This is a genomic window from Streptomyces sp. DSM 42067, from assembly GCF_055792885.1.
Map to the genome: position 1 here is coordinate 277,376 of NZ_CM147706.1, position 55,134 is coordinate 332,509.

At 67.8% G+C, this 55,134-nt stretch carries 56 protein-coding genes and 8 pseudogenes (2 of these 64 only partly in view); 38 read left to right on the forward strand and 26 right to left on the reverse strand.

The window, feature by feature from the left end:
* Positions 1-85, forward strand: a pseudogene (locus tag ACSMXV_RS01500) (2Fe-2S iron-sulfur cluster-binding protein); its annotated part reaches 24 nt to the left of the window's first position; the annotation flags it as partial.
* Between the two features lie 272 nt (positions 86-357).
* On the forward strand, positions 358-1,371 hold the full coding sequence (locus ACSMXV_RS01505) for a BtrH N-terminal domain-containing protein (protein ID WP_473175879.1): 1,014 nt from the start codon (positions 358-360) through the stop codon (positions 1,369-1,371).
* Between the two features lie 286 nt (positions 1,372-1,657).
* Here ACSMXV_RS01505 and ACSMXV_RS01510 read toward each other — a convergent pair whose 3' ends face one another.
* Positions 1,658-2,131 (reverse strand): AAA family ATPase, encoded by a 474-nt coding sequence (locus tag ACSMXV_RS01510; protein WP_473175880.1) that lies wholly within the window; start codon positions 2,129-2,131, stop codon positions 1,658-1,660.
* Positions 2,132-2,451: 320 nt separating this feature from the next.
* Here ACSMXV_RS01510 and ACSMXV_RS01515 point away from each other — a divergent pair.
* A pseudogene (locus ACSMXV_RS01515) lies at positions 2,452-2,574 on the forward strand (IS982 family transposase); the annotation flags it as partial.
* A 132-nt stretch (positions 2,575-2,706) separates the two neighbouring features.
* Here ACSMXV_RS01515 and ACSMXV_RS01520 read toward each other — a convergent pair.
* A complete protein-coding gene (locus tag ACSMXV_RS01520; protein ID WP_473175881.1) occupies positions 2,707-3,603 on the reverse strand; it encodes an RNA polymerase sigma-70 factor in 897 nt (298 codons plus the stop codon).
* 250 nt (positions 3,604-3,853) lie between these two features.
* A complete protein-coding gene (locus ACSMXV_RS01525; protein WP_473179207.1) occupies positions 3,854-5,053 on the reverse strand; it encodes an NAD(P)/FAD-dependent oxidoreductase in 1,200 nt (399 codons plus the stop codon).
* 419 nt (positions 5,054-5,472) lie between these two features.
* Between ACSMXV_RS01525 and ACSMXV_RS01530 the strand changes: the two are divergent.
* Positions 5,473-5,658: pseudogene (locus tag ACSMXV_RS01530) on the forward strand (ATP-binding protein); the annotation flags it as partial.
* A gap of 138 nt (positions 5,659-5,796) precedes the next feature.
* Entirely contained in the window at positions 5,797-6,357 is a 561-nt protein-coding gene (locus tag ACSMXV_RS01535; protein ID WP_473175882.1) for a DM13 domain-containing protein, read from the forward strand.
* On the opposite strand, the gene ACSMXV_RS01540 is transcribed toward ACSMXV_RS01535, so the two are convergent.
* Positions 6,285-6,638 carry an alpha/beta fold hydrolase gene (locus tag ACSMXV_RS01540; protein ID WP_473175883.1) on the reverse strand — a complete coding sequence of 118 codons (354 nt, stop codon included), beginning with the start codon at positions 6,636-6,638 and terminating at the stop codon, positions 6,285-6,287. The two genes, ACSMXV_RS01535 and ACSMXV_RS01540, sit on opposite strands and share 73 nt — an antisense overlap.
* 79 nt (positions 6,639-6,717) lie before the next feature.
* On the reverse strand, positions 6,718-7,149 hold the full coding sequence (locus tag ACSMXV_RS01545) for a helix-turn-helix domain-containing protein (protein ID WP_473175884.1): 432 nt from the start codon (positions 7,147-7,149) through the stop codon (positions 6,718-6,720).
* A gap of 107 nt (positions 7,150-7,256) precedes the next feature.
* Here ACSMXV_RS01545 and ACSMXV_RS01550 point away from each other — a divergent pair, with 107 nt between their 5' ends.
* A complete protein-coding gene (locus ACSMXV_RS01550; RefSeq protein ID WP_181867887.1) occupies positions 7,257-7,619 on the forward strand; it encodes a DUF4180 domain-containing protein in 363 nt (120 codons plus the stop codon).
* 561 nt (positions 7,620-8,180) lie between these two features.
* Positions 8,181-8,669, forward strand: coding sequence for a hypothetical protein (locus ACSMXV_RS01555; RefSeq protein WP_473175885.1), 489 nt, complete (start codon positions 8,181-8,183; stop codon positions 8,667-8,669).
* 70 nt (positions 8,670-8,739) lie between these two features.
* Here the strand turns inward: ACSMXV_RS01555 and ACSMXV_RS01560 are convergent.
* Positions 8,740-9,007, reverse strand: a pseudogene (locus tag ACSMXV_RS01560) (transposase); the annotation flags it as partial.
* A 342-nt stretch (positions 9,008-9,349) separates the two neighbouring features.
* On the opposite strand from ACSMXV_RS01560, the gene ACSMXV_RS01565 reads away from it, so the two are divergent.
* A complete protein-coding gene (locus ACSMXV_RS01565; RefSeq protein ID WP_473175886.1) occupies positions 9,350-9,493 on the forward strand; it encodes a hypothetical protein in 144 nt (47 codons plus the stop codon).
* A gap of 4 nt (positions 9,494-9,497) precedes the next feature.
* Complete coding sequence (gene helR / locus ACSMXV_RS01570; protein ID WP_473175887.1) at positions 9,498-11,645, forward strand: RNA polymerase recycling motor ATPase HelR; 2,148 nt, start codon at positions 9,498-9,500, stop codon at positions 11,643-11,645.
* Positions 11,646-12,260: 615 nt separating this feature from the next.
* On the opposite strand, the gene ACSMXV_RS01575 is transcribed toward helR, so the two are convergent.
* The 4 genes from ACSMXV_RS01575 to ACSMXV_RS01590 form a co-directional block, all read right to left on the reverse strand.
* A complete protein-coding gene (locus tag ACSMXV_RS01575; protein ID WP_473175888.1) occupies positions 12,261-13,211 on the reverse strand; it encodes a phosphotransferase in 951 nt (316 codons plus the stop codon).
* A 503-nt stretch (positions 13,212-13,714) separates the two neighbouring features.
* The gene (locus ACSMXV_RS01580) at positions 13,715-14,668 is read right to left on the reverse strand and encodes an alpha/beta hydrolase (RefSeq protein WP_473175889.1); all 954 of its coding nucleotides are present in this window, start codon (positions 14,666-14,668) and stop codon (positions 13,715-13,717) included.
* Positions 14,669-15,094: 426 nt separating this feature from the next.
* A complete protein-coding gene (locus tag ACSMXV_RS01585) occupies positions 15,095-15,748 on the reverse strand; it encodes a maleylpyruvate isomerase N-terminal domain-containing protein (protein WP_473175890.1) in 654 nt (217 codons plus the stop codon).
* Between the two features lie 362 nt (positions 15,749-16,110).
* Positions 16,111-16,557: a cupin domain-containing protein gene (locus ACSMXV_RS01590; RefSeq protein ID WP_473175891.1), complete on the reverse strand. Its 447-nt coding sequence runs from the start codon at positions 16,555-16,557 to the stop codon at positions 16,111-16,113.
* 714 nt (positions 16,558-17,271) lie between these two features.
* Between ACSMXV_RS01590 and ACSMXV_RS01595 the strand changes: the two genes are divergently transcribed.
* From ACSMXV_RS01595 to ACSMXV_RS01605, 3 genes are all read left to right on the forward strand, one after another.
* On the forward strand, positions 17,272-17,745 hold the full coding sequence (locus ACSMXV_RS01595; RefSeq protein ID WP_473175892.1) for a carboxymuconolactone decarboxylase family protein: 474 nt from the start codon (positions 17,272-17,274) through the stop codon (positions 17,743-17,745).
* 500 nt (positions 17,746-18,245) lie between these two features.
* Positions 18,246-18,566, forward strand: coding sequence for an aldehyde dehydrogenase family protein (locus ACSMXV_RS01600; protein WP_473175893.1), 321 nt, complete (start codon positions 18,246-18,248; stop codon positions 18,564-18,566).
* Positions 18,567-19,120: 554 nt separating this feature from the next.
* Positions 19,121-19,606, forward strand: coding sequence for a MarR family winged helix-turn-helix transcriptional regulator (locus ACSMXV_RS01605; RefSeq protein WP_473175894.1), 486 nt, complete (start codon positions 19,121-19,123; stop codon positions 19,604-19,606).
* 268 nt (positions 19,607-19,874) lie between these two features.
* On the opposite strand, the gene ACSMXV_RS01610 is transcribed toward ACSMXV_RS01605, so the two are convergent.
* The gene (locus ACSMXV_RS01610) at positions 19,875-20,525 is read right to left on the reverse strand and encodes an FMN-dependent NADH-azoreductase (RefSeq protein WP_473175895.1); all 651 of its coding nucleotides are present in this window, start codon (positions 20,523-20,525) and stop codon (positions 19,875-19,877) included.
* 149 nt (positions 20,526-20,674) lie between these two features.
* On the opposite strand from ACSMXV_RS01610, the gene ACSMXV_RS01615 reads away from it, so the two are divergent.
* From ACSMXV_RS01615 to ACSMXV_RS01670, 12 genes and pseudogenes are all read left to right on the forward strand, one after another.
* On the forward strand, positions 20,675-21,343 hold the full coding sequence (locus ACSMXV_RS01615) for a nitroreductase (RefSeq protein WP_473175896.1): 669 nt from the start codon (positions 20,675-20,677) through the stop codon (positions 21,341-21,343).
* A gap of 98 nt (positions 21,344-21,441) precedes the next feature.
* Positions 21,442-22,170 carry an SDR family oxidoreductase gene (locus tag ACSMXV_RS01620; RefSeq protein WP_473175897.1) on the forward strand — a complete coding sequence of 243 codons (729 nt, stop codon included), beginning with the start codon at positions 21,442-21,444 and terminating at the stop codon, positions 22,168-22,170.
* A gap of 279 nt (positions 22,171-22,449) precedes the next feature.
* Positions 22,450-22,551, forward strand: a pseudogene (locus tag ACSMXV_RS01625) (transposase); the annotation flags it as partial.
* Positions 22,552-23,064: 513 nt separating this feature from the next.
* Complete coding sequence (locus tag ACSMXV_RS01630) at positions 23,065-23,943, forward strand: patatin-like phospholipase family protein (protein WP_473175898.1); 879 nt, start codon at positions 23,065-23,067, stop codon at positions 23,941-23,943.
* Complete coding sequence (locus tag ACSMXV_RS01635; RefSeq protein ID WP_473175899.1) at positions 23,940-25,163, forward strand: macrolide family glycosyltransferase; 1,224 nt, start codon at positions 23,940-23,942, stop codon at positions 25,161-25,163. The genes ACSMXV_RS01630 and ACSMXV_RS01635 overlap by 4 nt, the downstream gene beginning before the upstream one ends.
* Before the next feature lie 3 nt (positions 25,164-25,166).
* Positions 25,167-25,652, forward strand: coding sequence for a hypothetical protein (locus ACSMXV_RS01640; protein WP_473175900.1), 486 nt, complete (start codon positions 25,167-25,169; stop codon positions 25,650-25,652).
* Positions 25,649-26,587, forward strand: a complete 939-nt coding sequence (locus ACSMXV_RS01645) for a hypothetical protein (RefSeq protein WP_473175901.1) — start codon at positions 25,649-25,651, stop codon at positions 26,585-26,587. Before ACSMXV_RS01640 ends, ACSMXV_RS01645 begins: the two co-directional genes overlap by 4 nt.
* A gap of 109 nt (positions 26,588-26,696) precedes the next feature.
* Positions 26,697-27,383, forward strand: coding sequence for a TetR/AcrR family transcriptional regulator (locus ACSMXV_RS01650; protein ID WP_473175902.1), 687 nt, complete (start codon positions 26,697-26,699; stop codon positions 27,381-27,383).
* A 282-nt stretch (positions 27,384-27,665) separates the two neighbouring features.
* Complete coding sequence (locus tag ACSMXV_RS01655) at positions 27,666-28,562, forward strand: RNA polymerase sigma-70 factor (protein ID WP_473175903.1); 897 nt, start codon at positions 27,666-27,668, stop codon at positions 28,560-28,562.
* A pseudogene (locus ACSMXV_RS01660) lies at positions 28,561-28,968 on the forward strand (succinate dehydrogenase); the annotation flags it as partial. The gene ACSMXV_RS01655 and the pseudogene ACSMXV_RS01660, both read left to right, overlap by 2 nt.
* A gap of 288 nt (positions 28,969-29,256) precedes the next feature.
* Positions 29,257-30,009, forward strand: a complete 753-nt coding sequence (locus ACSMXV_RS01665) for an SDR family oxidoreductase (RefSeq protein ID WP_473175904.1) — start codon at positions 29,257-29,259, stop codon at positions 30,007-30,009.
* Positions 30,010-30,302: 293 nt separating this feature from the next.
* Positions 30,303-30,806 (forward strand): NUDIX hydrolase, encoded by a 504-nt coding sequence (locus ACSMXV_RS01670; protein WP_473175905.1) that lies wholly within the window; start codon positions 30,303-30,305, stop codon positions 30,804-30,806.
* Positions 30,807-30,925: 119 nt separating this feature from the next.
* On the opposite strand, the gene ACSMXV_RS01675 is transcribed toward ACSMXV_RS01670, so the two are convergent.
* Entirely contained in the window at positions 30,926-31,087 is a 162-nt protein-coding gene (locus tag ACSMXV_RS01675) for an alpha/beta hydrolase fold domain-containing protein (RefSeq protein WP_473175906.1), read from the reverse strand.
* A gap of 347 nt (positions 31,088-31,434) precedes the next feature.
* Here ACSMXV_RS01675 and ACSMXV_RS01680 point away from each other — a divergent pair, with 347 nt between their 5' ends.
* On the forward strand, positions 31,435-32,613 hold the full coding sequence (locus ACSMXV_RS01680; RefSeq protein ID WP_473175907.1) for a low temperature requirement protein A: 1,179 nt from the start codon (positions 31,435-31,437) through the stop codon (positions 32,611-32,613).
* A 182-nt stretch (positions 32,614-32,795) separates the two neighbouring features.
* Here the strand turns inward: ACSMXV_RS01680 and ACSMXV_RS01685 are convergent, their stop codons facing one another.
* Positions 32,796-33,737: an NADP-dependent oxidoreductase gene (locus ACSMXV_RS01685; RefSeq protein ID WP_473179208.1), complete on the reverse strand. Its 942-nt coding sequence runs from the start codon at positions 33,735-33,737 to the stop codon at positions 32,796-32,798.
* An 89-nt stretch (positions 33,738-33,826) separates the two neighbouring features.
* Between ACSMXV_RS01685 and ACSMXV_RS01690 the strand changes: the two genes are divergently transcribed.
* The 4 genes and pseudogenes from ACSMXV_RS01690 (at position 33,827) to ACSMXV_RS01705 (ending at position 36,058) form a co-directional block, all read left to right on the forward strand.
* On the forward strand, positions 33,827-34,807 hold the full coding sequence (locus ACSMXV_RS01690) for a GlxA family transcriptional regulator (protein ID WP_473175908.1): 981 nt from the start codon (positions 33,827-33,829) through the stop codon (positions 34,805-34,807).
* A gap of 33 nt (positions 34,808-34,840) precedes the next feature.
* A pseudogene (locus tag ACSMXV_RS01695) lies at positions 34,841-34,946 on the forward strand (IS630 family transposase); the annotation flags it as partial.
* Between the two features lie 303 nt (positions 34,947-35,249).
* Positions 35,250-35,462, forward strand: coding sequence for a hypothetical protein (locus tag ACSMXV_RS01700; RefSeq protein ID WP_473175909.1), 213 nt, complete (start codon positions 35,250-35,252; stop codon positions 35,460-35,462).
* Between the two features lie 62 nt (positions 35,463-35,524).
* A complete protein-coding gene (locus ACSMXV_RS01705) occupies positions 35,525-36,058 on the forward strand; it encodes a sigma-70 family RNA polymerase sigma factor family protein (RefSeq protein WP_473175910.1) in 534 nt (177 codons plus the stop codon).
* A 187-nt stretch (positions 36,059-36,245) separates the two neighbouring features.
* Here the strand turns inward: ACSMXV_RS01705 and ACSMXV_RS01710 are convergent.
* Positions 36,246-36,458 (reverse strand): annotated as a pseudogene (locus ACSMXV_RS01710) (sigma factor-like helix-turn-helix DNA-binding protein); the annotation flags it as partial.
* Positions 36,459-36,734: 276 nt separating this feature from the next.
* Between ACSMXV_RS01710 and ACSMXV_RS01715 the strand changes: the two are divergent.
* Positions 36,735-37,325, forward strand: coding sequence for a hypothetical protein (locus ACSMXV_RS01715; RefSeq protein ID WP_473175911.1), 591 nt, complete (start codon positions 36,735-36,737; stop codon positions 37,323-37,325).
* 472 nt (positions 37,326-37,797) lie between these two features.
* On the opposite strand, the gene ACSMXV_RS01720 is transcribed toward ACSMXV_RS01715, so the two are convergent.
* On the reverse strand, positions 37,798-38,127 hold the full coding sequence (locus tag ACSMXV_RS01720) for an antibiotic biosynthesis monooxygenase family protein (protein ID WP_181658887.1): 330 nt from the start codon (positions 38,125-38,127) through the stop codon (positions 37,798-37,800).
* 587 nt (positions 38,128-38,714) lie between these two features.
* On the opposite strand from ACSMXV_RS01720, the gene ACSMXV_RS01725 reads away from it, so the two are divergent.
* Positions 38,715-39,895, forward strand: a protein-coding gene (locus tag ACSMXV_RS01725) for an IS3 family transposase (protein ID WP_473173730.1) whose coding sequence is annotated in 2 segments (ribosomal slippage) — positions 38,715-38,999 and positions 39,002-39,895 — 1,179 coding nt in all. Because the reading frame shifts where the segments join, the coding sequence is not laid out codon by codon here.
* A gap of 171 nt (positions 39,896-40,066) precedes the next feature.
* Here ACSMXV_RS01725 and ACSMXV_RS01730 read toward each other — a convergent pair.
* Genes ACSMXV_RS01730 through ACSMXV_RS01740 form a run of 3 tightly spaced genes read right to left on the reverse strand, consistent with a single transcriptional unit; the run spans position 40,067 to position 43,172 of the window.
* The gene (locus ACSMXV_RS01730; protein ID WP_473175912.1) at positions 40,067-40,903 is read right to left on the reverse strand and encodes a carbohydrate ABC transporter permease; all 837 of its coding nucleotides are present in this window, start codon (positions 40,901-40,903) and stop codon (positions 40,067-40,069) included.
* Complete coding sequence (locus ACSMXV_RS01735) at positions 40,893-41,885, reverse strand: carbohydrate ABC transporter permease (RefSeq protein WP_473175913.1); 993 nt, start codon at positions 41,883-41,885, stop codon at positions 40,893-40,895. The genes ACSMXV_RS01730 and ACSMXV_RS01735 overlap by 11 nt, the downstream gene beginning before the upstream one ends.
* Positions 41,886-43,172, reverse strand: a complete 1,287-nt coding sequence (locus ACSMXV_RS01740) for an ABC transporter substrate-binding protein (RefSeq protein WP_473175914.1) — start codon at positions 43,170-43,172, stop codon at positions 41,886-41,888.
* A gap of 334 nt (positions 43,173-43,506) precedes the next feature.
* On the opposite strand from ACSMXV_RS01740, the gene ACSMXV_RS01745 reads away from it, so the two are divergent.
* Positions 43,507-44,547 carry a LacI family DNA-binding transcriptional regulator gene (locus ACSMXV_RS01745; RefSeq protein WP_473175915.1) on the forward strand — a complete coding sequence of 347 codons (1,041 nt, stop codon included), beginning with the start codon at positions 43,507-43,509 and terminating at the stop codon, positions 44,545-44,547.
* A 142-nt stretch (positions 44,548-44,689) separates the two neighbouring features.
* On the opposite strand, the gene ACSMXV_RS01750 is transcribed toward ACSMXV_RS01745, so the two are convergent.
* The 4 genes from ACSMXV_RS01750 to ACSMXV_RS01765 all read right to left on the reverse strand — a co-directional run bounded on the left by ACSMXV_RS01750 (position 44,690) and on the right by ACSMXV_RS01765 (position 48,090).
* Positions 44,690-44,905: a hypothetical protein gene (locus ACSMXV_RS01750; protein ID WP_473175916.1), complete on the reverse strand. Its 216-nt coding sequence runs from the start codon at positions 44,903-44,905 to the stop codon at positions 44,690-44,692.
* A 730-nt stretch (positions 44,906-45,635) separates the two neighbouring features.
* Complete coding sequence (locus tag ACSMXV_RS01755; protein WP_473175917.1) at positions 45,636-46,208, reverse strand: transcriptional regulator; 573 nt, start codon at positions 46,206-46,208, stop codon at positions 45,636-45,638.
* A 59-nt stretch (positions 46,209-46,267) separates the two neighbouring features.
* Complete coding sequence (locus tag ACSMXV_RS01760; protein ID WP_473175918.1) at positions 46,268-47,779, reverse strand: helix-turn-helix domain-containing protein; 1,512 nt, start codon at positions 47,777-47,779, stop codon at positions 46,268-46,270.
* The gene (locus ACSMXV_RS01765) at positions 47,776-48,090 is read right to left on the reverse strand and encodes a helix-turn-helix domain-containing protein (protein ID WP_473175919.1); all 315 of its coding nucleotides are present in this window, start codon (positions 48,088-48,090) and stop codon (positions 47,776-47,778) included. Before ACSMXV_RS01765 ends, ACSMXV_RS01760 begins: the two co-directional genes overlap by 4 nt.
* Positions 48,091-48,365: 275 nt before the next feature.
* Between ACSMXV_RS01765 and ACSMXV_RS01770 the strand changes: the two genes are divergently transcribed.
* The 3 genes from ACSMXV_RS01770 (at position 48,366) to ACSMXV_RS01780 (ending at position 50,256) form a co-directional block, all read left to right on the forward strand.
* Positions 48,366-48,950 (forward strand): TerD family protein, encoded by a 585-nt coding sequence (locus ACSMXV_RS01770; protein ID WP_473175920.1) that lies wholly within the window; start codon positions 48,366-48,368, stop codon positions 48,948-48,950.
* Positions 48,951-49,107: 157 nt separating this feature from the next.
* Entirely contained in the window at positions 49,108-49,242 is a 135-nt protein-coding gene (locus tag ACSMXV_RS01775) for a hypothetical protein (RefSeq protein ID WP_473175921.1), read from the forward strand.
* 129 nt (positions 49,243-49,371) lie between these two features.
* Positions 49,372-50,256 (forward strand): fructosamine kinase family protein, encoded by an 885-nt coding sequence (locus ACSMXV_RS01780; RefSeq protein ID WP_473175922.1) that lies wholly within the window; start codon positions 49,372-49,374, stop codon positions 50,254-50,256.
* Positions 50,257-50,648: 392 nt separating this feature from the next.
* On the opposite strand, the gene ACSMXV_RS01785 is transcribed toward ACSMXV_RS01780, so the two are convergent.
* Positions 50,649-50,942 (reverse strand): hypothetical protein, encoded by a 294-nt coding sequence (locus ACSMXV_RS01785; protein WP_473175923.1) that lies wholly within the window; start codon positions 50,940-50,942, stop codon positions 50,649-50,651.
* A gap of 40 nt (positions 50,943-50,982) precedes the next feature.
* Here ACSMXV_RS01785 and ACSMXV_RS01790 point away from each other — a divergent pair, with 40 nt between their 5' ends.
* Positions 50,983-51,207: a hypothetical protein gene (locus ACSMXV_RS01790; RefSeq protein WP_473175924.1), complete on the forward strand. Its 225-nt coding sequence runs from the start codon at positions 50,983-50,985 to the stop codon at positions 51,205-51,207.
* A gap of 469 nt (positions 51,208-51,676) precedes the next feature.
* Here ACSMXV_RS01790 and ACSMXV_RS01795 read toward each other — a convergent pair whose 3' ends face one another.
* Both ACSMXV_RS01795 and ACSMXV_RS01800 read right to left on the reverse strand, forming a co-directional pair.
* Positions 51,677-51,829, reverse strand: a complete 153-nt coding sequence (locus tag ACSMXV_RS01795) for a hypothetical protein (protein ID WP_473175925.1) — start codon at positions 51,827-51,829, stop codon at positions 51,677-51,679.
* 398 nt (positions 51,830-52,227) lie between these two features.
* The gene (locus tag ACSMXV_RS01800) at positions 52,228-53,121 is read right to left on the reverse strand and encodes a PhzF family phenazine biosynthesis isomerase (protein ID WP_473175926.1); all 894 of its coding nucleotides are present in this window, start codon (positions 53,119-53,121) and stop codon (positions 52,228-52,230) included.
* A gap of 83 nt (positions 53,122-53,204) precedes the next feature.
* Here ACSMXV_RS01800 and ACSMXV_RS01805 point away from each other — a divergent pair, with 83 nt between their 5' ends.
* Complete coding sequence (locus ACSMXV_RS01805; RefSeq protein WP_473175927.1) at positions 53,205-54,092, forward strand: LysR family transcriptional regulator; 888 nt, start codon at positions 53,205-53,207, stop codon at positions 54,090-54,092.
* Between the two features lie 150 nt (positions 54,093-54,242).
* On the opposite strand, the gene ACSMXV_RS01810 is transcribed toward ACSMXV_RS01805, so the two are convergent.
* Complete coding sequence (locus ACSMXV_RS01810) at positions 54,243-54,908, reverse strand: maleylpyruvate isomerase family mycothiol-dependent enzyme (protein ID WP_473175928.1); 666 nt, start codon at positions 54,906-54,908, stop codon at positions 54,243-54,245.
* Between the two features lie 186 nt (positions 54,909-55,094).
* Here ACSMXV_RS01810 and ACSMXV_RS01815 point away from each other — a divergent pair, with 186 nt between their 5' ends.
* Positions 55,095-55,134, forward strand: partial view of a flavin reductase family protein gene (locus ACSMXV_RS01815; protein WP_473175929.1) — the start only. 575 nt of this gene lie beyond the right edge of the window; only the first 40 of its 615 coding nucleotides appear in the window; it begins with the start codon at positions 55,095-55,097; its stop codon lies off the right edge, out of view.

A 55,134-nucleotide genomic window follows, 5' to 3' on the forward strand; every position in this document is an offset into this window, starting at 1 on the left:
ACCTCGCTGCTGGACCTGCTGCGCGAGCACCTCGGCCTGACCGGCTCGGAGAAGGGCTGCAAACGCCGGTGCCTGCGGGGCCTGCCATGGCACCCGCCGGCCGGTGAGCTGATTTCATGCGCCTGCGGCACTGACCTTGGATCCGCCATGCTGGACGACGATTCAGCACTCTGATGCGAGGGAGGCGGCCAATGCCGTGGGACGACCTCAAGCTGACCGGTCGGAACCTCGCCGCCCCCACGAGCGCGGGCTGCGCCCGCAAGCGCCCGTGCGTGAGGCCAATCTCGTCGGGCCGGCAGAGGCACCGCAAGAGGAACCGATGACCCGGCTGATCATCCCCGTCCAGGAGAGCATGGCATGACCACGGTAATAGACATCGATGCCCGCGGTACGCAGCACTGCGAGACGACAGCCCTCGGGGTGCTGCTGCGGCACCAAGGGCTCGATCTGTCCGAGCCCATGCTCTTCGGCCTCGGCTCCGGGCTGTCCTTCGTCTACTGGGACAGCAAGAACATGGGCTTCCCCTTCCTCGGGGGACGGGTCAAGCCTTTCGACCTCACCAGAAACCTGGCCACCAGACTCGGGCTGGAGCTCCTGGTCCAGGAGACCACCTCGCCCCGCAGAGCTTGGGAGAACCTGGTGGCCCCCATCGGCGCCGGCCATCCCGTCGGACTGCAGCTCGACAGCTACTACCTGGACTACTTCGCCTCCAAGGTGCACTTCGGCGGTCACGTCGTCGCCATGTACGGCTACGACGATCACGACGCCTACCTGGTGGACACCGACCAACAAGGCGGGGCGGTATCCACCAGCCTGACCAGCCTCGCCCAGGCCAGGGCCGCGCGCGGTCCGATGACCGCCAAGCACCGCTCCTTCACCCTCACCGCTCCGAGGAACTCGCCCTCCCCACTGAGCCAGATCATTCCCGCCATCACCGCCTGCGCCGACGCCTTCCTCAACCCGCCCATCGCCAACCTCGGCCACCGAGGCATCGAGAAGGCCGGCAAGCTGGTACGCACATGGCTCCAGCGCACTGACAACCCACACCGAGACCTGCCGCAGGCCGCCCTCTTGATGGAGAAGGCCGGCACCGGCGGCGCCCTGTTCCGTAACCTCTACCGCGACTTCCTCGCCGAATGCACCCAACTGCTCGACAGCAGCCACCTGCGCACCGGCCACGGGCTGTACACCGAGGCAGCCACCCTGTGGACGGAAGCCGCAGCAATGATCAAAAAAGCCGGGGAATCAGGCGATGCGCAGTGCCTCGTACAGGCAGGCACCATCCTCTGCGATCTTTCACGCATAGAGCGCGAGGCCATGCAGACGCTGAGCTGCATGGGGAGTGAAGCCCCCAACGCGATCCAGCCTTGACAGGCTCACCACTTCGATTAGCTTTCCATAGTGATCCTGTGACAGTTTGTGCGTACACGCCCGGCGCCCAGACGACGTCGGGCACCCTCCTCGGCTCTATAGCTGTGCAGACTGGGCCAACCAGCGTCCGGAGGGACGCACCGTCAAACCCTGTGCTCTTTGCGGACCCGCTGTCGACGGTGGCGTAATTCCCCAGGGGCTGTGGTCATGTAATTCCCCAGTGCTGAGAATGGCAACGGTTTGTGTTTGCTCTGCTCGTGGCCCAGCGCGATCGGCTGCCGCAGGATCAGTGCCGTGTGAGTTCTTCCAGCTGTTGAACGACGCGTTCGATGGGTGCGGTGGCGTCGATCTCAACGGTGGCGGTCGCTCGCAGCAGCGGCTCGACGGTGTTCAGGTGATGCATGACGGCGTCTCGTTCTTCGGGTCGCTTGCCGTAGGGGTTGCTGGTCCGCGCCGCGATCCGGGCCAGCAGCACCTCGGCGGGTGCACTCAGCAGCACGATGTGGTCGAACAGCGGATAGAACCGGCCCTGGTTGGTTTTGCAGCCGGCCACGAAGAGGTTGCCGTCGTCGTGGCCGCTGAGCAGGTCGGTGATGGCCTGCTCGCGCCAGATCCAGTCGGCGGAACCATCCGGCAGGGTCATCCAGTGGCTCCAGGCGTCGGTATCGGTGTCGACTGTGCTGTGCCCTCGCAGGCGCAGGAAGTCGAGTGCCGTCGACTTGCCGGTGCCGGACATTCCCGTGATCAAGACCTTCGCCACGGAGCGAGCCTATGAGAGCCAGCACGCGGCCGGGGCGGGCGGACAGGAGCGAGACCTTTCCGCCCGCACACGCGGGACGATCACGTGATTCTGCGGGGCCGGGAGCTACTTGGTCCGGGGTTCGGGCTTGTCGGCGGGATTCTTGAGTCGCTTGTTGGGCCGGTGGCTGGGCCGTTCATGATGACCTGTGGCTGGCGTTGGTGAGCCGGTCCAGGAGGGACTCGGCAACGACGGGGTTAGGGAAGAGCGGATACCAGTCGCTGGGCGCGCGGTTGCTGGTGATGATCAGGGACCGTCCCTGCCGTTCGGAGACGAGTTCGGACCTCGAGCAGCACGGGGAACGGAGCTTCGAGGGCGTCGCCGTCCGCGTCGCCCAGCGGATCCTGGCGATGTCGGCAGCCATCTGGCATAACCGCACCACCGGCGCACCCATCACCAGGTCTCGGCGAAGCCGTGCTCGTTCGCCGCGCGTCCGGCTGACCAGCCGGTTCGCTTGCTTCTCGGCGGCGGTCAGCGGCTTGTTCCCCGACGCCTACGCCACCGCGCACCTCGGTCGGCCGTGTCGCCGGGGACGGTCAGCGTGACGTGAGGGGGGTCTCGGACTCAACGCGGGTGAGCTTTTCGGGGTTGCGGACGTAATAGAGGCTCGTGACGCGGGCGTTCTCCACGCGGAAGGCCAGCACGCCGTCGATCACGCCGTCCACGCGCAGGATGAGTCCGGGGTTGCCGTTGACCGTCGTGGGCTCACTGGTGAAGGTGCCGCCGGCCTTGTCGACACTGCCGGCCATGTAACGGAGCACCTTGTCGGCACCGACGACCGGCCGCAGGGCCGCCAGCCTGAGGCCGCCGCCGTCGCTGACGAAAACAACGTCCGGGGCGAGTACGTCGAGCAGCCCCTGCAGGTCCCCGGTCTCGAGCGCGACCTGGAACGAATTCAACGCTGCCCGGGTTTCTTCCGGGGAAACCGATGTGCGCGACCGGCGGGCGTCGACGTGCCGGCGTGCGCGGTAGGAGATCTGGCGTGCGGCGGCGGGGCTCTTGTCGATCACGGCCGCGATGTCGTCGTACCCGAAGTCGAAGACCTCGCGCAGCACGAAGACGGCGCGCTCGGTCGGTGAGAGGGTTTCGAGGATGAACATGAGTGCCAGCGACAGGTTCTCGGACAGTTCGACGTCCTCGGCCACGTCCGGCGCGGTGAGCAGGGGCTCGGGCAGCCAGGGGCCGACGTAGGCCTCCTTGCGCCGTTTGAGGGCGCGTAGCCGGTTGAGTGCTTGCCGGGTCGTGATCCGTACCAGGTAGGCGCGCTGGTCCCGCACCTGCGCCAGGTCGACCTTGACCCACCGCAGCCAGGCGTCCTGGAGGACGTCCTCGGCGTCCGCCGCCGATCCGAGCATCTCGTAGGCGACGGTGAACAGCAGGTCACGGTGGGCGACGAAGGCCTCGGTCGCGGGGTCGGTGACGTGGTCGTTCATGTCGTGCGCTTCACTCTCTCGCGGTCGGCCCCACAACCGGACGCAGGCCGTGGAACGTGTACCCGGTCAGCAGACGGGGTTGTCGGCAGCAGCCTCCCCATTGATCGGGCCACGTGGGGTGGGCGGGCTGGTGGACATGGCGCCCCGGCGCCGGGTCACGGCATACGAGGCTGCGGCGTTGTGCGCTTGTCACTCCGCCTCGGTTCCTGGGCCGGACCGGTCGGTCCGGCCGAAGGAGGGGACTTGGTGGCTAGGCTGCGCCTCGAGTGTTGGACGGCGTCGTGGGGTGTTCCGACTGAGGCGTTTCCAGGCGGTCAGTGTTGTCGCCGTGGGATCCGCGGGAACTGGCCTTGCGGGCCCCGGACACCAACTTGTTGAGGGTGAACCGGCAGGCGATCTCCTTGACGCCGGCACCGGTCCGCCCGCTGATGCGGAGCGCGTTCACCTTGTCGTTCGGGTAGGAGAACTGGGTGACGCCCTCGTTTCGGCCGAGGCTGAGGCACTGCCCGGCGAAGAACATCCGGACAGGAGAGGGTGTTTTCCCCGCGATCCGGCGCAGGATCGTGTCGGCGGCTGCCGGGCCCAGCTGCACGGCGGCCTGGCAGCTCATCCGGAACGGGTGGTCCGGCATCACCCCCGCGTCCCCGGCAGCGACGATGCGCTCGTCGTCCACACTGGTCAGCGTCGTGTCGGTGACCAGGCGGCCTTCGGTGTCGGTGCGCAGCCCGCTGCGGGCGGCCAGGTCCGGGACACGGAATCCCGCGGTCCAGATCGTCACCGCGCTGGGCAGCTCGCGGCCGTCGTCGAGCTGTACGGCGTCCTGTGTCACTTCCGTCACCCGCGCGCGGGGACCTTCGAGGACGGTCACACCCAGCTTGGCGAGCCGACGGGCGACCGGGCGGCGGACCTGGGCGTGCAGGGAGGGGCCGAGCACGTCGCCGCACACCAGGGTGACCTTGCGACCCGCTTCCGCCAGCTCGGCGGCGGTCTCCAGGCCGGTCGGGCCGGCCCCGACCACGGTCACCGGAGCCGTCGCGGGCGTCGCATCCAGCGCCGACCGCAGTCCTTCCGCCCCCTCCAGGTCCGACACCCAATGAGCGAACTCTGCCGCTCCGGGCACGCCGGGATCGGCGGCGCCGCTGCCCACCGCGTAGACGAGGTAGTCGTATGAGACCGTGCCACCGCCCGCCAGCGACACCTCGCACTCGGCAGCGTCGATCCGGGTCGCGGAGTCGACCACCAGCCGGACGTTCCCGCCCATGACCTTCTCGAAGCCCTCGGTCGCGTCATCGGAGCCGATCACGCGCTGATGCAGGCGGATCCGCTCGACGAAGTGGGGACGCGGATTGACCAGGGTCACCGAGACGCCATCGCGCCGAGCCAGGCTGTTGGCCGCCGTCACGCCCCCGTACCCGCCGCCGATCACGACTACCTCGACGTTCCCGTTCATCATGTCTCCCTGGGGTTTATGGACTCGGCATTGAGACACCAGCCGCGCATCCGGTGTGACAGTTCGCGGATGAGACGTAGCCCACTTCGGACGCGTCGGAGACGCCGCCTCTTCCGCCGCGAGTGGCGTGACGAGGGTCGGGCAGGGGCCGGGGAGTCTCGCGGTAACGGGCGAGTGGGGCCCTGCCCGCTGTATTCGGTCTGACACCGCCCGGGCAGTTGCGGCGGCTGGTCGGCAAGGCGGTCAAGGACCTCACCGGCGCCGAACGGAGGGCTCTGTTTTGGATCTCGGCGGTCCGGCCGGGCCGCTCCTCGGAGATCACCACCGCCCATGACAACCGAATCTGCGCCAGGCTGCGCGAGGCCGGTCTGGGCGCACTGGCCGACCTGGGCTTCGTCGTCTTCGAGCTGTCCCGCACGGAGGACCTGCCGCGCGCCTTCGACACCGGCTGGCGCGGCACCCACGCCCGCACCCCTCCCGCCGGCGCGGGTCTGGGCCTGGCCATCGTCCGCGGCACCGTGGATGCCCACCACGGGCGTGCCGCCGTACGGAACATCCCCGGCGGCTGCCGATTCGAAGTGACGCTTCCCACGACCGAGGCTTGAGACCGCCTCGAGGAGGTGTGGGCCACCCTGGTGCGGCGCGACGACGTAAGGGTTCCGTCATCTCTTGCGGGCTGCGGGATGGCCACCCGCTGCGTTGAATGGGGTGGCGACAGGAGAATCTCGGGAGGCGAGGCGGGGATGGCACGCGTGTGGAAGGTACTGACCAGGCCGTTGGTCGTCGGAGCACTGGTGGTGGCTGTCGCCGCAGCCGCCTTCGGGCTGTACTGGTTCCAGCCGTGGAAGCTGTGGCAGGACGAGACCGTCGAAGAGTCCCTGCCCAGGGCAGTGGAGACCTCAGCTCCTCCTACGGCGGCGCCCTCGGAGACGCCCTCCCCGCCGGCCGGGCCGCAGACGCTCGCGCGCGGTGAACTGATCAGCCACGAGCACGCGACATCGGGCACGGTGAAGCTCGTACGGCTGACCGACGGCTCCCACATCCTCCGGCTGGAGAACCTCGACACCAGCAACGGACCGGACCTGCGCGTGTGGCTGACCGACCAACCGGTGAAGGAGGGCAAGGCAGGCTGGCACGTCTTCGACGACGGGCAGTACGTCAGCCTCGGCAAGCTCAAGGGCAACAAGGGAAGCCAGAACTACGCCGTGCCCGACGACATCGACCCCGCCCGCTACACCAGCATCAGCATCTGGTGCGACCGCTTCGACGTCTCCTTCGGGGCCGCCGAGCTCGACCGCGCCTGACGACGGTGCACGGCCTCGCCGGTTTCCGGCACGATGCCGCTGCCGTATCTGCGGTGTCGAGGCATGAAGGCGACAGCGTGCCACACGCGCACGCCGATGATGTCGACGGCGTAGACCCGGAAGTGCTCCGCCCAGGAGGCGATGTCGTCCATCCCTAGCGCCGAGTTCGTCCCCGAGCCATGGAACAACAGCAGGGGCGGCGCGTCCTTGCGACCGGACGCCACGACGAAGGTCTCGCCCTCGTGCGTGGGTATCCGCAGGTGCTCGCAGAGAACGGCCACCGGCGCAAGACCTCCCGGTAGCGGCGTTCGATCTCGCGCGCCCCGGCCTCGTTCTTGTAGACAGCGCTGCTCGTGGTGCTCAAGACTCGACCACCACGCTCACGTACTCCAGCAGTCGCGCGGTGTCGGCCGGGCCGCCCAGGACGATCACCTTCATGCGCGCCCGCTCCTCGTCGTAGGCCGTCTCCACCCGCAGCGGCGGGCCACCGGAATCCCGGCTCGCGGGCGCGGCCGTAAGCAGCGTGGCCACCCTGCGGGCCGTCTCGGCGTCGATCGCGTCGATCTCGACGATGCTGGAGACCTCGACGCGCCGGTGGCGAATTGCTGCCTCCCGCGAAGTCGCGGGCAAGGGCAGCCCGGTGAACGCCTCAACGTCCTCGTGCGCGATCCGGTACTGCTTGCCGATCTTGACCGCCTTGAGCTGCCCATCGCGCACGTACTTGCGCACGGTCCGGACGTGGAGTCCAAGCCGTTCGGCAACCTGATCCACGGAGTAGAGCGAGGAGTCCATAAACGCACCTTAACATGGCCAAAGAAAGGGCATCACAGGTAACGATAGGGAAGTAAAGGGGAGGGTGTGTACTCACTGTCGCGGCGACCCGCTATAGCCTGGCGGGCATGACCTCCCTGGAGAAAATCCACGACGTCCCCGTGCTGATGTGCGCAGCCGAGGGGGCGGCCATCGAAGGCGAACGAGACGCTCTGGACCTGATCGGCGACGCCACCTACCAGGGCGCCCGATGGGTCGTCGTTCCCGCCCAGCGGTTCGGTGACGACTTCTTTCACCTACGCACGCGCATCGCTGGGCACATCGTCCAGAAGTTCGCCCAATACGGCATGGGCCTGGTGGTACTTGGTGACATCTCCCGGCATTTGAAAACCAGCTCGGCACTCGAGGACTTCGTGCGGGAGAGCAACGGCGGTCGCCAGCTCTGGTTCCTGCAAGACAAGGAACAGCTCGCAGACCGCCTGCAGGGCTGACAACCCGTCCGGCCTTGCTGTCGCCCCAGGACAGCAGACACGCCAGCACCTACCGGCGGGTCACTTGCTCCGTGGCGTCTGAGCCAGGCCTCCGGGGACGATATGGCCCGGTAGTGCCAGCTCGGACACCAGGGGCGAGCAACCGCCGGTAGCTTCCGAAGGTTCATCGACGACGACGGGCGGCTGGGTCGCGTTAGGCGACGTACCGGGCGACTGCGTCGACGCCGGGGCGGGGGCGTACCGTTCCAGGGAGCGGACGGAGGCATGGCGGGAGCGAGCCAGCAGCATCGAAGGGAGCTGCCTCTGTCGAGCCACACCACGCGGGTGCCGGTCGGCAGCGGCACGCTGATCATGAGCCAGCCTAGCGGCGAAGCCTCTGTCGAGGTTGTGTAGCTGAGTGGGCTGGGCGTGTGTTTAAGTCCCGGTGGGTGCCTACCAGTCGACTCGTGCAGTTCCGGACCCTACGCTGCGGTACGTCCTCCGCGAAGGCTCTGGAATGGCATGGCGCGGGCGGGGCAGGACCACCCGCAGCAGACGACAGCGATGACGGGGGTTGGGCCGATGGAAGAGGTGCAGGACAGCCTCCGCAGTGGGCTGTACTGGTGCGTGGCGTTCTCGGTGATCTTGTTGCCGGTCGGATACGCATCCGGGTTGTGGGTGTGGGTCACCCTGGGCTACGCGGCGATCATCTGCGTCAGCGTGATCGTGGGCGTGGTGTTGGCCGTCGGAGGCCGGGTGCTGACGGTCGCGGCCTTCCTGCTGTGGCTGCTCGTCTTGGGAGCCGGCGTGGGCCTGGTTGCCTTCGGGGTGCACGCCATCGTGACGTTCGAGCCGTACTGCACTCCGTCCGAGACGGTCGACTGCCGCCTGCTGCTCAACGGGCAGGACGTGGGCGAGGCAAGCGTGGCCGACCAGCGCAGGAGCATGGTCACCGACTCGTTGGTGCCCATCGGGGGCGGGGCGGTGATCGCCATCGCCGCGCTGGTCTTCGGGACTGCGCGCGTGCGCGACCGCGCCCCACGGGCTAGGTACCTGTTCCGCCGCCGGTGAATCTTCAGTGGCAGGAACTCACGTCAATCAAGGTTGATTGGCACACGCTCATAGTTCGATGACATCGGACCCAGTCGGCCCTGACGAGAGCCGACAGCCACCAGGGGGCCGCTGCCGCCAAAGCTGCGAGAGCCGCCCGCAGGGTCTCGCCGACGAACTCCGTCCGGTTCAGCGTCCGCACCGCCGCCAGCACATGGGTGGATTCGGTTCCGCTGCCGACCGCCTGCTCGCAGAAGCCCGAGTTCGCAGCACCGGACGAGGACCAGGTCCAAGACCTTCTCTTCCAGGCCGTGTTTGATCAGGCGGGAGCGGAAGTCACTGAGCACCGAGAAGTCAAATTCGCCGAGAGCGCCGCCACGAAACCTGCCCCGAGCGGCAGGTGTTCCCGTCCCGAGACGTTCGACCCGGCCTTGCTGAAGAGGGTGCGAACTTCTCGTTCCGCGGACGCATGTGGGCCCATGGGAGATTCTCATGGGCCGACGAAGCCGCCATACATGGCGCGTCGCCGCTTCGCGAAGGGTTTGTCCGTCCACAGCGGGCGATAAAGGCAAAGGCAAGGAGGTCACCCACTCCTTGCCACTCTCAACTTATAACGCATGGGGGGCCTTGCGGCAAGGCCCGGGTCATGCCGCAGAATCGCTGGCCGAGGCCAGAACCTGCGGAAATAGGAGAGTCACCAAGTGCGTGTGTTGTTGTCGGTTTATGGATCGTGCGGTGACGTCGAGCCGGTGGTGGGACTCGCGCTGCGGTTGCGGGCACTCGGCGCCGAGGTGCGGGTGTGCGCGACGCCGGACTTCGCGGGCGCGACCTCGGGTCGGAGCTGATGACATGACTCCCCTGACCACCAGCGCGTTTGACCTTCCCGACCACCTCTCCCCCAAGGCCGACCCGATGCTGATCGCCGGCGACGAGCAGCACTTCGCGGCCATCGCGGAGAGCCTCGAGGAGGCGATCGCCGAACTGTCCGACCTCCTTGATGCCGAGCTCAAGGCACCCGGCGGCATCGGCCGGCAGGCGATGGACCGGGACATGGAGATCCACCGGCTGACGGGTCGCCTACGCGCCTTGCGTCGCTTCGGCCTGGACCTGTGCCTCGGACACATCGTCAGCGCAGACAACTCCGAGCCCGTCTACATCGGACGACTTGGCCTCACCGACAGCGCGGGTCGTCGGCTGCTGCTCGACTGGCGCTCCCCCGCGGCTGAGCCCTTCTTCGCGGCGACCCACGCCAACCCGATGGGGCTGGCGAGCCGCCGCAGGTATCGCTGGACCCGCGGCCGGATCAGCGACTACTGGGACGAAGTGTTCACCGCTGACGGGCTTGAAGGGCACGCCGCGCTCGACGACCAGTCTGCCTTCATCGCCAGCCTGGGCAGCAACCGGTCGACCCGGATGCGAGACGTGCTCGCCACCATTCAGGCCGACCAGGACGCCATCGTCCGGGCGGGATCCCGCGGCTCTCTCGTCGTCGACGGCGGTCCGGGTACGGGGAAGACAGTCGTCGCTCTGCACCGCTCGGCCTACCTCCTCTACTCCGACCCTCGCCTCGGTCACCGTCGGGGCGGCGTGCTGTTCGTCGGTCCGCACCGGCCCTACCTGGCCTACGTCGCCGACGTCCTCCCCAGCCTCGGAGAGGAGGGCGTGCAGACCTGCACCCTGCGGGACCTCGTCGCCGAGGGAGCCGGAGCAGCGATCGAGACCGACCCGGACGTGGTCCTCCTGAAGTCGTCCGTGGACATGGTGAAGGCGATCGAGAAGGCCGTCAGGTTCTACGAAGCGCCGCCCACCGAGGGGATGACGGTCACGACCCCCTGGGGCGAGGTCTGGCTGAGCGCCGACGACTGGGCCGAGGCGTTCGAAGCACCGGAACCAGGTACTCCGCACAACGAAGCGCGCGACCAGATCTGGGAGGAGCTGGTCACGATCCTGATGGACAAGCACCACGGCGACGTCCCTCCTGGCCTGTTCCGGAGGTCGCTGCTGCACGACGAAGAGCTGGTCGGGACCCTCAACCGCGCGTGGCCGCTCATCGAAGCGGCTGACCTCGTCGGAGACCTGTGGTCGGTACCCGCCTACCTGCGGATGTGCGCTCCCTGGTTCAGCCGCGATGAGGTTCGGAAGCTGCAGCGCAAGGACGCCCAGGCCTGGACGGTGTCCGACCTGCCGCTCCTGGACGCGGCACGGCAGCGGCTCGGCGACCCGAAGACGGCACTGCGCAAGCGTCGGCACAAGGCCTCTGTCGCGGCCGAACGCGAGCGCATGGCCAGCGTCATCGACAACGTACTCGAGGCCGATGACGACGGTGAAGGCGCGGTGACGATGCTGCGCGGACAGGACCTGCAGGACAGCCTGATCGACGAGACCGCACTGCCCAGCACCGAACCGGACCTGCTCGCCGGCCCGTTCGCGCACATCGTCGTGGACGAGGCTCAGGAACTCACCGACGCAGAGTGGCAGATGCTGCTGCTCCGCTGCCCGTCCCGGAGCCTCACCATTGTCGGGGACCGCGCCCAGGCCAGGCACGGGTTCACGGAGTCGTGGCAGGAACGGCTCGAGCGAATCGGGCTCGACCGGATCCACGTGGCCTCCCTGAGCATCAACTACCGGACGCCGGAAGAAATCATGGCGGTAGCCGAGCCGGTCATCCGGGCCGCGCTCCCGGACGCCAATGTGCCCACCTCCATCCGCAGCAGCGGCATCCCCGTCGTACACGGGTCCGTCGCGGATCTGAACTCGATCCTCGACACCTGGCTCGCCGCGCATGACGACGGGATCGCCTGCGTCATCGGCGATCCCACGTTCCGGGCGACGTCCCGCGTCCGGTCGCTGACCCCGGAGCTGTCGAAGGGGCTCGAGTTCGACCTGGTCGTCCTCATCGACCCGGAGTCGTTCGGCGAGGGTGTTGAAGGAGCGGTCGACCGCTATGTGGCGATGACCCGAGCGACCCAGCAACTCGTCATCCTCACGAGCCGTTGACGTCGGCCAGACAACGTGATCGCCGCCCGACGATCATGAGGACCGCCACCGAAGGAGACTGTCTGGGCTTCGCGGTCCGCGCCGGGCTGAGTCAGGCGCCGATGACGATCCGGGTGTGCGAGGGGGGCGACGACCCGGCCGAGCGGGAGCAGGCTCTCGGGCGTCGCGGCGCGGTACGCGAGGACCGTGACCTCGGGACCGCCGCGGTGGCGGTCATGCCGGCGCCGCACCGGAGACGCATCAGCACTGTCGCACTCCCCTGCCGCCACGGACGCCCGACCATCGCAGGCTGCCCGAGCGACTCCCCTCCTTGACCGGTACGCCAATGCCACAGGCAGTTCAACCAATTGGCCGCCACGGGGCTGTCTCTCAGCGCCCGTGGCGGGTCTTGCCTGCATCAATGCCGGCCCAGATCGCGGCCATGGTGCCTATCCGGCGACCAATCGATGGAAGCCACTGTCGGCAGAACCTTCAAAACCACACCCGACACCCCTGGGTGGGCCACCCATACGAAGGGCTCGCCCGCTCCCGGAGAAGAACGTAGGAAACCTTGAGCGTGTGCCAATGCAGCTTGAGCGGCTGGAGGGTCCCGCTGCCGGCCGTCACTTGCCGATGTCAGTCGGGCACGCCGCCGGCGAACGGCATCGTCTGCCATTGGTTGACGGCTGGCTTCAAATACTCCATCAGCGCAGGCAGTTGCGGCACGAGCGTGAGGGAGGCGATGACCCGCAGCATCCCCACGGCGTTCACGAAGCTCAGGACGTCCTCGCTCAACTGCCTCATGCCGTTGCGTTGCGCGCCGCGGTTGTAGGCGGATTCGAGGACGGGCCCGAGAGCGGCCAGATCCCACTCCACGGGGCCCAACGTGACCAGCTCGAAGTCGGCGTAGAGGTCCCCGTCCACCCCGGAGAAGATGTTCGCGGGCGGGGAGTCGCCGTGGATGGGCTGGAGGTCGATCCCCGTGAACGTTTCCTCGAACGCCGCGCGTGAGCGCACAAGAGGTTCCAGGACCCGCCACTCGCGGCGTGCGCGGTCCAGATCGGCCGGACCGATGAGGTCGGGGCGCTTTTCCAGCAGAGCAAGGCTTTCTGCGATGAACTGCGGTTCGGCCGCGGACAGAAACGACAGTCGGCCCGGGTATGCGCGCATCGCGGCGTGCAGGTCAGCGGTGATTTCGGAGTTCGCCACGTAGTCGGGTTCTTTCTCCCGGTCTTCCTCGACGAACTGCCAGAACGTCATCGAGAGCCCGTCGCGCTGAACGGGTTCCAGTGGCACGAGAGGGGTGGGAGGGATCACGGGCGTTCCCTGGTCTGCGAGCCACCGTGTCACGTCCAGTTCCGCCTGCTGGCGGCGTGCCTGGGAATCGAGGCTCGCGTTGCGCGGCAGGACGGTGGGAATCCGGGCCACGACCGGTGAGGGCGCAAGGTGGACAACTACGGAGAACAGCTCATGGAGCACATTGGCATCAGTCACGGTGAGTCCGAGATCGCGCCCTGCTCCGACAGCCGCGTCGACTGCGGCGGAGGTGCAGCGGGCGATGTCCGGTGGTGTCACTAACTCAGTCACGGCTCGATCGTCGCATGCTCGCAGAGCGGGTGGAACGACGGCTTACGCGCACCGTGAGCCGCACTCACCAGGAGATGCAGAGACCCGATTGGGTCCCTGTCCGGAAACTTGGGGGCACCCCCGGCCATCGGAGTCCTGTGACACCGAAGGTGGAGCGCGTTCCATCGAAGTATGCGCGCCTGGTTCCGCCCGAACATGCCTGTCGCGTGGCTGAGGCAAGTCAAGGATCCAGCACAACTGCCTTGTGGGTGGTGAGCCACTTCGCTTCTCCGGCCTCCGGTCAGCGTCACCTGGCGTCAGATCGCTGTACTCGGCGCGTGCTGAGCGTGGTCCCCGCCGGGGCTTTGGAGGCTCACCGGGGCGATTGGCGGCATGGGGCGTTCTCAGCGCTCTGACCTTGTGCAACCCAGGGATCGCTAAGCCAATCAGAGACGCTTGGTGCAGACCGAGGCCCTACTGACAAGGTGTCGGCTCTCTCGGCAGTGCTTGGCCGAGGGTATGGGTTAGAGGGTGCCGAGTGCTTTTCGCAGGACTTGGACGGCTTGTTCGATGGCTGCCGTTGTGGCCTTGGTGGAGCGGACCGGGTTGAGCATCATGAAGTCGTGGATGATGCCGTTGTAACGAACACTCGTGGTCGGCACGCCGGCCTGGGTGAGCTTGGCAGCGTATGCCTCGCCCTCGTCGCGGAGGACGTCGTTTTCGTCGACGATCACGAGGGCCGGGGGCAGGTCGCGAAGGTCGTCCAGCGTGGCGCGCAGCGGCGAGGCCGTGATCTCGTTGCGCTGCCCCTGGTCGGGGATGTAGGAGTCCCAGAACCACGCCATGGCCCTGGCTGTGAGGAACGGGCCGTCGGCGAACTCCTGATAGCTTGCGGTGTCCTGGGCGGCGTCCGTGACTGGGTAGTACATCGACTGATGCACGAAGCTCACGTCACCCCGCTGCTTGGCCATGATCGCCACGGCGGCCGTCATGTTCCCTCCGACCGAGTCGCCGGCCACCGACACGCGGCTGGCGTCGAGGCCTTCGCTCGCCCCGTTCTTGGTGATCCACTGCGCGGTCGCGTACGCCTGCTCGATCGCCACGGGGTAGTGGGCCTCGGGCGAGCGGTCGTACTCGACGAAGGCGATAGCAGCCTTGGCGCCGTCGCACAGTTCGCGGATGAGCCGGTCGTGGGTGCCCGAGTTGCCGAGGACCCACCCGCCTCCGTGGATGTACAGGATGACGGGCAGGGGGCCTGCGGCTCCCAGCGGCTTGATGAGGCGGACTCGGACGTCACCCACCTCGGCCGGCACCGTGAACCACTTGTCTTCGCCGACCTCGACCTTAGCGACCGGCGCGGCCTGAACGTCGTCGAGCACCTTGCGGGCGCCCTCCGGACCGAGTTCGTACAGGAAGGGCGGGCTGGCAGTCGCGTCCGCGAACTCCTGCGCCTCCGGCTCAAGGATGTGCTTAGCCACGAGTCGACTCTTTTCGGTGAGTGATTCGGAGATCTGTCGGTATCTCACCAGAGAAGACTCTGCCGAGCCGGGAAGTGCAGCGGCCGTGTCACCCGCTTGGCGCCGACCGCAGCCGCCCCCTGTGAGGGGGCGTGGCACCGTCACTCGAAGTTCGATGGCACGAATCCGCTGGTCACCCATCTTCGGCGACAGCGCTCGGCCTCCAATGGCGCAGGACAGTCACACCTGGGGGACATCACAGCCGAGCGTGGGAGTGTGCACAGAAATTCGTTAAGACGCGCCCAACGGCGCCGCCACCCGACGCGGACCAGCAGCAACGACGCCGTAGATCCACGAGTCGGCGAGCCGGGTGACGAGTTCCCGCGCCGCCGACGTCTTGCCCGCGCCGAAGGTCCCGTTCAGCCAGACGATCGTCCAACGGACCGATCAGCCGAGGATGAGCGGGAGTTTCGCGGCCGACTCGCCCAGTTCCGCCCCCTCCGCTTCGGACGGGGCACGCCGTCCAGTGCCGATCAGCAGCGCGTCCTTGTCGGAGAACGACGGGGGAAACGCCGCACCGGCGATCTTCTCCAGCAGCTCGCGTGACCAGGCCAGCCCCTCGGCGGGCGGTTCCGCCGCGCCCGGAAGGTGCGCGATCAGGTCGAGGTGGTGCAGCGTCCATTCCAGGACGTACGCGGAGAGATAGTCGCCCGCGGTGAGCACCTCGTCGCGGGTGCCGACCCGAACCAGGGGATCCGCGAGTTCGGCAGCGCGACCGGCGGCGGAACCGACGTCGTCGAAGTGGAACTTGAGCAGCCACGGCTCTTCGTACGCGGCGGCCAGGCGGACGATCAGCGCATCGAGCGGGTCGTCGCCGGTCGGGGCTTCGACGATGTCCCAGTAGGTCACCGCGTCCCGGGTCGGTTCCGTAACGGCGGGGGTGACGAGGGTGATCAAGACGTCCTGAGCGTCGATGATCAGGTGGCACACCAGATCCCGCACGAGCCAGCCGGTGCAGCCGGACGGCCGCGCGAAGTCCTCGTCCGGCAGTTCGGCGACCGCTGTGCGCAACGCTGTCCAGGAGCGTGAGAAGAGATCCACGGCCGCAAGCTAGCAGCGCCCGGCCCCCGCTGCGACCGAGCACCTACCCAGGCGAGACCATCGCGGCCGTCGGGCACGTCGCCAGCCGCACCGTCACCCCGGGCGGCTGTGCGGTCGAGGAGGGGCCTCCCACGACGCAGCACATCGCGCGCAATACCAAACCTTTCTCTCTTGGTCACACATCACAACATGCGCCGGGGGAATGCTGGGTTCGGCAGGCGGGCGGCAGACCAGTTGCACAGCGGAGCCGCGTGAACGGTACGGACCTCAGCCCGGTGGCGTCTCCACCCACACCGGCTCAGCCCGGCAACACTCCACCCATAGTCGGGAGATGCCCTGCTTGCCGCCGTCCGCAGCACACTTCAGGAGGGGCGTGGGGCTCGCTTGTCCTTGCGTTGTACCAGCTCGTCCTCATCCACGAGGACCAGCATGGGCTTGCCAGGCTCGCACATCATCGTGACGATGAACCGACTCCGCACGTCCGTACGGTTGTTGCCATCCTGGTAATGGATCACATCCCCTCCCGGCTCCCAGAACGCCTCCCCGGCCCGGATCACCCGCTCGGGCTCTCCCTCCAGCTCGAACCGCATCTCGCCTTCCAGTACGTACCCGAAGGCCGGGCCGAAGTGACGGTGGGGAGGGGTGCCAGGGTCTCCAGGGGGGAATTCGACGAGCACAGTCATGACGTGTGCTCCTTCTGGAACGGAGGGTGGTTTCGCCTCCTGGATCACGGTGACTGCGGTCTTCCATGCCTCGGATCGCTGCCCCTGATTTCCTGGGCGGTTTGCCACCGGTTCATCGTTCGGCATCACGCCACCTCCGGTCTCGGCGTCGATACGGAGAGCCGAGCAGCCGCACCACAGATGACAGCATCAGCCTGTGTGGCCCGGAGCCGCCTCGTCGCGTAGATCAGGCAACCGGTAATCGCCGTCCGCACCTGGGTGTCAATGGCACGGGCAGGCCATGTCTAGAAAGACTACTCCGTCTCCGTACAGGCCACCTCTCTCCCCCTGGAGGGCGACGACGTGGTCGTGCGTGTCTGCCGGTGGCAGCATGCGGCTCCAGGCACCGCACGCCTGACCCACGTTGCCCCATGCGCAGGCCAAGCCGCGGGGCTGACGGTGGACTCGAGGTCGGTGCGGCGCAGGATGACGTGCGCGGCCTTGCCACCATGCCCGTGCCATTCTCGGTGAGCGCTCGCCCAGGCGGTGCTTGCCGGGGCGGACGACTCGCACACTGCGCGTGGCGGACGGGGAAACGCCCCGGTCACTCCTGCGCGTTGCTCTCCATCACGTGTGTGCCGACGCCGTCGGCAACGGCTGCTGACAGCAGGGCCGGCAACGGCCCGGGAAAGCGGGTCTCGAGGCTCGCCTGCTTCTTCGTCCTCGCCCATGCTGGATTCGCCTTCCACCGGGGCCACTCATAGCGAATGGATGAGACGCACGTCACACTCGACTTTCTGTCACACATTCCCTGGCCCCCCGGTCAGTAGTGAGTATCAGCAACACGGCAAGGAGATCTCCGTGGAATCGCGTCTCAACTACTTCGGCCACCCCCTCGCGGGAAAGGTGCTGAAGCACATCAACTCGGCCAACAAGGTGCTGTCTGACTCAACGCTGCCGGCCGTGATCCAGGAGCTGGTGAAGATTCGCGCAAGCCAGATCAACGGCTGCGGGTTCTGCACCGACATGCACACCAAGGACGCCACCGCGGCGGGAGAGACCTCGCAGCGCCTCCACCTGGTCGCGGCCTGGCGCGAGGCCACGGTCTTCACCGACGCCGAGCGAGCTGCACTGGAACTGTCGGAGCAGGGCACACGCATCGCCGACGCAGCCGGTGGTGTCACCGATGAGGCCTGGGCGAACGCCGCCAAGCACTTCGACGAGGACCAGCTCGTCGCCCTGATGTCCCTCATCGCCGTCATCAACGCGTACAACCGCATCAACGTCATCAACCAGCAGCCTGCCGGGGACTACCAGCCTGGCCAGTTCGGCTAGCCGGCACCCGCCCGGCCAGGCACACGCGGTCCGTCTCCCCGCCGCGCCCTACGGCGGGGAGACGGGCTACCGGCGGCAACCGGTTCCGCTGAGCCATGCGGATGACTTCGCGGCCTCACACCAGGGACCACCATGGGCCGGCTCCGGCAGCCGTCACCCGGCACCACAGCCACCGCACCCCGGCAGCGCCATACCCTCACTGCCTCGCTGGGTGATGCAGAGAAGCGTCGGTGAACGTCGTTTGCCCACCGCCACCCTGAAGTCTCCGCTCCGCCTTCCGGCTCAGTGGGCAGCGGCAGCGCCGGCAACACGCCGCTGCCTGGGGCAAGGACCGGCCCCTGTGCCGCCTCTCGCAATGTCCGGCAATCAGCCACCCAGGCACCAGAATGCGGAACGAAGTGGCCAGCATCACAACACATCATCTCACACGATGGCACACGCAAGCCTCGAACACTTTGTTGCCCGCTTGGCCTCCTGCGCGCAGCTGCAACAGCAGCTCGATGCGCTCCGACACGCCGGTCGGCAGGATCCACGACAGAACTGCCCCACAACCCGAACGCGTCCCACGCCTGGGCTCCGTCGCGGGTAGCGACATTGCCGCCGATGACGTCGACGCCGGACGGGACCAGGTGCATCCGCTGCGCGAGGCTGCGCCGCAGTACACGGTGGGTGGTCCCGTCCATGAGGACACGGTGCAGAGCGGCGCCTACGTCCGGCCGACCGTCTTCGCCAACGTCGATCCGGACGCTGTCATCGCCCAGGAAGAGATCTTCGGGCCTGTCGTGGTCGCATTCCGTGCGACAATGACGATCACGCCGTGACCATCGCCAACAGCACCGTCTACGGTCTCGACGCCGCGGTCGCCGGCGAGCACGAACACGCGCTGGCCAGCACCCGGCGAATCAGGAGCCGGACAGGTCGACATCAATGGCGGTCAGTTCCACATGTGGCATGGCAGTTCGGTCGTAGCGGTGAATCCGGCCGGCGCGTGCCGGACTTTGGCGCAGCGAAGGTCAGCCGCCTGCCGGCCGGAATGGCAGCTTCCCGTCGAGAAGGAACACCTCCATGCCCCACGAGTCGCTGACGCTCCCGGACGTGGTCCTCGGGCGCGTACTGCGCGTGGCCTTGGAGAGCCCGGCCGGATTCCTGCCCGACGACTCCATGGCGTTCCGCCGGCTCAAGTCCGGCACCAGTACTACAACCGCATCTGGGGTGCGTGGCCTTGGCGTTGGTAGTGACAGCGGCTGGCTCGGGCCTGGCTGGTACGTCGGTAGCGTGACCAGGACTGGCGGTGCTCGTGGCCGTAGCAGACGTAGCGGCAATTAGTTTCAATCGATACCGTATCGAATGAATAGAAGGCTGGTAATGTACTGGCATGACCGCGGACGTTCCTCCCCAAACCACCGCCTCCCGTGCGACCGACCGCCCCGGGGATACCTCGCCTTTCGCTCTCGGCTTGCTGCTGCGCCGGGCACACTGGCACGCGGCCGCGGTGATGACGGAGGCGCTTCGGCCGCTCGGCATCGAGTTGCGGCATTTTGCCGTGCTGATCGTGCTGGTCAACCGCGGGCCCACGGTGCAGCGGGACTTGGCGGCGGCGACGGGGTCGGACAAGGCGGGAATCATGCGCGTCGTGGACGACCTGGAGCGTAAGGGGCTGGCCGTACGCAAGGCCGTTCCGGGGGACCGGCGGGTGCGGGCTGTGGAGATCACGCCTCAGGGCATCGAGCTTTTCGATGCAGCTCATGTTGCGGCGGAGCCGCTGGCTGAGCGTCTGGTTGCCGAGCTGGGGCCCGACGAGCCCGCGCTGCTGACGGATCTGCTGACCCGGTTTACCTATCCCGCAGGCGGTGAGGCGTAAGCGCGCCCGCGCACCGGTTGCCTGCCGCGTGGGCGCGCTTCGTCCAATGCGGCTTTCGCGGCGAACCCGGCTTGGGAGCTGCGGCCATCGTCGTTACGCGCCGACCCTGGCTGCGGGTGACGGTCAGGGCTTCGTCGCCGGCGGGGACCGAGCTGCCCGCACGGCTGCCGCGCCGCAGACCTGGCCGGCGGTGTGCCCTTCACCGCGCCACGAGGACGCCGTGTGACGCCCTGGGTCGAGGCGTCACACGGCATCTAATGCCCGGGGGTTACGCGGCGAGGCGCTCCGCGAGTTCCTTGGCCTTGGTGGTCGCGGCCTCGAAGGCGCGCTCGCGGGAGGTCTCGTAGAGGGGGACCAGTTCAGACATGGCCGGGTTGCGGGGGGCCATGGTGAGTTCCGGGACGATGAAATCGACGTCCAGGCCGAGGGCGCCCTTGAGGACGGCCTCCAGGTAGTTCTGTACGAACTCGTAGCCCTCGCGCGGGGTGCCCGGCGCGTAGGAACCGCCGCGGCTGGCGACGACGACGACCGGGGTTCCCTGGGCGGACGGGGTCTCGCCCGCGGTGCGGCCGAGCAGGAGCACGTTGTCCAGCCACGCCTTGAGGGTCGACGGGATCGAGTAGTTGTACATGGGGGCGCCGATCAGGACGGCGTCCGCCTGCTCCAGTTCCTCGATGAGCTTCACGCGCGCGGCGAACGCGGCGGACTGCTGCGGGGTGTGCTCGGCGGGGGCGGCGTAACCGGCGGACCAGGCGTCGGCGGTGATGTGCGGGACAGGGTTGGCGGCGACGTCGCGGTAGATCACCGTGCCCTCCGGGTGCTGCTCCTCCCAGGCCTTGCGGAAGGCGTTCGTGACCGAACGGGACGAGGACGCCTCGCCGGGGAACACGGACGAGTCGATGTGCAGCAGCGTGGCCATGGACTTTCTCCAAAGAGCGGTGCCCGAGGCGGGGAACCAAGGGCTGAGGATTCGTACTCGACGATAGTTAAGCACAAGACGGTATTGAATGATACTATCGTGAGTGAAACGGAAGGGGGGCTGCGTGAGCAGATGGGAGTTAGGCGATCTTGGACGTCTATGAGGCGGTCACGAGCCGACGGGCAGTGCGCGGATTCACCGACCGGGACGTCCCGAGGGAGGTGCTGGAGCGCGTGCTGTCCGCGGCGGCTTGGGCGCCGTCCGGATCGAACCTCCAGCCGTGGCACGCCTACGTGCTGACCGGCGGGCCGCTGGCCGAACTCAAGAAGCGCGCCGGTGAGCGCGTGGCCACAGGCGACCCCTGGGACGAGCCGGAGTACGAGCAGTACCCGCCCGCACTGAAGTCCCCGTACCGCGAACGCCGATCCGCCTTCGGCGAGCAGCGCTATGGCGCACTCGGTATTCCGCGCGAGGACCTGGAGGCGCGCCAGAGGGCCGCTTCGGCGAACTGGGACTGTTTCGGCGCGCCCGCCGCACTGTTCTGCTACATCGACCGCGATCTGGGCACGGCCCAGTGGTCGGACGTCGGCATGTATCTGCAGACGGTCATGCTGCTGCTCCGTGCCGAGGGGCTGCACAGTTGCACGCAGATGGCATGGGCGAAGTATCACAAGACCGTCGCGGAGGTCCTGTCACCCCCGGACGAGCTCATCCTCTTCTGCGGCATGTCGATCGGGTTCGAGGACGTCACGGTGGGTTACACCCGTACGGGCCGGGCGCCGTTCGACGAGACGGTCACGTTCGTCGACGGTTACTAACGCCGCCCGCCCCAGCCGGTCAGGGCGCCGTTTCTTGCCGCGCCCACACAGTGGTTCATATGGGATATTTCGCACATACTACCGACGAAAGGCACGTCATGAAGATCGCAGTCATCGGCGGTACCGGTCTGATCGGGTCGCAGGTCGTCAAGAATCTGAACGCCGCCGGGCACGAGGCGGTACCGCACTCGCAGTCCACCGGAGTCGACGTCATCAGCGGCCAGGGACTGGACGAGGCGGTGGCAGGAGCCGACGTCGTCGTCAACCTGACGAACTCCCCGACCTTCGACGAAGCCTCCCTGGCCTTCTTCCAGACCTCGATGGACAACCTGCTGGCCGCGGCCCAGAGGGGCGGCGTCGGCCATTTCGTCATCCTCTCGATCGTCGGCGTGGAGCAGGTGCCGGAGCTGGACTACTACCGGGCCAAGGTGCTCCAGGAGAACATCCTCGCGGCCGGGCCGATCCCCTACTCGATCGTCCGGGCGACGCAGTTCATGGAGTTCATGGACGCCGTCCTGTCCTGGACCGCCGACGGCGACACCGTCCGATTGCCTGCCACGCCGATCCAGCCGATCGCCTCCAAGGACGTGGCCAGCGCGGTGGCGGAGGTCGCTGCGGGCGCCCCGCTGAACGGCATTCGCAACATCGCCGGCCCCGAGATCTTCTCCCTCGACGAGCTGGGCCGGATCACCCTGTCCCGCAAGGGCGACAACCGCACCGTCGTTACCGACCCCACTGCCGGGATGTTCGCCGTCATCAAGGGTGACGTCCTCACCGACAAGGACGCTCACCTCGCCCCTACCCGCTACACCGACTGGCTCTCCTGACTGGCTCGCGCCCTCTCAGGCGCGCAGACCGCAGAGAGCCAAGGCCTGGCCGTCGTGGGTGATCACAACAACTCGGCACGGCGGCCAGGGGTGGTTTATGCCGCTTAATACAGCGACCGCATCTACCACGACGGGTGCTGAATTGGCTCGCTGTTTGTGACCGGGCGATGAATCGTTGACAGTTGATCAGGCCGAGTCGTGGGCCGGGGGGATAGCCGGTTCCATGCCCGGTTCGCCCACCGTGTTGGCAGATCGGAGCCCTCCCCCATCGGCGCCGGGGACGCCGTGCTGATCGGCGACGACACCGGCTTGCTGAAGAAGGGCACCAAGTCCGCTGGCGCCCAGCGGCAGTACACCGGCACAGCCGGCCGCACGCAGAACAGCCTATCTACGAGCAGGACTGGACCTCATATCAATCGGCGTCCCCGGAGATCCGCCGGTTGATGGGCCACATCGTCGTCACGGGCTACTGCCACAGCAACGAGGCTGACACCTTCAAGTTCACAGCTTGTCGGTCCTGACGGCCAGAGCCACGGATCTCGCGAGGTCCCGTGCGCCTCCCGGCCAGGGGATGCAGTGCGTTGTCACCGGTTTCGGTGACAGCTTCACCAGACAGGCCTGGCTGGCGGTGTCACACATCGGGTGGTCGCCCGGTCTTAGTGGGGAAACCAATCCGATTCGGTGCCGTGGTGAGAAAGGTAAATCATGAGGGTTACTCGTCGCCGAAGACCAGTCTCATCGGCACACTTCGGCTTCAGCGGAGGCGACTCGTCGAGTGGTCGTGGCCATGAGAGGCGTCGCACCATGACGGGCGACAAGGGGACACGCCCCCTGTCATCGAACCGACCGCCCGGGGACCCGACGTCGGCGGGCTTGCGCGCCCTCCCCCGTCCCGTGGCCGTTGTGGTGGGCGCCGGTGGCGTGCTCGGAGCGGCGCATGTTGGTATCGGGTATGCGCTGGAGCAGCGCGGATTCGTCCCGGACATGATCATCGGGACCTCGGTGGGTGCCCTCAACGGGGCCATCGCGGCTGCCCACCCCGACAGAGCCGCGCCGTGGCTGGACCACGTGTGGACGGAGTTGCGTCGCCGTGAGGTGTATCCGCTCGGCTACCTGTCCTCACGGGCCAGCATCTTCACCGATCGCGGCCTGCGTCGACTGATCGCTCGGGCTGGGCTGCCGTCGCGGATCGAGCAGCTGGCGGTCCCGTTCACCGCGGTGGCCATGGACCTGGTCACCGGCGCTCCGGCGCTGCTCGACCACGGAGACCTCGAGTCCGCGCTGCTGGCCAGCGCAGCCATTCCCGGGATGCTGCCCCCGGTGCATCGTGAGGGCCGGACACTCGTCGACGGCGGGGTGATCGCCTATGTCCCGGTACTGGCGGCCCAGCAGGCTGGGGCGGCCAGCGTGGTGGTGGTGTCGACCGGGCCGGAGAGCTCGTCATTGCATCACACCCTTCCGCGCCGACGTGCCAGTGCGATCGCCGCCCGGGCCGGGCAGCTGCTGTTGCACCATCAGATCGAGCGGGACCTGCATGAGGTGTCCAAGCACATCCCGACCGTCGTGCTGCCGACCGGTATCGAGGCCTGGCCCGCCCCGTGGGACTTCGGCCAGTCCCAGCGGCTGATCAGCACCGCCTCCCTCGCGGCGGGTCGCTTTCTCGACGGGCTGCGCATCAGTGGGCCGGGGCTGTATCGGGCCGACGATCCTCCGGCGACATCGGCCAGTCCGGGCGCGGCATCGACTTCCTCCGTGCTGGGGGTCGGCTGGTGAGCACCATCGCGTTCTTCAACATCGCCATGCACGGGCGCGTCAACCCGACTCTGCCGGTCGTGGCCGAGCTTGTCCGGCGCGGCCACACCGTCACGTACTACACCTCGCCCGCGTTCCGTGCGGAGATCGAGGCCACCGGCGCGACGGTGTGCCTCTACCCCGGGGGCGACCAGTCGCTCCCCGATCCGCCGACGCCGGTCACGCTGATAGAGGGGCTTGCGGGCACCGCCGTCCGCTTGCTGCCCGCTGTGCTCACCGACCTGCGGCGCGCGCGACCCGACCTGATCGTCCACGACAACGCCTGTTTGTGGGGCGCAGTAGCCGCCCGCGAACTCAAGGTGCCGGCGGCATCGTCGTTCACCACGTTCGCCTTCAACCGGCATGTGCCCAGCCCCACCCACGGCTCGTGGGACCTGCTGGCCGCGGCGGCGGCTCGGCCCCGCAGCATCCAGGGCTGCCTGCGGGCGCGCTGGGAGCTGCACCGCCGCTTCGACACGCGTGGGCTGCCACTGCTCGACTTGGGAAACATCCGCCAGCCGCTCAATCTGGTCTACACCTCGCGGGCGTTCCAGCCTGCCGTCGAGGACTTCGACCAGTCCTACCGGTTCGTTGGCCCAAGCATCGGCGCCCGCCCAGTCGACCCGTCGTTCCCGGCCGATCGGCTGCAGGACCCGGTGCTGTACGCCTCGCTGGGCACGGTGTTCAACGCCGACCCGCAGCTACTGCGCAGCTTCGCCACCGCGCTCGCCCCGCTGGGCGCCACCGTGATCGTCTCCACCGGGCAGACCGATCCCGCCGCGCTGGGTCCGTTGCCGGCCAACGTGCTCGCCCGCCGCTTCGTGCCGCAACCGGAGGTACTGGCCCGCGCGGCGTTGTTCGTCACCCATGGCGGGATGAACAGCGTCAACGAGGCCATATACGCCGGAGTTCCGATGCTGGTGGTCCCGCAAGGCGCTGACCAGCCGATGGTGGCCCGTCGCGTCGTCGAGCTCGGCGCCGGCCTGTCGATCCGTAGCCAGGACGTCGCCGAGGGCTCCGTGCATGCCCTCGCCCGGCGCCTGCTCGACGACCCCCGGTTCCGGGCAGCCGCGGCCACCCTGCAGGTCGCCCAGCACGAGGCGGGTGGATATCGGCGCGCCGCCGACGAGCTCGAGCAGTACCTGCATGCCGCCGGCTCGGTCAGTCGGTCGGCTCCCGTCGATCCGTCACAGCGAGGCTGAGTGATGTCACCCGTCATCGTCCTGCTGGTGTTCGCCGGGCTGTCGGAGGCCGCCGGGCGCATCCTGCCTCTGGTGGCGCGCCGGCCTGGCATGTCGCGGCCTTCTGTGGCTGGGTTGCTGCTGCCCGCCGGCCTCGTCGAAGGCGCTGTGTTCGCGCTGTGGCCGCTGACCGCGTGGACCCTGGCCGAGCTTGTGCAGTCCCCTCCACTGCCAGGCAGCGGGTTGGCGTGGACACCAAGCCTGGTCGCCCCGCTGGTGCTCGCTGCCGTCCTTGCATTCCCGTTGATCGGACCCCTGCTCCACCTGCTGCTCTTTGTGGGGGTCGGGGCCGGCCTGGCCGGCCCACTCGCCGCGGCGAGCGGGCTGGGCTGGTGGGCCGCCGCCGGTTGCGTGGCCGTTGCTGGGGTCGCACTTGGTGTCGCTGTAGAGGCCGTTCGGCGTCTGGTCGTGAGGATCAGTGCGACCCGGGCACCGGAGCCGATCGCATGAACGATTTCCTGCTCTGGGTCTGCGCGCTCGGGCCGGCTCTGCTCGCCGAAGCTCTGCTGGCCCGCTACGAGGTGCTGGCCTACAGCGCCGGCTGGCGGGCCCCTACCACCGAGCTCCCGGAGGGCGTGCCCTATGCCCGCGGTGCGGCTCCTGATAGTCCCCCGGACGCCTACCTGGTCTACCTGGACGGCATCGGGAAACGCCGCGTCCGCGACACCCGGGACGGCGGCCAGCTGGTCAAGGCCCTGATCGCCGGAGCGCCGGAGCTGCGCGTGCTGGGTCAGGTGCAGCCCTACTCGCCGCTGGCCGCCCCGCTTGCCGATCGGCCGGTGTGGGCGCGGCTGCGCCGCCATGTCGGGCTGCTGCTGTTCCTGCACAACGTCATGCAGATCTTCGTCGCCGCCGACCACCGGTACCGCCCCCTGTACAACCGGGCCGTCGGCTCCCAGATCGCCACGCAGCTCCGGCTCGCCGGCTACCAGCCCGACAGCGGTATCCCCGTGGTGCTGCTCAGCTACAGCGGCGGCGCCCAGGTCGCCACCGGCGCGGTTGACGAACTGCACGCCCAGCTGCGCTCCCCGCTCCTGCTGATCACGCTCGGTGGCTTCCACAACGGCGCCAACGACCTCACCCATGCCGAGCACGTGCATCAGCTCACCAGCGCGAGCGACTGGATTGAGCGCGTCGGCACCTGGATCTTCCCTCAGCGCTGGCGGCTGTTCCGCCGTAGCGGATGGAACCGGGCCGGCCGCTCCGGGAAGATCACCGTGCATCGACTCGACCCGGCCACCCACCTCGGGCCGCACAGCTACATCAGCCCGGAGGCGTGGCTGCCCGACGGCCGCAGCTACCTCGACCGCACCACCGACACCGTGATGGCGCTCATCCGTGCCCGCCACAGCGCGACCGCGGCGACACGCGACCCATTGCCGTGAGGGCCTCGACCAGAGCGCGCGGCGCAGGGCCCGGCACGCTTGGCGCGAAGTCGGCCTTGTCGGGCGCCTCCGTCGCGACGCCGTCGGCTGAATTTCTCACGGAGGGGACTTGAGCGACGGAGCCGGGAGCTCCTGCCCGGGCACCGCCGCCGCGCGCCCCGTTGCCGCGGCCCGCGGGAGGCGGCCCTCACGGGGCGGCGGCCGCCGTCCAGGACAGAGCAGCACCAGGACCCAGATCCTCGCAGTCGCGCTCGAACTCTTCGCCACCAAGGGCTATTCGGGCACGACGATGCGCGGGATCGCCCAGCAGGCGCAGGTGGACCCGGCGCTGATCCACTACTTCTTCACCAACAAGGACGGCCTCTTCCAGGACGCCGTTTCCTCCCGGATCGACATGTCCACCCTCTTCGACTCCCTTACGGACGAGGAGGCGGGGGCCGGGCTGAAGGGCCGCGGAGAGTGGATCGCCCGGACGTTCCTCTCCTTCTGGGAGGACGAGTCGACCCGCCCCGCGCTGGTCGCCGTCTTCCGGACCAACGTGTCGGACAAGGCGACCACCAAGGGGTTCCGCGACCAGATCGAGGCCGCCTTCGCGTCGTGCCTGGGCCGGATCGCCCCCGAAGAGACCGAGCGGACACCGGCGTTCACGTCGCTGGTGTCCGCGCATCTGGCCGGCCTCGTCATGCTGCGCTACGTCCTCGCGGTGGAGCCGCTGGCCTCACTCGACTTCGAGGAACTGATGGAGTGGCTCGTCCCCGCCATCGAGGTCCACTTCGACCGGCTGCCCCAGGAGTAGGCGGCGGATGCGCTCTCGCGACGGGCCACGGCCGAGGCCCGGTTCGGATCCCCGCCTGGGCTGCTCTCCCGGTGCTTCGGCGGCCTGGGCCCACGCCAGGACGAAGACGCCCCGCCGCGCGGCGAGTAGGGAACGAATCCGAGCTCGACCGCGCTGTCCTCGGCAACCACGTCCCTCATCATTCGCGGAGCAGTCGCTTGAGGAGCGGGACAGCCGCGGCATTGCGGCGCGCGTCCTGCTGTGACGGCTTATAACATGGGGACCCAGAGCTGGAGGATATCTATGCGCGCCGAGGATGACGCCGACTCCCTTGACCAGGCGACGAGGGATTTCATCACAGCGCGTCCCCAACTCTTCGGCATCGCGTACCGCGTGCTCGGCAGTGCTGTGGAAGCCGAGGACATCGTTCAGGAGGCGTGGCTGCGGTGGCAGAACACCGACCGCGCCGACATCCACGAGCCGGCGGCGTTCCTCGCTACGGTCACCGCCCGTCTGGCGATCAACTTCGCCCAGTCCGCCAGGGTGCGGCGTGAGTCGTACGTCGGGCCCTGGCTTCCGGAGCCAGTCGATACAAGCGTGGATCCGCAGTTGGGAGCGGAACGGGCAGAGGCACTTGACCTGGCGGTTCTCTTCCTCTTGGAGAAGCTGAACCCCGTGGAACGGGCTGCTTACGTTCTGAGGGAAGCCTTTGACTACCCGTACAAGCAGATCGCGGAAATCCTGGAGACGAGCGAAGCCAATACGCGCCAGTTGGTGAGCCGCGCCCGGAAGCATCTGTCAGGGGAACGCAAGGAGCCAGTCAGCTCTACCGCTCACCGGCGCCTGATGGAGGTGTTCCTCACTGCGGCGCAGACCGGAAATCTGTCCGTGCTCGAGGATGTTCTCACTGCGGACGTGGTCAGCTACTCCGACGGTGGAGGGATGCGCGGGGCATCCAGGATTCCGGTCGTCGGGCGTCCGCACGTCTCCAAGTACCTTGCCGCCTTCGCCCCACGTTTCTGGCATCAGGCAGACGTTCGCTGGGTCGAGGCCAATGGCAGGCCGGCCGTCCTTGTCTCGGCCGATGAAAACCCGGTGGCTTTGCTGTCCGTCGATGTGTCGGCACAAGGCATCGAACGCATCATGTGGGTAATGAGTCCGGCCAAACTTGCTCCTTACGTGGCTTCACTGAGCAATTGAGAACGTCCGCGCCCTGCAGCGCGCCATCCGCAACACCATGACCGAGGACGCAGGAGTCGTACGCGACGAAGAGGCCTGCGCGCCGGGCTGGCGTAGTTGACAGTGATCGAGAAGAGAATGGAGGACGTCGGAGTCCACCCGGACATCGCAATCAGGACCTCGCGCACGCCTTTGATCTCAAGTCCGCCGTCCTGGCATCCCGGGCCGCCCTCGAAGCTGCACTGGAGCGTCGCGAGACCCGCGGCTGTCACACCCGCAGCGACTACCCCGCCCTGGATCTCGCTCTGCAAGTCAATCTCGTGTGGTCCCGACGACTGGTATCACCCGTGAGAGCATGCCGGCCATCCCCGACGAGATTTCCTCTCTGATGGAAGAGGTCTCGACTGATGGAGAACTTGCGGAATGACCTCGTACAACTCGGCGAGGCACGCAATAGCGGAACGCCCGTCTGCTCCTCTTCGAACACACCATGTGACCGCTGGCGGAGTCGTGACGCGAGCGGATGAACAGCCGTGCCGTGCGTGCGATCAGCCCTTGAGGGCCGCATCGGGAAATTTTCTCGATTCTGGAGAACCCTGTCACAAGTAGAGCGTCTGTCCTGTCTCTCCTGTGGAGACCGAATTTGTTCGGTGCCGGTGAGCAGCTCATCGCAGGATGCGTGCCGCACCATGAAAACCTCCGAGAGGAATCCGTTATGAAGGTCGTAGTGATCGGTGGAACCGGGCTCATCGGCTCGAAGCTGGTCAGCAAGCTCGACGAGCACGGGCACGAGGCGGTCGCGGCCGCGCCGAGCACCGGCGTCAATACTCTGACGGGCGAGGGTCTGGCCGAGGTCCTGCAGGGTGCGTCGGTCGTGGTCGACGTGTCCAACTCACCCTCGTACGAGGACGAGGCCGTCATGAACTTCTTCCGCGCCTCCACGACCAACCTCCTGGAGGCGGAGGCGGAGGCAAAGGCCGGCGTGACGCACCACGTGGCGCTGTCCGTAGTCGGCACCGACCGCCTCCCGGAGAACGGATACTTCCGCGCCAAGCTGGCCCAGGAAGAGCTGATCAAGGCGTCCGGCATCCCCTACTCCATCGTCCACGCCACCCAGTTCTTCGAGTTCATGAAGGGGATCGCGGACGCGGCCACTGAGGGCGACACCGTGCGTCTGTCCCCCGCCAAGATCCAGCCCATCCACTCCGACGACGTGGCAGCGGCCATCGGCCGCACCGCGGTCGGTACCCCGGTCAACGGCGTGGTGGAGGTCGCCGGTCCCGACGTGTTCCAGTTCGACGAGCTCATCCGCGAGGTACTCGCCGCACAGAACGACCCCCGCACGGTCGTCACGGACCCGCACGCCCCGTACTTCGGTGCCGAACTCCAGGAGACCTCGCTCCTTCCGGGCCCTGCCGCGCACATCGCCGAGACCCGGATCACCGACTGGCTCGCGCAGCAGCAGTAAGCCATGCGGGTGACCCCTGCTTGCAGACGGGGGCCGCCCCTGCGATCCGGCCGCAGGTCCACTCCACCGCTGAACGGACACTGCGTTGGACTTCGACGCGCGCGGCCCGGCCCGCGATGCGGCCCATCAACTGATCGAACATCGCCCGCCACCGAGCAGGCACTACGCTGTGACCTGCGGCCACCGCCTGATCTTCGTTTGTCGACACAACTCACGACGATCATCGGTGGCCGTGGCCGTCTCCGCTTCGGCCCTGACTACCGGCGGACTGGCCATCACGTACGGTCTGCGACATGACGGTAGAGGATTCGAAGGCCCCAGTACCCCGGGTGCAGCTGGTCATTGGCATCATCCGCAGAGGCAACGAGATCCTCCTCGTGCGAGAGAGCCTCGGCGCCGACGGCGAGATTCTCTGGTCCCTCCCCGGTGGCGGGGTGAAGGACGGCGAGCTCATACACGAAGCCCTCCGGCGCGAGCTACAGGAGGAGACGGGGCTGCTGGTGGGCGACCCGGTGCGGACCGCATTCCTCATGCACATCGACTCCGAGCAGCACCCTTCGGCGTTGGCCGCTGCCTTCGAGATCGACGAGTGGTCGGGGGACGTCGCGCCGGAGGACGACGACATCAATCAGGCCGCCTTCTTCCCCCTGCCCGACGCCCTGGAGCTGCTCGGCGAGCTGGACAGCGCGACGCAGCGGGAGCCCATCGTCGGCTATCTGACCGGGGATGTCGCGCCAGGGACCACCTGGCTGTACCGCAACCGGGGAAAGGAGGAGACGCTCGTCGCCCGCTGGTGACGCCAGACAGTGGCCACCACGCGAAGATCACAAACCAGGGCTGGAGGACTAAGCCCTTTCTCGGCGCTCTCCGCGATGATCCACCGAGCAGTCGCGTATGCCTGTTCGATGGCGACCGGTTACCTGGCCTTCGGCGAACGGTCGTACTCGCCGAACACGACGGCGGCATTCGTCCCGACGGCCAGCTCGCGCAACATGCGGTCACGAGTGCCGACGTTGCCGATGACCCGACCGCCGCCGCGCACGTAGAGGACGACCGGCAGCATCCCCCTGGCTGCCAACGGGCATGAAGAATGGGCTTTGTCATCAGTGCGCTCCCCTGCCGATGGCGGAATTGAGCCAGGCGGGGACCGAGTCTGCTTCCATCCGTTTTCACGGGGCCCGTCACGGACGCCTCGGCCGCGTTCACGGCGCGTATTGGACGATGTGCCGACTCCATGGATCGGACTGCGGAAATCCAGGCCGCACTGCTCCGTCAGTACGGTGCTGCGGTGGAACGAACCGTGGTGTGGTTGCAGGTGTAGCCTCTTGCGGGTCAGTGGTTTGGAAACCGGTCGTTGCTGAAGCATCAGTCCCGGCACAGCCCGTGTTGTGTCCTTTCTCCGTCGCATCGCAGGGACCTACCCGCATGAGTCAGTCACCGTACGTTGGCGTTGCCTGGTTCCGGCCGATGCTTGCTCGTCTTTCCGACGAGGAGCACCGTTCCGCCACTGCGCTGGAGCTGCTTTTCGATCTCTGCTTCGTCACTGCCGTCGCCCAGATCGCTTCCGCATTCGAGCATGAGCTCTCGGAGGGCCATATAGGTCACGGTGTCCTCGGCTATGCGCTCGTCTTCTTCGCTATCTGGTGGGCCTGGATGAATTTCACATGGTTCGCCTCGGCCTATGACACCGACGATGTCCCGTACCGGATTCTTACTCTCGTTCAAATCGGGGGCGCCCTTGTCATGGCAGGCGGCGCGGCGCAAGCTCTCGAAAACGATGATTTCACCGTGATCACCTGGGGCTATGTTGTCATGCGGCTGGCCATGACAATTCAATGGTTGCGTGCAGCGTATTCGGATCCTGAACGCCGGCGGTGCTGCTTGCGCTACGCCTTTGGCATTCTCGTGGTTCAGATCGGCTGGGTGGTCCGTCTCACCCTGCCGGGTGACGGTGGTCTCAGCTCATTCCTGGTTCTCGCCGTGGCTGAACTCGCCATTCCGGTGTGGGCTGAGCATGCGGCCCGCACCACGTGGCATCCGCGTCACATTGCCGAGCGCTATGGTCTGTTCACGCTCATCGTGCTCGGTGAGTCCGTCACTGCTTCCTCCAGCGCCGTGCGAACCGCATGGGGCACCGACGTGGATCCCGGCACGGTCGCCCTGCTCGCGCTGGGCGGCCTGCTCACGGTTTTCTCCTTGTGGTGGCTGTATTTCAACCAGAACGCGCCACGCCGACTTGCCACCTTCACCACAGCCATGCTGTGGGGCTACGGCCACTACGCCCTCTTCGCCTCCGCAGCCGCCACCGGTGCGGGCCTTGCCCTCAACGTCGCTCATGCCACCGGCCACGGCGCCCTCACCGACCAGCAGGCTGCAGCCACGTACACGGTCCCTGTGGCCGTCTTCATCGCGTTCGTATGGCTCCTGCAACGGCAGGCCTCGCAGACATCCGCCCTGACCGGCATCGTCCACCTGGCCGCGGTCCTCGCCGTCCTGGCCGCCACCTACACAGCCGTGCCCGTGCTCAGCACCGGCATCATCTCAGCGCTCCTGATCATCGCAACCCTCTTCATTGCCGGGCGTGGCGTTGTCAGGCCGTCCTGACGCCGGCCCGCTCCCGCCCCGCTCGGCGCCGTGGCCGGGCGCGCAGCCCAGAATGCGGCCGCAGCGGGTCCCAGCGCAGTTCTCCTGGCGTTATCCGTTCGCGGACATCGACCCGGCGATGCGGAACATGGGCGCGGGCAAGGCGATCAAGCCAAGCCCGTGCTCACCATGCTGACAGTCCGTCAGTCGACCGTCAGGACCAGCTTTCCCGTGGTCCGGCCGGTGTCGCCGAGCCTGTGTGCCTCGGCGGCATCGGCCAGCGGGAAGGTGCCGGCGATCGTGGCGCGCAGCTTCCCCGCCTCGACCAGCGCCCCGATCGCCTTCATGCCGCTGTGCGAGGCGTCCACGAGCATCCGCAGCGCCCGGACACCGAGCCGCTCGGCCTCCTCGTAGAGGTCGTTCGAACCCACCGGCAGGATCGACACCACGAGTCCGCCCGGCCGCAGCACGCGCAGCGAGCGCGTCGAGTAGTCGCCGCCGACCGTGTCCAGGACGACGTCGACGTCCTTCACGGCCTCGGCGAAGTCCGTCTCCCGGTAGTCGATCGCCTCGTCCGCGCCGATCCCGCGCAAGAACTCGTGCTTGCCCGCGCTCGCCGTACCGATCACATACGCGCCGCGCGCCTTGGCGATCTGCACGGCCACGTGCCCCACCCCGCCGGCCGCCGCGTGGATCAGCACCCGCTGGCCCGGCTGCAGGTCGGCGTACTCCACCAGCGCCTGCCACGCGGTCAGCGAGACCAGCGGCAGCGCGCCCGCCTGCGTGTGGTCGATCGAGGCCGGCTTGTGCGCGAAGGCGCGCGCCGGGGCGGTGACGTACTCGGCGTGTGAACCGTGGCCGTACGGATAGGACAGCATCCCGAAGACCTCGTCGCCGGGCTCGAAGCGGGCGACGCCGATCCCGACGGCCTCGACGACGCCGGAGACGTCCCAGCCCAGTACGAAGGGCGGCTCGCCCAGGAAACCGCCGGTCGCGCGGTGCTTCCAGTCGGTCGGATTGACGCCGGCGGCGCGAACCCGGACCAGTACCTCGTTGGTGCGCGGCTCGGGACGCGGGAGCTCCACTTCCTTCAGGACCTCGGGTCCGCCGAGGGTGTCCTGGCTGATGGCTCGCATGGTGTTCATGGTGTTCACAGTGCTCATGGTGAACCAGCCTGCCGTGGGCCGCAGAGCGGGAAAATGGCATGATTGCCAACCTTCGATAGGATCGTGCCATGCGTGGTGAACGGAAGGCGGAACGGGTCGTGGTCCTGGCCCTGGATGGCGTCTACCCCTTCGAGCTGGGCATCCCCAGCCGCATCTTCGGCGCGGCCGACGGCCGCTACGAGGTCTTGACCTGCAGCGTCGACGGCCAACCGGTGCGCACCAACGCCGACTTCACCATCGGCGTAGGGCACGGGCCCGAGATCCTTTCCACGGCCGACACCGTGGTGGTCGCCTCCATTGCGCCCCCGCACATCCCCACCGGGCTGCCCGCCGTCGTCGCCGCCGCGCTCGCGCGGATCCGCCCCGACGCGCGGATCGTGTCCATCTGCACCGCCGCCTTCGTCCTCGCCGCGGCGGGCCTCCTCGACGACCGCAGGGCCACCACACACTGGCAGGTCGCCGACCTGTTCCGGCGCCGCTACCCGCACGTCGACCTCGACGCCGACGTCCTGTTCGTCCACGACGGCCGGATCCTCACCTCGGCGGGCGCCGCCTCCGGCGTCGACGTCTGCCTGCACATCGTCCGCACCGACCACGGCAGCGAACTGGCCAACGCCGTCGCCCGCCGCTGCGTCGTACCCCCCTTCCGGGACGGCGGCCAGGCCCAGTACATCGAGCAGCCGGTCCCCGAGAGCGGGGCCGCGAGCACCGCCGCTGCCCGGGCCTGGGCCCTGGAACGCCTCGACGAGCCGCTCACCCTGGCCGACCTCGCCGGCCATGCCCGGATGAGCCTGCGCACCTTCGCCCGCCGCTTCAACGACGAGGTCGGCATGAGCCCCGGCCGCTGGCTCATCCAGCAGCGCGTGGCCCGGGCCCGGCATCTGCTGGAGTCCAGCGACCTGTCCGTCGACCGGATCGCCGGCCAGGTCGGCTTCGCGACCGGCGCCTCCCTGCGCCAGCACCTGCACGCCGCGATCGGGGTCTCCCCGCAGGCCTACCGTCGCACCTTCCGGACGGCCGCCCGCACTGAGGTTTTCGGCCTTGGGTGAGGATGATCTCGCTGATGGGTGTATCCCGGTGTCATGCGGTATCCCGATAGGAGGGCCTGACCGCGAGGCAGCGGGGCGGGAGCAAGTGCGGTTCGAGGCCGCCGATTTCTTCGCGCAAGGGGTGACGCCGCCGCAGATGGTGCCCGCGTCCTCGTGATCACGCGGGGGCTCATGTCACACGACCCGTGTGTGCCCGGTCTAACGGATTGAGCGGTCTAACGGATTGAGCCGAGAAAATGAAAGAGGTGTGTCGCGTGCGCGAGGACTCAGCCATCCGCTACTCATGCCTCCGTGCCGCGCACAGGGCGTGCATGGGGGCACCCTGCCGGGACGCCAGTATCTGAAGCCCTCCTGGACGTCGAGGGGGTTGATGCGTGGAACGTCGACGGGGTTGATGCGTGCGGCCACGTTGTGTGGTGCCGTGCGAGAGGGAGGATGCCGTATGGGCCACGCTGACGCGGTGCCGATCGCGGAGATGCTCGACGAGCGTCGATATCTGCTGGATGTCGCCTACTGGATGCTGGGCACCCCCAGTGAGGCGGAGAGCATTGTCGATGAGACCTACCACCGGTGGTACGTGCTGTCCGACGCTGCGCGCCAGCAGATCACAGCTCCCCGTTCCTGGCTGGCGAAGACAGCAGCCGCGTTCTGCTGAATGCGCTGGGCTCCCTGTCGCCGGCCGAGCGGGCCGCGTTCGTGCTCCATGACGTCTGCGGGATGACACCCGACACGGACGCCGACATCGTGGGGCGCACGGGGCCGGAGTGCGCCGAACTCGCCGACCGGGCCCGTCACTGCCTTCGGCTGCAACGCTCACGTCCCACGACGCCGGAACAGCACGACGCCCTCACCCGCATCGTCCGCCAGGCGTGCGTGGCCGAGGACGCCGACCTGCTGGCATCGCTGCTGTGCCCGGACGCCACGGCGTTCTTCGACGGCGGTGGCAAGGTACGGGCACTCATCAGGCCCGTCCACGGCAGCCGACAGGTCGCAGACAGCCTGCTGACACTCCTGGCCCGGCGCCCACGCACCACACTGACCATCCACTCCGTCAACGGCCGCACCGGCCTCATCGCCCGCTACGACCACCAGGTCGCCGCCGTCATCAGCCTCGACATCGCCGACCACCACGTCGTACAAGTCTGGGCCGTACTCAACCCCGACAAACTGCGCTCCTGGAACCAGCCCCCTCCTCCGGGTGGTCCAAGCTCAGACCAGAGCCCGTCACAGCAGGGCAACGACTGGTCCTGATCAGTCTTTGAGACCGCGCGCGTGAAGGCGCACGGGCCTTCCAGTGGCCCGGGGCGGACGCGGTCGGGTGCTTCCGTTGGTCGCGCGATGACCGTCTCGTCACACTGCCGCAGTCACACACCATCCGACCCGGGGTCGAGGGCAGCTGCGAAGCGGGAACGCGAATCCAGGATGCGGCGATCTTGCGGGCTTCCAGCGAGGCCGCATCTCCCGTTCGAGCTGCTGAGACGAAGGCTTTCAGAAGGCGTCGGTGCTCCTCCGTGTCCACGCTCTCCCGCTGCTCGTCCGACAGGTGCTTGCGAGCACGGCTTACGATCTTCCGCACGTTGACGAGGCTGAGTTGAAGGATTTCAGCGATCTCGGGATAGGCGTAATCGAACGCCTCGCGCAGTACGTATGCGATTCCGAAGAGAAAAGGACGATCAGATTACCGACAACCACGTGTTTTCATGCACGTTGTGTCTGCCGCGACGGTGGCAATAGCTTGTGCGCTACGCGCCGCGCCGTCGTCAGTGTGTTGCATCCGTAGGGAACCTGTTGGGGCCCGTCTGGTGCGTCTACATTCAGAATGGGTCACTGCATATGATGTAGGGGGACCCGTTCCGGCGTTCGGAACCAAGCTGCACCACATGTGAGCCGGGGGCGCGGCACGAGGGGTTGAGGATGAGAGGAACACATGGTCTCTGTAACCCACGCAGCGCATAACATTGAGGTCACCGCTGAGAGCCTTCAAGAGGACCTGGCGCGCCTGCAGGCCCAGAAGCAGGCCCTGGAAAGGGAGCTGGCCGCGGTTGTGGCGCACCTCGGCTCGGTGCAGCGGGCCCTCAGCGCGTTCGAGGCCCTGATGCTTGACCCGGCTGTTGCGGCTTCGACGGGTACGGCCGTTGCTGCAGCTGCGCAACGGGGCCAGGCTGGGACGCCCGGCGAACCGCAGACAGACCATGCCTCCGCCGAGTCCGCAGGCGCCACACTGAAGTCCGCGCCCCGGGCTCGGAAGCCGCAGAGCGGCAAGGACTCGGAACGTCCTGTTGCCGCCGGCACCGACACGGACGCGCAGAAGAAATACGGCAAGCTCACCGAGCAGATCATGGAGTACTTCGGCAGCGTCGGCGATGTCGACGTGCGAGCGCGTGATGTTGCCGCGGCTCTCGGCCGTGACACCGACAGCGGAAGCATCAACGGCGTCCGCAGCACCCTCGACCGGCTAGTCGGTACCTCCCGTGTCCAGCGGACCGGCCGGGGCCTCTACCGCGCCAAGCGTTCCTAGACGTATCTCCTGGCCCACGCAGGGCGCAGGCGGCGCACGGTGCTTTGCCTACCTGAGTGCGGCACCAAGAATGCGATGAGCACACCTTGTGGGCGTGTGGCAATGCCCCACCTGGTTCGCAACGTGTGCATCGCGCACCTCCAGAGTCCCCGGTGACGGCCCGGGCGGTACGGCCACTCCGTGCAGGGGGCTCACGCAGGGTGACAGGCCTGCTCGAGTCGCCCGGCGGCAGCCGCCGCCTCGGGTCTTGGCAGCCGCTTGAGCGGCTCAGCGGTCCAAGACCTGAGGCTGCGCTACTGCTGTGCGTGTCCTCCGCGCCGATGCTGCGGCTACTGCTGTGGCCCTTCCCTCGCGCCGTCCGCTGGCGGCCACCCTCCCGGGCGCCCCGGACCCCGTGTGACGGGCACGCTGTCGGGGCGGCCGGCCACCGGGCGCACGGGTGGCCCGGAGCACCGGTGGCCGGGCCCGGTGGTCAAGCGTTCTTCGGCCCAGCCTGCTGAATCACCTCAAAGGACCACAGTGTGGAGCCGCTGGCCGCCGGCTTGGGGCGCTCTCCGCCCTCCCCGCTGCCGCCCTGGTGAGCTGCCTTCATCGGCCCCTCCAGCCAAGCCTGGAAGGACTCCTCGTCACGCCACCGCGTGTAGACGAGGTAATTGTCGGTGCCTTCGGCCGGGCGGAGGAGTTCGAACCATTCGAAGCCGTCGGAGTTCTCGACGGCGTGCGCCCGGGAGGCGAAGCGCTTCTCGAGGGTTTCCCGCTGTTCGGCCGGGACGGTCAGTACGTTGATCTTGACTACGCTCATGGCTCCATCCTGCCGCAGGGGTGGGTGCCAACGGTGCACCGGCGTCGTGCGGGATCGGAGCATCTGCGCTGGCGCATCGCGAAGTCGTCGAGGATAGAGCAGGTCCGGATGTATCAGTTCACGGATCCGTTTCTCCCAGGTGCGGTCTGCGTGGCCGTCGGCGAGGTCGGCGAGGATGCGGCTGGTCTTGGCGACGCGGACGTGGGCGCCCTGGCCGACGGCGAGAGGACCGTGGGCCCGGGCATTGTGAGTCCTGCCGACTCCGACGGTTATCGAGGGTTCGGTTCGAGATTCGGCATGTTGCCGCTGGGTGGGACCTTCATGAGATCGATGTGACGTGGCTGCGATGTCAGTGCAGCCTCGTATGTTGGCCGGATGACTCAGAAGGTGGTCGACGAGCGAGCCGTCGAAGCGGCAGTGAACGATGCTGAACAGGCGATAGCAGAGTTTGACGGGGCCTGCCGGTGGCTGGCTGCTGCTCGGCAGGGACTCATGGAGCCTCTTGGGGCCGAGGTCTGGGGGGACTGCTGCAGAGTTGGGTGACACCTGACCTGGCTTGCTGAGAGGCGGCCTGGAAGGATGTCGCAGTGCCCAAGCCGTATCCCAAGGAGTTCCGCGAGGACGTCGTGCGAGTCGCGCGCAACCGCGAGCCCGGCGTCACGCTGGAACAGATCGCCGCCGACTTCGGCGTCCACCCGATCACGCTCTCGAAGTGGCTGCGCCGCGCCGACACCGACGAGGGCGCCAGGCCCGCAACGGCATCGGATGAGTCGGCCGAGCTGCGCGAGGCACGCAAACGGATCCGGCTGCTGGAGCAGGAGAACGAGGTGCTCAGGAGGGCGGCGGCGTATCTGTCGCAGGCGAACCTGCCGGCAAAATGATGTACCCGCTCGTCCGCGAGCTGGCCGCTGCCGATGCCCCTTGCCGGGTGCCGGTGGCGGTGACGTGCCGGGTGCTCGGGCTGGCCCGCCAGCCCTACTACCGGTGGCTGGACCGGCCGGTCACCGACGCCGAATTGGCCGAGGCATACCGGGCCAACGCCTTGTTCGACGCGCACCGCGACGATCCCGAGTTCGGCCACCGCTTCCTTCTCGACGAAGCGCGCGTCGCCGGTGAGGCGATGGCCGAGCGGACCGCCTGGCGGATCTGCCGGGACAACGGCTGGTGGAGCGCCTTCGGCAAGCGCAGGGGCCGCGGGAAGAACGCCAAGGCCGGGCCGCCGGTCCACGATGACCTGGTGCGGCGGGACTTCACCGCGGACGGGCCGAACCGGCTGTGGCTCACGGACATCACCGAGCACGCAACCATCGAGGGCAAGCTGTATCTGTGCGCCGTCAAGGACGCTTTCTCGGGCCGTATCGTGGGCTATTCCATCGACGCCAGGATGCAGTCCCGCCTCGCGGTGAGAGCGCTGGAGTCCGCCGTCGTCCGCCGCGGCCCCGTCGCGGGGTGCATCGTGCACTCCGACCGCGGTTCGCAATTCCGGTCCCGCAAGGTCGCCGCCGTACTCAACCGGCATGGCCTGGTCGGTTCGATGGGCCGGGTCGGGGCCGCCGGCGACAACGCCGCGATGGAGAGCTTCTTCGCACTGCTGCAGAAGAACGTCCTCGACCGCCGTACCTGGGCCACCCGCCAGGAGTTGCGGATCGCGATCGTGACCTGGATCGAGCGGACCTACCACCGGCGCCGACGGCAACGACGCCTGGGCCGATTGACCCCCGTCGAGTACGAGACCATCATGACCCCACCCGCAGCTCTTGCTGCATAAACCCGCTGTCACCCGATCATGCAGCAGTCCCGTTGCTCCTTGCCTGCTCTGCTCTGGCTGCCGGTTGCTCGTTGCCGGTTGCTGGTTGCTGGTTGCTGGTTGCTGGTTGCTGGTTGCTGGTTGCCATCGAGGCACAGCTGGACGCGCCGGTCGGGTTGCAGGGGAAGTAACTCAGAACTTCATGGCGCCGGCGGCCAGGTTGGCGATGAAGTGGCGCGAGCCGATCAGAAAGACCCCGATCAGCGGGATCACCGATATGAAGGCGCCGGCGATGACCATCGACTGGTCGGTGGTGTAGACACCGTTCAGCTGCTGCACGGCCACCTGCAGCGTCACCTTTCCCGGGTCGGTCATCACGATCAGCGGCCACAGGTAGTCGTTCCAGACGTGGAAGAAGGTGAAGATCCCCAAGAACGCCAGCCCCGGGCGCAGCACGGGAAGCCCCACGGTCCACCATTGGCGGAAGAACCCGGCCCCGTCCACCTTCGACGCCTGGATCAGCTCATCGGCGATCGCCCCTTGCGCGTACTGCCGCATCCAGAAGATCCCGAATGCGTTGGCCGCACTAGGGATGATGAGCGCCTTGAGAGAGCCGACCCAGCCCAGCCAGGCAAGGGTGACGAACTGCGGGACGAGCGCCAGCTGCATCGGGATCATGAAGGTGGCCAGCACGATCCAGAACAGCACCTTCCGCCCGGGGAACTCGTACTTGGCGAAGGCGAAGGCGGCCAGCGAGTCGAAGAACAGCACCAGGAGCGTCGTGGCCGTGGCCGCCACGATGGTGATGCCCATCGCCCCCCAGAAGTCGATCCCGTCGAACACCTTGTTCACGTTCTCCCACAGGTGGGGCCCGGGAATCAGCTTGGGCGGGTAGGCGAAGATGTCCCCGGTGGTGTTCGAGGCCATCACGAACATCCAGTAGAACGGGAAGAGTGAGGTCAGAACGCCGATCATCAGCACCGCGTGGCCGACGATCGTGCGGACTCTGGCGGCAGTTTCAGCTCGCACGGGACTTCCCCTTCCCCTTGCCGGTGCCCAGGTGGTCCTCGCCGCGGCCGCCGACCAGCCGCCAGTTGATGATGGAGAACGCCGCGATCAGGATGAAAAGCGCCCAGCCGATGGCCGCGCCGTAGCCGAACCGGTTGAAGATGAACGCCTGCTGGTACAGGTAGAGCACGATGGTGGTGGCCTCGCCGCCGGGCCCGCCGACGTTCCCGCTGCCGTCGGGGAACAGCACCTGCGGCTCGGTGAACAGCTGCAGGCCGCCGATGGTGGAGGTGATGGCGACAAACAAGATCACCGGGCGGAGCATCGGGATGGTGATCCGGAAGAACGTCTGGCGGTTGTTGGCGCCGTCGATCTTGGCTGCCTCGTACAGGTCGCTGGAGATGGCCTGCAGGCCGGCCAGGCAGATGATGGTGTTGTAGCCGACCCATCGCCAGGTGGAAATCGCCGCGACGGAGACCTTCATCGCCCACGGGTCGGACAGCCAGCCGACCTCGCCGGCGCTGATGGCCCGCAGCATGCTGTTGAGCAGCCCGGAGCTGTCGCTGAAGACCGAGCCGAGCACGACGGTCATCGCCACGATCGAGGTGACGTTCGGTACGAAGTAGGCCACCCGGTAGAACGCCTTGAACCGCACGGTGGTGTGCAGCGCATAAGCAATGACCAGCGCCATGAAGATCATCGGGACGGTGGACAGGATCCAGATGACCAGTGTGGTGCCGATCGACTGCCAGAAGGTGGAGTCGGTCACCAGATACGCGTAGTTCTCCCAGCCGATCGACTTCATCTCCCCGATGCCGTCCCAGGACATGAACGACAGGTAGATGGAGAAGCCGACTGGGAAGACACCGAAGACGGCGAAGAGGATGAAGAACGGCGAGACCGCGGCGTACATCGGCCAGTAGCGGCGCCAGCCGGGCAGTGGCTTGGACCGGTCCGTCTGCTGCTTGTCGATGCTCCCGCGCAGGGTCGGGGTGAGGGTCATTCAGATCGCCCCTTCGCGGCTCAGTTCGCGCTCAATGGAGTCCTGGGCGTCCTTCCAGGCCTTTCCGACGTTCTTGCCGGACTCCACGTTGGTGATCTCGGCGACGAAGACCGGCGTGATCACTCGGTCATACGGGCTCTTGTAGACGGTCTTGACCTGCCGGGCCGACTTGCCGAACACCTCGATGGTGCGCTGACCGCCGTAGAAGGGCAGCGGCTCGCGCACCTCCGGCATTGCGAAGGATCGCGCACTGGACGGGAAGAGCGACATCTCCGTGAACGCCTTGACCTGGTTCTCCGGAGACTGCAGCCAGGTGATGAACTCGTAGGCCGCCTCGGGATTCTTGGAGTACTTGGTGATCGCCAGGAAGGAGCCGCCGACGTTGCCTGCGCCGCCGGGCGGGTCGGCCACTCGCCACTTGCCCTTGGTCTTCGGTGCGGCCGCTTCCGGAAAGGCGAAGCCCCACCACACCGCGCCGATGGCAACCGGCTGGCGGCCGTTGGTGACCACGCCGGGCACGTCGGTGGAACCGTCCAGGGCGCCGGCCGACAGGCCCTCCTTGCTGACCCGGTATGCCAGTTCGAAGACGTCGCGGAGCTCGTCGCGGTCGCCGATGTACGTGCCGTCCTCGGTCATGAACTGGCTGTCCAGCTGGCCCAGCCGGATGTCCCAGATGTTCTTGAGATTGGGGCAGATCACCGCGCGCTTATGGGACTTCTGGATCTCCTTGCCCAGGGCGATGTAGCCGTCCCAATCCGGGGCCCGGGCGGCCAGCTCCTTCGGATCGGTGGTGATCCCGGCGTCTTCCAGTATGTCGGTGCGGTAGAACAGCCCGGTGGGTCCGGTGTCCATGGGGAACGCGATCATCTTGCCCTCGGGCGTGACGCACTGGTCCCACTTCCAGTCCAGGTACCGGCTCTTCAGCTCGGCCGCGCCGAAGTCGTTCAAGTCGACGAACTCGTCCTGGTTGGGGAAGTAGGTGGCCACGTCGGAGTTGATGCCGATGATGTCGGGCACCATGGATTTGCCCGCAAGCGCGGTGCGCACCTTGGTGTTGTAGTTGCCGCCGATATTGGTGCGGCTGAGGTGGAAGTCCTCGGCTCCAGGTATTCCCTTGGTTTCGGCCTGGGCGACCAGCTTGTCGCTCACTGACCGGTCCCAGGTCCACAGCGTGATCTCATCCGGGTCGCCGAGCGAGCGCTGCGAGCCGCAGCCCGCCAGCCCCAGCCCTCCGACGACGGCCGCTCCGGCGCCCAGTGCCAGAAGCCGTCTTCGTGTCACTGCCATCAAGCATGCACCACCTCTCTGGGCTTGCGGCTCATCCCTTGATCGCTCCCGAGGTGATCGGTGCGGCTGCGGAGGCCGAAGTGCGCATCCCCCGGTCACCGCATGTGCGGCGAGAACCGCGAGAACCGGGCAACCGAATGTCGCGTAAGCATGCGAAAGGGTTTTCGATCAGTCTCGGTGCTGCTGGAACGTAGAGGCACTCAAGGGCGCCGTCAATACTGTCTGCGCCATGGCGAGTTGGCGCTATATGGCCGACCTGATCGCGCCTGCAGTCCTCGTAATATTTTTCGGCTGCAGGGAGCGTTAGGCTGCGAACTCCGAAAGGAGGGGGCTTATGTCGTCAGGGCCCGCCCGTGTCACGTTGTCGACCGTCGCAGCCTCCGCCGGCGTGTCCGTCGCCACGGTGTCGAAGGTCGTCAACGGGCGGCCCGACGTCTCGCCGGCAACCAGAGCCCGGGTGCTGGACCTGCTGCGCCAGCACGACTACGGCGGCAATCGCGACGATCTGCGCGCCTTGCCCACGGTCGAACTATTCTTCGGCAGGGTACGGTTGAGCGCCCACTCGGTGGAGATCATCCAAGGGGTGACAGAGGCCGGGGCCCGGTCCGGCGTCGCCATCGTGGTCGGCAGCCAGCGCAACCTGGATCCCACACCCCCGCCCGGCGACTGGGCCCGCGGCCTTGCCACCGCCGGGCGGCGCGCCGTCATCGCCGTGGCGGGCGCCCTCTCCCCGGAGATGGTCGAGGCCCTGGCCAGGGTGAGGCTGCCGCTGGCCTTGATAGATCCGCTCAGCCTGCCCGAGGTGTCGACGAACAGCGTCGGCTCCACCAACTTCGCCGGCGGTCACGCCGCCACCCAGCATCTGCTGTCCCTCGGGCACCGTCGGATCGCCTACCTCGGCGGCTACCCCGAGGTGGGGTGCAACCGGGCCCGACTGCACGGCTTCCGCAGCGCGATGGAGGCGGCCGCGCTTCCGGTGCCGGAGCAGCTCTGCCGGCACGCAGGCGACTTCTCCCATGAGCGGGGCGTCGCCGCCGGCGGCTCCCTGCTGGACCTGAAGGACCGTCCCACGGCGGTCTTCGCCGCCAGTGACACGCTGGCCGCCGGGGTCGTCGAAGCCGCCCGCAGCAGGGGACTGCGGGTGCCGGAGGACCTCAGCGTCGTAGGGTTCGACGACACCCAGGTCGCCCAGCAGTGCTCGCCCCCACTGACGACGGTTCACCAGCCGCTGCAGGAGATGGGTGCGGTCGCCCTGCGAACTGTGCTGCAGCTTTCCGCCGGTGAGGAGATCGACTCCCACCATGTGGAGCTCGCCACCAGGCTGGTGGTGAGGACGTCGACCAGCCCTCCATCGCCCCGTGACGGCATCCGCTGATCAAGGGCGGCGCGCAGAACACGAGCCGCGAGCCGCACGGGCGCGTACGCCGGAGACCAGTCGTTGTCGTGCCCCCGAAACCACAAACGACACGAGAACGGGCGCGTCAGCCACTGCGCTTGCCGGCGTTGCCGTCGTTGTTTTATTCGCAGTCCCAATAGCCCTTATGCCACTTGCGTTCCTCGTCGTACCAGCCCTCGTACCACGTGCAGTCGCCGTCCTGGGAAACTGAGGCACTCGTCGATGCGGGGGCGGCCGCTGCGGCCGTGCCCGCCGTGCCGATTGCGGTGCCGCCGGCGGCCAGCATGAAGCCGGCCGCGACGCAGGCGAAGGCGCGCTTGGCGCGTTGTGCTCGCATGGGTCTGCTCTTTCCTCCACGTTCTCGCGCTGTCCCGGCACGAGATGGATCACCGCGGCCTCACGCCGAAGAGTCGGGCGCTGCCAGCGTGGGGCGCTCAAGTTTGTTTGACGATGCCGCTCGAAGAACGATGCGGCGCTGCCGTCGAGGTCGCCGCGTGCCGACTGAGAGCACGTCTCCCGGCTGCCGTCCCACCCTGGCAAGAACGCCTCGAGGGAACGTGTCCGGGATCGCGACCGTCACCTCTTTCGACGGTACCGGCGTATCCGCTGCCAGGCACCTCCAGCGCACCGCGCCCCAACCGACTACGAAGAGCATCCGACACGTGGTGGCGGCTCCCCCTTGACGTCGTCTGCGATACGACGCTCAAAGCGGTGTCCGCCGCCAAAGCGCTGTCTGCCGTGATGTGATCACATGCCCCTTCCGCCCCTTCCTGAGAGTGCCGCCACGCTCGACGATCAGCGGCACTGCACGCCCCGGTCGAGTCCCGCACCGAGGTGTGGGAGGAGGACATACGTTCCGGGGTCCGCGGGCTCTCAACCGAACCCGCTCCCCCTGCCTGTCGCCGAGGGCGGCGATGCTGGTGGCGAACGTAGTGCCGCTGCCGACTCCGCTTCGGCGATGAGGATGCCACCGTGGGCGGCGGCGAATTCGGCGACGGCCAGCCGATGCCGCAGCCGTCGGCGCGGGGCCGGCCTGACCGGTCAACTGCCACGGGTGACCGCTGTGCTCAAGCGGCGAAGCCGATGTTGGTGACGTATTCGTACTGACCCCACTGGGAACCGAGGTCGATGATCTGGTCCGCCCACGCGTCGTCGAGCGCTTGGTCGTCGGCGGCGGCCCAGGCCTCGACGATGCGGTCCCAGCGGCGGACATTCAGAGTGCGGTACTCGACGACGCGCTGGCGTGGCCGGGGAACTTGCGACTGGTTGATGGGGTGGATCTCCACGCGGGTGCCGCGGCCGCGTGCGTTGAGTCGACCGACGAGGTAACGAGCGATGTTGTGCCGGCGCACCGTGCGATAGGCCGACTCGACGCGGTCCAGGTTCTTCTTGGAGGGGAGGCGTTTGCCGTCCAGCCACGCCTTGATCGTGCGGTCGGTGACCGTCAGGCCGGCCGCGCGGGCGGCGGCGCGGGCGTGGTCAGTGCGCGTGAGGTAGTGCAGGCGAGCCATCAGACCGCGCTTCGCGGTGATGGGTGTGGCGATGTATCCAGCCAGGTCGTCGAGGCGGCGGGCAACGGCTTCGTGGCCTTTGATGCCGCGGGCGCCGTACTTGCCGAACTCGATGTTCCGCTCGGGCACGTCGTCTTCTGCCTCTCCGTCGATTCACAGGGGTCCAGCGCGCCGTTCCAGCCGGCCACTCAGTCGCCCGCTTCGCCCGCGGCCGCCGTCTCGGAGGCCGTGCCGACGCTGTAGGTGTCCTTGACCTTCACTTCGGAAACGCCGCGGCCCTCGGGGAACACCGCGCGCCAGTCGCCGATGACGTGCAGCTCGTCAGTGCCCATCGCACGCACGACCATGAGGCCCTCATCGTATGCCTTGTACGCCTTCATCCAGAGGTTGGCGAAGGCCTGGGAGCGGATGAGGTGCATCCAGTCCGTACGGTAGATCTCCCGGTTGTAGTTCGACTCCCCCAGGGTCGAGACGAACTTCGAGTACATGGCCTTGACGTACTCCAGCGTCACCTCGTCGTCCTGGGCAATGGCCCGGTCTCGGGCGTCCTTGAGGGCGATGCGGAACTTCTCCAGCAGGTTCTCTGTGGCGCCCGAGGTGAACGACTCGTGGATCTCAGGCGGGCCGCACAGCCCGTACTTCGGGCCGGACAGGCGCAACAGGAGGCGCAGCGTCGGCTCGGTGACCCACAGAGGGCCTGGTTCGTCGCGGGCACCGACAGGGTTGGGCAGGACGTTGTCGTGCTCCCACGCGGGCGGGGTGATCAGGTGGACGCCGGCGCGGCGACGGTCGTGGTCAAAGCCGGTGGAGTGCTCCAGCTGGCCGATCGGCAGATGGGTCTTGAGCGCGGACAGGTACGCGCCGTTGATGTCGAGTGCGGTCACCTCGTGCGCGCCGGGCGGCAATTCGGGGCGGGCCCACTTGGGGCGGGCCTCCCAGATCTGGTCGGAGCCGCGCGCGCTCTGCTTGCGCAGGATGTCGGGCATCCAGGGGTGAGCCACGATGTCGTAGCGGCCACCGGTGCGGGTGGCGTCCAGCAGCGCCATCGCGTCCGGAATGGCGCGCTTGACCAGAGCCGCGATCGCGGCTTCGACGTCACCCTCGTGCGTGGCGAGAGCGGCCGCCACCGCGGCTCCGATGAGGTCCGGGGTCTCAGAAGCGGTCTGCATACGACGGCCCACTGGGCGGACCTGGACAGGCTCTGCCGCTCGGGCAGGCGCCGCCGCTGCCGTGCCGCACTCGGCGGCATCCAGGTGCTGAGGGAAACCGGCGACCTGGTGACGGGCGGGACCGCCGCACAACACGCACGGCTGGGGAGTCGTGAGGGATTGGACCTCGTCGGACCCGCTGTCGGCCGCGACGGTACCGGTCGTACCGTCCTCCGCCGCTTCCCCGCCGGAGGGCACGCCGCCCGGAAGACCCACAGTCCGGCCGTTGTCGCTCACGTCCTCAGCCCGGGCCTCCAGCTTGGCCTGAGCCCCTTGCAGGAAATACGCGTACTTCTCGCGCACCTCCCCGCTCGGATCCCGCCCGGACTCCCAGCCCCCGACTGTCGACGGGCTGACACCCAGGGCCTGCGCGACTTGCGTGCGCGAGAGGTTCAACTTCTCGCGCAGCGCACGACGTTCCTGGGCAGGAGGCAGTGCGATCTGCTGCCTGGCGCCGGCGAGCAGCGTGTCGATCGCCTCGAAGTCCGTCACCGGGGCGCCCCCTGCTCCTGGACAGCCACAGGGCGCTCGGCTCGGCGACGGGCGGATGTGCGGCGGCTCTCGACGGGCAAGGACTCAGACGCCCGGGTCGGCCCACTCAGCAGGTCGAGCACATCAATGCGGTAGTGCGCGGCCACGGCCTCACAGTCGGCCAGACTCCACGCGGCGCTGCCCGACTGACGACGGCTCACCTGCGCCTGGCTCACCCCCAACGCGGCTGCAAGATCCGTCTGCGACTCACCCGTCGCATGCAGGAGTGCGGCCACCGCTGACCTCACTCGTTCATCGAGAGTCATCCGCATAGCGCCGAATCTACCACTTGAAACTCAAGGAATATGCGCCATACGTATGGTCCGCGAGGGTGTGGAGACGGGTCTCTCCCCCGGCGGCCACATGCCCTCTCACGTCGGGGGCCTCGGAGGGGACGTCGATCGCTCAGACGAAGGGCAGCCGGCCCAACTGGCGCCCGTGCTCTGCCTCACAGCATCAAACGGCCATTCCTGGACTTGGCGTGTCAAACGCCCAGGGTTCCAGGCACACTTCAAGCGTTGCTGTCCCACCATGAAGAGGATCTCGCATGATCACGCTGAAGAAGGAAGACGGCCCGGCCGATCTGGACGGGGTAACCCATCTGTCCATCGGGGTGTCGTGGGACCCCACCGCCGGGAGCAGTGGCGGGCTGATCGGTAAACTCCGCCGGAACGTTGGCACCGACCTCGACCTGATCGCCATCGCGATGCAGGGGGCGGAGCCCGTACGGCTGGCAGGCCTTGACTCCCTGGACCCGCTGGGTAATGGCGCGTTGGTGCACAGCGGCGACAACCAGACCGGACGCGGGGACGGAGACGACGAGACAGTCACCGTCGAGTTCGCCCGGGTCCCGTCCAACATCACGTCGATAGTGTTCGTCGCCGCCGCGTACAAGAAGAACAGCTCCTTCCAGAAGGCACGGAACATCAGTTTCAAGGTGTACGACGCGACAGGGGGCAGCACCCAGCAAGTCGCTGACATCTGGCCCAGCCTCCTCAGCAGCGACAACGGCTGCGCCGTGGCCAAGGCGATCCGGGTCGGCGGGAGCTGGAAGCTCGAGGTGATCAACGAGACAGGGAAGGTCAAGCAGGGCGATGAGCAGGCCCTGATGCGCTTCGCGGTGAGCAAGTAGGGGAAGCCGAGGCTGACGTGCACGTCGGAGTCACGCATCCTTGGCGTCGGTGGGCTCGTCCAGGCTAGATGCCGGGCAGATCCGCGAGGATGATCGCGTTCATCAGGATCCTCCGTGGATACCCGCGCCTTCAGACGGGGGAGGAAACGGAATCCTGATGACCACGCGCCAGTCGCCCGAGTCCACGGCATCCAAGGAGCAACTGCAGCGCGCACTGAACAGCCTGTACGGCCGGTCAGTGTACTGGGACACAACCTGCTTCAACTGGGGTGCGAACGCCTGCTTCGACTAGGAGGTCGCGCGGATAGGCGGTCCGTCAGGGCGGCGTTGAGGACGCGCGGTCCAGCTGGGCACAATGAGTGAGCCGTCGCGGGCTCGGCCCTGATGCCATGATGCGTGACCAGCAGAGAGGAGCACACCCGTGACAGACGCGACGCCCTTCCTGCTCGAACGCCTGCACGCGGCCGGCGTGACCGACGTCGTCGCGGTCGAGCCAGCCACTGGAGGCCTCGCCGCGACCGCGGGGCTCGCGCGCCGCGGTGACGGCACGTCGGTGTTCGTCAAGGCGTTCGGCGAGCCGCCGTCGGACGACGCCTTCGCCGCGGAGGCCGAAGGGCTCACCGTGCTGCGCGAGGCGGGCGGCGTCGCCACGCCCGAGATCATCCTCGCGGACCGCGACCTGCTCGTGCTGTCCGTGCTGCAGCCCCGGCCGGGCACCGAGGCTTTCTGGGAGCAGCTCGCGCATGCGCTCGCCCACCTGCACACCACCACGCGGTACCCCCGATTCGGGTGGCACCGGGACAACTGGCTGGGCCGTCGTCGGCAGGTCAACACCTGGGATGACGACGGGTTCGAGTTCTTCGCCCAGCACCGTCTGCTGCGCTGGCTCGGCGAGCGTCGCGTCCAGGAGGCGCTCGACGCCGCGGACCGGGCGGCGCTGGAGCGGCTGTGCGACCGGCTGCCCGAGCTGCTGCCGGTCAGGCCTGCGTGCCTGACGCACGGCGACTTGTGGGCGCTGAACGTCATGGCCACCCCCGACGGGCGGCCCGCGCTGATCGACCCGGCCGTGTCGTACACGTGGGCCGAGGTCGACCTGGCCCACCTATGGACGACGGCGCCACCGCCCGAGGCGCCTGTGTTCTTCGAGCTGTACGCCGAGCTGACCGGGCTCGACCGCGACTGGCGCGAACGGATGCCGATCCTCCAGCTACGCCAGCACCTCGCCGTGATCGCCCAGTTCGACCCCGACTGGGGCGCCGCCGACCTCGTGCGCGCCACGCTCGCCCCGTTCCGGCAGCGGCCCTGAGCTCAGCTCAGAAGATCACTGCCTTCGGACCCGAGCGGGGCTGGCTGCGCAAGCTCGCGAACGGGAAGTTCACCACCACACTGCTCATCCAGCAGATGGCGAGCCCCCTGGTCATGCACCTCCTCCTCCGGCCGGCCACGCAACAGGTCCCCGACATGCCGTCCCCGCCCATCGAAGAGGTGTGCAACACGTTCGCCGACGCGTTCCTTCGCGCCGTCGCCCTTCCCACCGGGGCGGCCGAGGACAGCGGCCCGTCGTAGACGGAAGTGCAGATGTCGTCCATCGCCGCGGCCGTCCTCACCTGGAGCGGCAACGCTGAAAGAGCTCACTCGCTTCACATCGTGGCGGTGAAAAGGGGGGCAATGGCGTCGCTGTTCGAGGAGCGAGGAGCGTCAACCGCGATCCCAGATGGTTGCCTTCACGTTCAGCTCGGATGGGCCCGGCATGCTCGTCACCGTGAAGTAGCCCAGGCGGCCGTCCTGGGTTCTGAGACAGGCCATGGACCCCTCTTGGACGGCCAGCGCCCGCCGTGCCAACTGGCCGCTCATCTCGGAGCATTGCCGGTATTCCGGCGGCTGTGGACCGTCCCATGCCGCGATGGCGTTGGCGACGACTTCGCCGGGGTGGCAGTCGCACTCAAGGCCGAGATCACCAATCACCGCCTGGGTCGGCGGTACGTTGTCCAACCACCATCCCGTGGGCGCCCCGTTGCTGTAGAGAAGCAACGTGCCCTGCCAGCGCACCTTCACGGTCGGTGCCGTGGGCCTGGGCGCCGACGTGGGCGGAGCCGAACTCGGTGCCGGCGACGAGGGCGTCGGCGAATCTTCCGAGGACGAGGTATCTGGGGCCGGGCTGGGCGTGGGTGACACGGTGGGGGACTGCGGTGGTTCACCGGCGCCGGAGGGCTGTGGCGTGTCCGTCGAGGGGCTCGGAGGCGGGGCGGCCGCCTGACCCTTGTCACCGCCCACGACCCCTGTGTCCGACAGATTTTGCACGTAGAGCAGCACCCCCAGCAGGAGCGCGAAAACCCCGATGCCGGCCACGGCCCCCCGTACCTTCGGCGAGGTGAGGGCGGGAAGCTCTGCCCCACCCAGATTTACGGACTGCCCGATCACGGCGCCGACGAGAAGCACCACGCCAACGATCCACAACGACCCAACGAAAGCAAGCAAGTCATCACTCCCACACAGGCGTTCGCCCGGACCGACCACGGTCGGCTGCCCTGGAGGCAACGGATGAAGACCGTACCGACCACCGCCTGAACCGGACCAGCCCTGGCGGCGTTCGACAAGCACCGGGACGCGGAGCAGACATCGCCTGCACGCGGCCGACCATGACCGACTTCCGGAGCGTTCTACATGTCCGCGGCTGGCTGTGGCCCGAGCGGCTACGGCTTTTTCGCGCCGATGTGCACGGCGGATCAGGCAGCGAAGGAGAGCCAGAGGACGAGGAAGACGGCGCAGTCGGGCCTTGTGCGGACGCGGAACCAGCCGCGAGTGCGTTTCGAGAGGGTGTCGCCCGGATCTCCGTTGACCAGCGTGTAGAGCTCGTAGACCAAACCAAGCGCGAGCATGGTCTTGATCTTGTGATGTGCTGTGACCGTGAACGCCGCACTCTCAACTCTCGTGGCTGTCCTCGGCACTCTGCTGGGTGCGGTGGTAACTCACCTGTTTCAGCGCACTGCGGACCAGCGGGCACAGAGCTTCGCGGCGGGCCAGCACTCCGCTCGGAACGTCTCGGTGTGGATAGCGACTTCGCCGGAGCCGTAACGGAGTTGCGGCGAGGTCAACAGGATCGCTGGCATAGGTTACGCAAAAGGCCAGCGCCACACGCCCTACGCAGCCGGTCCGCCTCCACCGCCCCGACCAGGGGGCGGGACGACGGCGGTCCCCGCGAGGGACGCGCCGAGTACGCACCGATCTGGTGCAGCATGCCGTTCGCCCCCGGGCGAGACCGCCGCGTGGCGCAGTCCTAGGCGATTGGCACCGCTTGTCCCGTGACCCTCGTGCGGGTGTCATGCGGGGCCACGTCGATCAGCAGGTCACTGGGGCGGCCCATGTCCTCTCCTTGGCGGATCGCGATCGTGGCCGGTCCGGTGACCAGGCCCAGTGTGCGAAGGTATCCGCCGAACGCCGCAGCCGCCGCTCCCGTGGCCGGATCCTCCACGACACCACCGACAGGGAACGGGTCCCGGGCATGGAAGCGCTCCGGCGACTCGCGCCACACCAGGTGTACGGTCGTCCACCCGTGACGCCGCATCACCTCGGCGAGACCGTCGAAGTCGTACTCCAGGTCCGCCAGGCGCGCCCGGGAGGCGGCGGCCAGCACCAGGTGGTCATTGCCGCCGAACGCCACGTGCGGGGGCAGTGCCGGGTCGAGGTCGCCGGGAGCCCAGCCCAGGGCCTTCAGGGCGGCGTCAAGCTCGGTGCCCACGGCGGGGCGAGAACGGGTCGGAACGCTGGTGAGTGTGGCCAGCACCGTGCCCGCGTCGTCCACCGTGGTGGCCACGGGGATCTCGCCCGCGAGGGTGTCGAGGAAGATCTCGCCGGGGCCCAGCCGTTCGGCGAGGGCGACGGCCAGGGCGACGGTCGCGTGCCCGCAGAAGGCCACCTCTGCGAGCGGGCTGAAGTAGCGAACCCTGAACCGGCGCGATGCTTCGTCGCGGCCGGTGACGAAGGCCGTCTCGGAGTAGCCCACCTCGGCGGCGATCTCGAGCATCGCCGCGTCGTCGAGCCCGGAGGCGTCGAGCACGACACCGGCCGGGTTGCCTCCCGCAGGAATATGGGTGAAGGCCGAGTAGCGCAGGGTCTCGGCCAGCGGCTTGGGGTGGTTCATGGGGCTCGCCCCGGTCACGTCGATCGTCATGGCTCCACGCTGCCACCCCACATCGATCGAGTCCAACGATGGATTTCGATCCAGCTCATCGATATACCGCATAGGCTCGTGCTGTGGACACCCGCCTGCTGCGCACCTTCACCACCCTCGCCCGAACGGGCAGCTTCACCGCTGCTGCCGCCGAGCTGCACCTTGCCCAGTCCACGGTTACTGTGCACATCCGCGCTCTGGAACGGGACCTGGGCACCCGGCTCTTCGACCGCCTGCCCAAAGGCGCGCTGCTCACCGAGTCCGGACGACGGATGCTGGAAGGGGCCGAGGACGTACTCGACGCCGTGGCGCGGCTACGGGCCGCCTGCGACGGCGAGGGTGCGGCGGGGGGACGGGTGGTGGTAGGCACCCCCGAGTCGCTGTGTTCAACCTGGCTGCCAGGCGTCATCGCTGCCCTGCGCACAAGCCTTCCCAAGGTCGACGTCCACCTGTACGCGGCCGGTACCGCGCAGTGCGTCGATGGGTTGCGGTCCGGGCGCCTTGACCTGGCGCTGCTGTTGGAGGAAGAGGCTGACTTCCCCGATGTGACGGCCGAGACGATCGCCCGTGAGCCGCTCGCCCTCGTCTGCTCTCCCAGCCACCCGCTCGCCGCACGTGCGCACGCAGTGACCTGGGCGGAACTCGCAGCGGAGAGCTTCTTCCTTCTGGAACAGGGCTGTTCCTACAGTGACGATCTCGAGCGACAGCTGCTCGCTGTGCCTGGCGCCCGGCCACGACTGACCCGCTTCGGGAACGTGGACGCGGCACGTTCGTGCGTCGCCGCCGGCCTGGGACTGACCCTGCTGCCGCTGACGACCGTGGATGAGCAGCTGCGACAAGGGCAGCTGGCACGGATCCGCGGCCCGCGGTTCGCGGAGGTAACGGTGCGGCTGGCCCGGCATCGCAGGCGGTGGGCGGTACCGGCCGCGCAGGCGTTCGCGCAGGAGCTGGTACAGCACTTGTCCGACTGAGCAGCCGAGGAGACGTCGCGGCCTGCTGCTGATCCGCCGCCCCTGCTTCACCACCGCGACGGCGGACCTCCTGCGCCGTGCTGACTGAGCTAGGCGGTGACATCGTTGCCAATCGTGCCGCCGCGGCGCAGGACGCTACCGGGAACACAGTCACGCCGTCCCGCAGCGCCTGCGGAGGAGTTCAACGCCGTCGCCTTCGAGGTCGTCGCAGTACGTCGAGCGCCCGGTCATCGCCATCACCAGGGCCAACGTGGCGCCGGATAGGAGCGGCCCGGACCCGGCGGTGAAGGGGCCGTCATTCGCGACGAGTCTCAGGCCGCCGATACGTCCCTTGGCAACGACCACGAGGTCCGAGCCCTGGTAGTACTCAGCCAGCAGCGTGACCACCTCGATCGGGTAGTCACGACCGATGCCCAGCGGGCGCCGGATGTCTTCTCCGTGCACGATCGTCTCGCCAAGCATGGCGATGGCAGGGAGGGGAGGTTTGGTCGTGCTCGGGACCACATGCCGGAATCTCTCCAGCGTCTCGGCCGAGGTTGCACCCAACTGCTCGGCCAGCCGCATGGCCACCTGCTTGTCGAAGTCAAACCGGCAGCGGATCACACCCGCCAACCAGCGCACAGAATTGAGGCTCGCCGCCGCGGTGACGTGCGCCAGTACCTCACGCACCGTCAATTCGGCGCACAGCGACGGTGTCGCCCACTGCTCATCAGTCAGGTCTGCGAGATCAGCCGCCAGCGCTGCTCGCTCAACGCGGATCAAGGGCCAGACTCCAGCCCTCCGGCTGCGGTCCGCTGTCAGTTCCGGATCAGTCACGTGGGAGCGTCTCCTGTCACGAGTCGTGCTCTGCGTTGCACCTGGGCCGGAACAGGTGGCATCCGGCAGGGGCGTTTCAAGGAGAAGACCCTTGCCCCGAAGCAAAGTCATCGCCCGTGAGTGCACTGTCCTGAGGGCACCCGAACCGCGCCGCTGCACGAACCCCGGTCCTGGATACTGGGGATCATGCGCGTCGACTTCGATCCCGAGGCCGTAGGCCCCAACG

Bases quoted from the DNA above. Each gene is read 5' to 3' on its own strand.
- ACSMXV_RS01685 (WP_473179208.1), bottom strand. From the start codon at position 33,737: ATGAACACCATGCGAGCCATCAGCCAGGACACCCTCGGCGGACCCGAG.
- ACSMXV_RS01600 (WP_473175893.1), top strand. From the start codon at position 18,246: ATGCGCTCCGACACGCCGGTCGGCAGGATCCACGACAGAACTGCCCCA.
- ACSMXV_RS01800 (WP_473175926.1), bottom strand. From the start codon at position 53,121: ATGACGATCGACGTGACCGGGGCGAGCCCCATGAACCACCCCAAGCCG.
- ACSMXV_RS01705 (WP_473175910.1), top strand. From the start codon at position 35,525: ATGACACCCGACACGGACGCCGACATCGTGGGGCGCACGGGGCCGGAG.
- ACSMXV_RS01745 (WP_473175915.1), top strand. From the start codon at position 43,507: ATGTCGTCAGGGCCCGCCCGTGTCACGTTGTCGACCGTCGCAGCCTCC.
- ACSMXV_RS01670 (WP_473175905.1), top strand. From the start codon at position 30,303: ATGACGGTAGAGGATTCGAAGGCCCCAGTACCCCGGGTGCAGCTGGTC.
- helR (WP_473175887.1), top strand. From the start codon at position 9,498: ATGACTCCCCTGACCACCAGCGCGTTTGACCTTCCCGACCACCTCTCC.
- ACSMXV_RS01715 (WP_473175911.1), top strand. From the start codon at position 36,735: ATGGTCTCTGTAACCCACGCAGCGCATAACATTGAGGTCACCGCTGAG.
- ACSMXV_RS01655 (WP_473175903.1), top strand. From the start codon at position 27,666: ATGCGCGCCGAGGATGACGCCGACTCCCTTGACCAGGCGACGAGGGAT.
- ACSMXV_RS01680 (WP_473175907.1), top strand. From the start codon at position 31,435: ATGAGTCAGTCACCGTACGTTGGCGTTGCCTGGTTCCGGCCGATGCTT.
- ACSMXV_RS01795 (WP_473175925.1), bottom strand. From the start codon at position 51,829: ATGCTCGCGCTTGGTTTGGTCTACGAGCTCTACACGCTGGTCAACGGA.
- ACSMXV_RS01665 (WP_473175904.1), top strand. From the start codon at position 29,257: ATGAAGGTCGTAGTGATCGGTGGAACCGGGCTCATCGGCTCGAAGCTG.
- ACSMXV_RS01505 (WP_473175879.1), top strand. From the start codon at position 358: ATGACCACGGTAATAGACATCGATGCCCGCGGTACGCAGCACTGCGAG.
- ACSMXV_RS01620 (WP_473175897.1), top strand. From the start codon at position 21,442: ATGAAGATCGCAGTCATCGGCGGTACCGGTCTGATCGGGTCGCAGGTC.
- ACSMXV_RS01555 (WP_473175885.1), top strand. From the start codon at position 8,181: ATGGAAGAGGTGCAGGACAGCCTCCGCAGTGGGCTGTACTGGTGCGTG.
- ACSMXV_RS01610 (WP_473175895.1), bottom strand. From the start codon at position 20,525: ATGGCCACGCTGCTGCACATCGACTCGTCCGTGTTCCCCGGCGAGGCG.
- ACSMXV_RS01735 (WP_473175913.1), bottom strand. From the start codon at position 41,885: ATGACCCTCACCCCGACCCTGCGCGGGAGCATCGACAAGCAGCAGACG.
- ACSMXV_RS01740 (WP_473175914.1), bottom strand. From the start codon at position 43,172: ATGGCAGTGACACGAAGACGGCTTCTGGCACTGGGCGCCGGAGCGGCC.
- ACSMXV_RS01520 (WP_473175881.1), bottom strand. From the start codon at position 3,603: ATGAACGACCACGTCACCGACCCCGCGACCGAGGCCTTCGTCGCCCAC.
- ACSMXV_RS01525 (WP_473179207.1), bottom strand. From the start codon at position 5,053: ATGAACGGGAACGTCGAGGTAGTCGTGATCGGCGGCGGGTACGGGGGC.
- ACSMXV_RS01590 (WP_473175891.1), bottom strand. From the start codon at position 16,557: ATGCCGAACGATGAACCGGTGGCAAACCGCCCAGGAAATCAGGGGCAG.
- ACSMXV_RS01720 (WP_181658887.1), bottom strand. From the start codon at position 38,127: ATGAGCGTAGTCAAGATCAACGTACTGACCGTCCCGGCCGAACAGCGG.
- ACSMXV_RS01605 (WP_473175894.1), top strand. From the start codon at position 19,121: ATGACCGCGGACGTTCCTCCCCAAACCACCGCCTCCCGTGCGACCGAC.
- ACSMXV_RS01700 (WP_473175909.1), top strand. From the start codon at position 35,250: ATGGGCCACGCTGACGCGGTGCCGATCGCGGAGATGCTCGACGAGCGT.
- ACSMXV_RS01765 (WP_473175919.1), bottom strand. From the start codon at position 48,090: ATGCGGATGACTCTCGATGAACGAGTGAGGTCAGCGGTGGCCGCACTC.
- ACSMXV_RS01770 (WP_473175920.1), top strand. From the start codon at position 48,366: ATGATCACGCTGAAGAAGGAAGACGGCCCGGCCGATCTGGACGGGGTA.
- ACSMXV_RS01640 (WP_473175900.1), top strand. From the start codon at position 25,167: ATGTCACCCGTCATCGTCCTGCTGGTGTTCGCCGGGCTGTCGGAGGCC.
- ACSMXV_RS01690 (WP_473175908.1), top strand. From the start codon at position 33,827: ATGCGTGGTGAACGGAAGGCGGAACGGGTCGTGGTCCTGGCCCTGGAT.
- ACSMXV_RS01750 (WP_473175916.1), bottom strand. From the start codon at position 44,905: ATGCGAGCACAACGCGCCAAGCGCGCCTTCGCCTGCGTCGCGGCCGGC.
- ACSMXV_RS01645 (WP_473175901.1), top strand. From the start codon at position 25,649: ATGAACGATTTCCTGCTCTGGGTCTGCGCGCTCGGGCCGGCTCTGCTC.
- ACSMXV_RS01550 (WP_181867887.1), top strand. From the start codon at position 7,257: ATGACCTCCCTGGAGAAAATCCACGACGTCCCCGTGCTGATGTGCGCA.
- ACSMXV_RS01535 (WP_473175882.1), top strand. From the start codon at position 5,797: ATGGCACGCGTGTGGAAGGTACTGACCAGGCCGTTGGTCGTCGGAGCA.
- ACSMXV_RS01545 (WP_473175884.1), bottom strand. From the start codon at position 7,149: ATGGACTCCTCGCTCTACTCCGTGGATCAGGTTGCCGAACGGCTTGGA.
- ACSMXV_RS01775 (WP_473175921.1), top strand. From the start codon at position 49,108: ATGACCACGCGCCAGTCGCCCGAGTCCACGGCATCCAAGGAGCAACTG.